At 57.4% G+C, this 55,125-nt stretch carries 62 protein-coding genes, 1 tRNA gene and 4 pseudogenes (1 of these 67 only partly in view); 39 read left to right on the top strand and 28 right to left on the bottom strand.

What is annotated here, in order from left to right; genetic code table 11:
• From DVH23_RS18120 to DVH23_RS23775, 7 genes are all read left to right on the top strand, one after another.
• Positions 1-135: the end of a hypothetical protein gene (locus DVH23_RS18120; protein WP_114578820.1), read on the top strand. 195 nt of this gene lie to the left of the window's left edge; 135 of the gene's 330 nt are visible here — the last part of the coding sequence; its start codon lies off the left edge, out of view; it ends in the stop codon at positions 133-135.
• Positions 132-317, top strand: coding sequence for a hypothetical protein (locus tag DVH23_RS18115; RefSeq protein WP_114578819.1), 186 nt, complete (start codon positions 132-134; stop codon positions 315-317). The genes DVH23_RS18120 and DVH23_RS18115 overlap by 4 nt, the downstream gene beginning before the upstream one ends.
• Positions 310-456 carry a hypothetical protein gene (locus tag DVH23_RS24375; RefSeq protein WP_198667992.1) on the top strand — a complete coding sequence of 49 codons (147 nt, stop codon included), beginning with the start codon at positions 310-312 and terminating at the stop codon, positions 454-456. The genes DVH23_RS18115 and DVH23_RS24375 overlap by 8 nt, the downstream gene beginning before the upstream one ends.
• Positions 457-492: 36 nt before the next feature.
• Positions 493-762, top strand: a complete 270-nt coding sequence (locus tag DVH23_RS18110) for a hypothetical protein (protein ID WP_114578818.1) — start codon at positions 493-495, stop codon at positions 760-762.
• Positions 763-1,015: 253 nt separating this feature from the next.
• On the top strand, positions 1,016-1,345 hold the full coding sequence (locus tag DVH23_RS18105; protein ID WP_114578817.1) for a hypothetical protein: 330 nt from the start codon (positions 1,016-1,018) through the stop codon (positions 1,343-1,345).
• Positions 1,338-1,730: a hypothetical protein gene (locus DVH23_RS18100; protein WP_114578816.1), complete on the top strand. Its 393-nt coding sequence runs from the start codon at positions 1,338-1,340 to the stop codon at positions 1,728-1,730. Before DVH23_RS18105 ends, DVH23_RS18100 begins: the two co-directional genes overlap by 8 nt.
• Complete coding sequence (locus DVH23_RS23775) at positions 1,727-1,900, top strand: hypothetical protein (RefSeq protein WP_157972484.1); 174 nt, start codon at positions 1,727-1,729, stop codon at positions 1,898-1,900. Before DVH23_RS18100 ends, DVH23_RS23775 begins: the two co-directional genes overlap by 4 nt.
• Positions 1,901-2,103: 203 nt before the next feature.
• Here DVH23_RS23775 and DVH23_RS18095 read toward each other — a convergent pair whose 3' ends face one another.
• Positions 2,104-2,946 (bottom strand): ABC transporter permease subunit, encoded by an 843-nt coding sequence (locus DVH23_RS18095; RefSeq protein WP_114578815.1) that lies wholly within the window; start codon positions 2,944-2,946, stop codon positions 2,104-2,106.
• A gap of 98 nt (positions 2,947-3,044) precedes the next feature.
• Here DVH23_RS18095 and DVH23_RS18090 point away from each other — a divergent pair.
• Positions 3,045-3,268 (top strand): annotated as a pseudogene (locus tag DVH23_RS18090) (IS701 family transposase); the annotation flags it as partial.
• Positions 3,269-3,636: 368 nt separating this feature from the next.
• Here the strand turns inward: DVH23_RS18090 and DVH23_RS18085 are convergent.
• Together DVH23_RS18085 and DVH23_RS18080 are read right to left on the bottom strand one after the other, a co-directional pair.
• On the bottom strand, positions 3,637-3,999 hold the full coding sequence (locus DVH23_RS18085; RefSeq protein WP_232833819.1) for a cupin domain-containing protein: 363 nt from the start codon (positions 3,997-3,999) through the stop codon (positions 3,637-3,639).
• Between the two features lie 317 nt (positions 4,000-4,316).
• Positions 4,317-5,186 (bottom strand): transcriptional regulator, encoded by an 870-nt coding sequence (locus DVH23_RS18080; RefSeq protein WP_342764192.1) that lies wholly within the window; start codon positions 5,184-5,186, stop codon positions 4,317-4,319.
• A gap of 55 nt (positions 5,187-5,241) precedes the next feature.
• Here DVH23_RS18080 and DVH23_RS25060 point away from each other — a divergent pair, with 55 nt between their 5' ends.
• Positions 5,242-5,364: a hypothetical protein gene (locus DVH23_RS25060; RefSeq protein ID WP_255565276.1), complete on the top strand. Its 123-nt coding sequence runs from the start codon at positions 5,242-5,244 to the stop codon at positions 5,362-5,364.
• A 138-nt stretch (positions 5,365-5,502) separates the two neighbouring features.
• Here the strand turns inward: DVH23_RS25060 and DVH23_RS25055 are convergent, their stop codons facing one another.
• The 3 genes from DVH23_RS25055 to DVH23_RS18060 all read right to left on the bottom strand — a co-directional run bounded on the left by DVH23_RS25055 (position 5,503) and on the right by DVH23_RS18060 (position 8,740).
• The gene (locus DVH23_RS25055; RefSeq protein WP_255565275.1) at positions 5,503-5,634 is read right to left on the bottom strand and encodes a hypothetical protein; all 132 of its coding nucleotides are present in this window, start codon (positions 5,632-5,634) and stop codon (positions 5,503-5,505) included.
• Positions 5,635-6,197: 563 nt separating this feature from the next.
• Positions 6,198-7,139 carry a glycosyl hydrolase gene (locus DVH23_RS18065; RefSeq protein WP_114578813.1) on the bottom strand — a complete coding sequence of 314 codons (942 nt, stop codon included), beginning with the start codon at positions 7,137-7,139 and terminating at the stop codon, positions 6,198-6,200.
• 284 nt (positions 7,140-7,423) lie between these two features.
• On the bottom strand, positions 7,424-8,740 hold the full coding sequence (locus DVH23_RS18060; RefSeq protein ID WP_255565278.1) for a cytochrome P450: 1,317 nt from the start codon (positions 8,738-8,740) through the stop codon (positions 7,424-7,426).
• A 97-nt stretch (positions 8,741-8,837) separates the two neighbouring features.
• Here DVH23_RS18060 and DVH23_RS18055 point away from each other — a divergent pair, with 97 nt between their 5' ends.
• Positions 8,838-9,485 carry a helix-turn-helix domain-containing protein gene (locus DVH23_RS18055; protein WP_114578811.1) on the top strand — a complete coding sequence of 216 codons (648 nt, stop codon included), beginning with the start codon at positions 8,838-8,840 and terminating at the stop codon, positions 9,483-9,485.
• Between the two features lie 838 nt (positions 9,486-10,323).
• On the opposite strand, the gene DVH23_RS18050 is transcribed toward DVH23_RS18055, so the two are convergent.
• From DVH23_RS18050 to DVH23_RS18040, 3 genes are read right to left on the bottom strand one after another with little or no spacing between them, the layout of a single operon-like run.
• Positions 10,324-11,562 carry an oligopeptide/dipeptide ABC transporter ATP-binding protein gene (locus DVH23_RS18050; protein WP_114578810.1) on the bottom strand — a complete coding sequence of 413 codons (1,239 nt, stop codon included), beginning with the start codon at positions 11,560-11,562 and terminating at the stop codon, positions 10,324-10,326.
• Complete coding sequence (locus DVH23_RS18045) at positions 11,555-12,634, bottom strand: ABC transporter ATP-binding protein (protein WP_114578809.1); 1,080 nt, start codon at positions 12,632-12,634, stop codon at positions 11,555-11,557. The genes DVH23_RS18050 and DVH23_RS18045 overlap by 8 nt, the downstream gene beginning before the upstream one ends.
• The gene (locus DVH23_RS18040) at positions 12,631-13,872 is read right to left on the bottom strand and encodes an ABC transporter permease (protein WP_114578808.1); all 1,242 of its coding nucleotides are present in this window, start codon (positions 13,870-13,872) and stop codon (positions 12,631-12,633) included. The genes DVH23_RS18045 and DVH23_RS18040 overlap by 4 nt, the downstream gene beginning before the upstream one ends.
• Before the next feature lie 158 nt (positions 13,873-14,030).
• Between DVH23_RS18040 and DVH23_RS18035 the strand changes: the two genes are divergently transcribed.
• On the top strand, positions 14,031-15,014 hold the full coding sequence (locus tag DVH23_RS18035; RefSeq protein ID WP_114578807.1) for an ABC transporter permease: 984 nt from the start codon (positions 14,031-14,033) through the stop codon (positions 15,012-15,014).
• A 223-nt stretch (positions 15,015-15,237) separates the two neighbouring features.
• Here the strand turns inward: DVH23_RS18035 and DVH23_RS18030 are convergent, their stop codons facing one another.
• Entirely contained in the window at positions 15,238-16,641 is a 1,404-nt protein-coding gene (locus tag DVH23_RS18030) for an IS701 family transposase (protein WP_114578806.1), read from the bottom strand.
• A 419-nt stretch (positions 16,642-17,060) separates the two neighbouring features.
• Here DVH23_RS18030 and DVH23_RS24370 point away from each other — a divergent pair, with 419 nt between their 5' ends.
• From DVH23_RS24370 to DVH23_RS24675, 3 genes and pseudogenes are all read left to right on the top strand, one after another.
• Entirely contained in the window at positions 17,061-17,540 is a 480-nt protein-coding gene (locus DVH23_RS24370; protein WP_198667990.1) for a hypothetical protein, read from the top strand.
• A gap of 355 nt (positions 17,541-17,895) precedes the next feature.
• Positions 17,896-18,894, top strand: a complete 999-nt coding sequence (locus DVH23_RS18020) for a hypothetical protein (protein ID WP_114578805.1) — start codon at positions 17,896-17,898, stop codon at positions 18,892-18,894.
• A gap of 470 nt (positions 18,895-19,364) precedes the next feature.
• Positions 19,365-19,721 (top strand): annotated as a pseudogene (locus tag DVH23_RS24675) (helix-turn-helix transcriptional regulator); the annotation flags it as partial.
• A 221-nt stretch (positions 19,722-19,942) separates the two neighbouring features.
• Here DVH23_RS24675 and DVH23_RS18010 read toward each other — a convergent pair.
• Positions 19,943-20,857: a transcription initiation factor IIB family protein gene (locus DVH23_RS18010; RefSeq protein ID WP_198667989.1), complete on the bottom strand. Its 915-nt coding sequence runs from the start codon at positions 20,855-20,857 to the stop codon at positions 19,943-19,945.
• A gap of 106 nt (positions 20,858-20,963) precedes the next feature.
• On the opposite strand from DVH23_RS18010, the gene DVH23_RS18005 reads away from it, so the two are divergent.
• The 11 genes and pseudogenes from DVH23_RS18005 to DVH23_RS17960 all read left to right on the top strand — a co-directional run bounded on the left by DVH23_RS18005 (position 20,964) and on the right by DVH23_RS17960 (position 28,145).
• The gene (locus tag DVH23_RS18005; RefSeq protein ID WP_114578841.1) at positions 20,964-21,197 is read left to right on the top strand and encodes a hypothetical protein; all 234 of its coding nucleotides are present in this window, start codon (positions 20,964-20,966) and stop codon (positions 21,195-21,197) included.
• 161 nt (positions 21,198-21,358) lie between these two features.
• Positions 21,359-21,661 (top strand): annotated as a pseudogene (locus tag DVH23_RS18000) (hypothetical protein); the annotation flags it as partial.
• Positions 21,662-21,744: 83 nt separating this feature from the next.
• Complete coding sequence (locus DVH23_RS23770; protein WP_157972481.1) at positions 21,745-21,942, top strand: hypothetical protein; 198 nt, start codon at positions 21,745-21,747, stop codon at positions 21,940-21,942.
• 382 nt (positions 21,943-22,324) lie between these two features.
• Positions 22,325-22,534 carry a hypothetical protein gene (locus DVH23_RS17995; RefSeq protein WP_114578803.1) on the top strand — a complete coding sequence of 70 codons (210 nt, stop codon included), beginning with the start codon at positions 22,325-22,327 and terminating at the stop codon, positions 22,532-22,534.
• A 378-nt stretch (positions 22,535-22,912) separates the two neighbouring features.
• Positions 22,913-23,362 (top strand): hypothetical protein, encoded by a 450-nt coding sequence (locus DVH23_RS17990; protein ID WP_114578802.1) that lies wholly within the window; start codon positions 22,913-22,915, stop codon positions 23,360-23,362.
• A 109-nt stretch (positions 23,363-23,471) separates the two neighbouring features.
• A complete protein-coding gene (locus DVH23_RS17985; RefSeq protein WP_114578801.1) occupies positions 23,472-23,825 on the top strand; it encodes a hypothetical protein in 354 nt (117 codons plus the stop codon).
• Between the two features lie 147 nt (positions 23,826-23,972).
• On the top strand, positions 23,973-24,767 hold the full coding sequence (locus tag DVH23_RS17980) for a hypothetical protein (protein WP_114578800.1): 795 nt from the start codon (positions 23,973-23,975) through the stop codon (positions 24,765-24,767).
• A 189-nt stretch (positions 24,768-24,956) separates the two neighbouring features.
• Positions 24,957-25,634, top strand: coding sequence for a DUF4129 domain-containing protein (locus DVH23_RS17975; protein ID WP_157972480.1), 678 nt, complete (start codon positions 24,957-24,959; stop codon positions 25,632-25,634).
• A 98-nt stretch (positions 25,635-25,732) separates the two neighbouring features.
• A complete protein-coding gene (locus DVH23_RS17970; RefSeq protein ID WP_232833816.1) occupies positions 25,733-26,191 on the top strand; it encodes a hypothetical protein in 459 nt (152 codons plus the stop codon).
• Positions 26,188-27,432, top strand: coding sequence for a DUF58 domain-containing protein (locus DVH23_RS17965; RefSeq protein ID WP_114578797.1), 1,245 nt, complete (start codon positions 26,188-26,190; stop codon positions 27,430-27,432). The genes DVH23_RS17970 and DVH23_RS17965 overlap by 4 nt, the downstream gene beginning before the upstream one ends.
• Positions 27,433-27,473: 41 nt before the next feature.
• On the top strand, positions 27,474-28,145 hold the full coding sequence (locus DVH23_RS17960; protein ID WP_114578796.1) for a hypothetical protein: 672 nt from the start codon (positions 27,474-27,476) through the stop codon (positions 28,143-28,145).
• A 239-nt stretch (positions 28,146-28,384) separates the two neighbouring features.
• Here DVH23_RS17960 and DVH23_RS17955 read toward each other — a convergent pair whose 3' ends face one another.
• From DVH23_RS17955 to DVH23_RS17935, 4 genes are all read right to left on the bottom strand, one after another.
• Positions 28,385-28,906 (bottom strand): hypothetical protein, encoded by a 522-nt coding sequence (locus tag DVH23_RS17955; RefSeq protein WP_114578795.1) that lies wholly within the window; start codon positions 28,904-28,906, stop codon positions 28,385-28,387.
• 512 nt (positions 28,907-29,418) lie between these two features.
• Positions 29,419-29,811 carry an SHOCT domain-containing protein gene (locus tag DVH23_RS17950; protein WP_198667988.1) on the bottom strand — a complete coding sequence of 131 codons (393 nt, stop codon included), beginning with the start codon at positions 29,809-29,811 and terminating at the stop codon, positions 29,419-29,421.
• A 186-nt stretch (positions 29,812-29,997) separates the two neighbouring features.
• Positions 29,998-30,165, bottom strand: a complete 168-nt coding sequence (locus DVH23_RS17945; protein ID WP_114578793.1) for a DUF1931 domain-containing protein — start codon at positions 30,163-30,165, stop codon at positions 29,998-30,000.
• 686 nt (positions 30,166-30,851) lie between these two features.
• Entirely contained in the window at positions 30,852-31,529 is a 678-nt protein-coding gene (locus DVH23_RS17935) for a helix-turn-helix domain-containing protein (RefSeq protein WP_114578791.1), read from the bottom strand.
• Positions 31,530-31,857: 328 nt separating this feature from the next.
• Here DVH23_RS17935 and lrp point away from each other — a divergent pair, with 328 nt between their 5' ends.
• The gene (gene lrp / locus DVH23_RS17930; protein WP_114578790.1) at positions 31,858-32,319 is read left to right on the top strand and encodes an HTH-type transcriptional regulator Lrp; all 462 of its coding nucleotides are present in this window, start codon (positions 31,858-31,860) and stop codon (positions 32,317-32,319) included.
• A gap of 1 nt (position 32,320) precedes the next feature.
• On the opposite strand, the gene DVH23_RS17925 is transcribed toward lrp, so the two are convergent.
• Both DVH23_RS17925 and DVH23_RS25295 read right to left on the bottom strand, forming a co-directional pair.
• Complete coding sequence (locus tag DVH23_RS17925) at positions 32,321-32,596, bottom strand: hypothetical protein (protein WP_114578789.1); 276 nt, start codon at positions 32,594-32,596, stop codon at positions 32,321-32,323.
• Between the two features lie 255 nt (positions 32,597-32,851).
• Positions 32,852-33,832 carry a DMT family transporter gene (locus DVH23_RS25295; protein ID WP_114578788.1) on the bottom strand — a complete coding sequence of 327 codons (981 nt, stop codon included), beginning with the start codon at positions 33,830-33,832 and terminating at the stop codon, positions 32,852-32,854.
• Between the two features lie 157 nt (positions 33,833-33,989).
• Here DVH23_RS25295 and DVH23_RS17915 point away from each other — a divergent pair, with 157 nt between their 5' ends.
• A complete protein-coding gene (locus DVH23_RS17915; RefSeq protein WP_114578787.1) occupies positions 33,990-34,472 on the top strand; it encodes an Lrp/AsnC family transcriptional regulator in 483 nt (160 codons plus the stop codon).
• A 453-nt stretch (positions 34,473-34,925) separates the two neighbouring features.
• Here DVH23_RS17915 and DVH23_RS17910 read toward each other — a convergent pair whose 3' ends face one another.
• Both DVH23_RS17910 and DVH23_RS17905 read right to left on the bottom strand, forming a co-directional pair.
• On the bottom strand, positions 34,926-35,147 hold the full coding sequence (locus tag DVH23_RS17910) for a hypothetical protein (RefSeq protein WP_114578786.1): 222 nt from the start codon (positions 35,145-35,147) through the stop codon (positions 34,926-34,928).
• A 66-nt stretch (positions 35,148-35,213) separates the two neighbouring features.
• Positions 35,214-35,489 carry a PadR family transcriptional regulator gene (locus DVH23_RS17905; protein WP_114578785.1) on the bottom strand — a complete coding sequence of 92 codons (276 nt, stop codon included), beginning with the start codon at positions 35,487-35,489 and terminating at the stop codon, positions 35,214-35,216.
• Positions 35,490-35,667: 178 nt separating this feature from the next.
• Here DVH23_RS17905 and DVH23_RS25050 point away from each other — a divergent pair, with 178 nt between their 5' ends.
• From DVH23_RS25050 to DVH23_RS17860, 11 genes are all read left to right on the top strand, one after another.
• Complete coding sequence (locus tag DVH23_RS25050; protein ID WP_255565272.1) at positions 35,668-35,802, top strand: hypothetical protein; 135 nt, start codon at positions 35,668-35,670, stop codon at positions 35,800-35,802.
• Complete coding sequence (locus tag DVH23_RS17900; RefSeq protein WP_114578784.1) at positions 35,802-36,152, top strand: hypothetical protein; 351 nt, start codon at positions 35,802-35,804, stop codon at positions 36,150-36,152. The genes DVH23_RS25050 and DVH23_RS17900 overlap by 1 nt, the downstream gene beginning before the upstream one ends.
• Positions 36,153-36,299: 147 nt before the next feature.
• On the top strand, positions 36,300-37,307 hold the full coding sequence (locus DVH23_RS17895) for a DUF6610 family protein (protein ID WP_114578783.1): 1,008 nt from the start codon (positions 36,300-36,302) through the stop codon (positions 37,305-37,307).
• Positions 37,308-37,387: 80 nt separating this feature from the next.
• Positions 37,388-38,320, top strand: a complete 933-nt coding sequence (locus DVH23_RS17890; protein ID WP_114578782.1) for an ImmA/IrrE family metallo-endopeptidase — start codon at positions 37,388-37,390, stop codon at positions 38,318-38,320.
• A gap of 774 nt (positions 38,321-39,094) precedes the next feature.
• A complete protein-coding gene (locus tag DVH23_RS17885) occupies positions 39,095-40,363 on the top strand; it encodes an IS701 family transposase (RefSeq protein WP_198667987.1) in 1,269 nt (422 codons plus the stop codon).
• 52 nt (positions 40,364-40,415) lie between these two features.
• Positions 40,416-41,534: a hypothetical protein gene (locus tag DVH23_RS17880; RefSeq protein WP_114578780.1), complete on the top strand. Its 1,119-nt coding sequence runs from the start codon at positions 40,416-40,418 to the stop codon at positions 41,532-41,534.
• Between the two features lie 141 nt (positions 41,535-41,675).
• Complete coding sequence (locus tag DVH23_RS23765; protein WP_157972479.1) at positions 41,676-42,539, top strand: hypothetical protein; 864 nt, start codon at positions 41,676-41,678, stop codon at positions 42,537-42,539.
• Positions 42,540-43,512: 973 nt separating this feature from the next.
• Positions 43,513-43,776: a hypothetical protein gene (locus DVH23_RS17875; RefSeq protein WP_114578779.1), complete on the top strand. Its 264-nt coding sequence runs from the start codon at positions 43,513-43,515 to the stop codon at positions 43,774-43,776.
• A gap of 148 nt (positions 43,777-43,924) precedes the next feature.
• Positions 43,925-44,218: a helix-turn-helix domain-containing protein gene (locus DVH23_RS17870; protein WP_114578778.1), complete on the top strand. Its 294-nt coding sequence runs from the start codon at positions 43,925-43,927 to the stop codon at positions 44,216-44,218.
• A 356-nt stretch (positions 44,219-44,574) separates the two neighbouring features.
• Complete coding sequence (locus tag DVH23_RS17865; RefSeq protein ID WP_114578777.1) at positions 44,575-45,108, top strand: Rrf2 family transcriptional regulator; 534 nt, start codon at positions 44,575-44,577, stop codon at positions 45,106-45,108.
• Between the two features lie 163 nt (positions 45,109-45,271).
• Entirely contained in the window at positions 45,272-46,153 is an 882-nt protein-coding gene (locus tag DVH23_RS17860; RefSeq protein WP_114578776.1) for a mechanosensitive ion channel family protein, read from the top strand.
• 143 nt (positions 46,154-46,296) lie between these two features.
• Here the strand turns inward: DVH23_RS17860 and DVH23_RS17855 are convergent, their stop codons facing one another.
• From DVH23_RS17855 to DVH23_RS24665, 8 genes are all read right to left on the bottom strand, one after another.
• Positions 46,297-47,577, bottom strand: a complete 1,281-nt coding sequence (locus DVH23_RS17855; RefSeq protein ID WP_255565271.1) for a transposase — start codon at positions 47,575-47,577, stop codon at positions 46,297-46,299.
• A 205-nt stretch (positions 47,578-47,782) separates the two neighbouring features.
• On the bottom strand, positions 47,783-48,979 hold the full coding sequence (locus DVH23_RS17850) for an ATP-grasp domain-containing protein (protein ID WP_114578775.1): 1,197 nt from the start codon (positions 48,977-48,979) through the stop codon (positions 47,783-47,785).
• On the bottom strand, positions 48,972-50,801 hold the full coding sequence (locus tag DVH23_RS17845) for an asparagine synthase-related protein (protein WP_232833815.1): 1,830 nt from the start codon (positions 50,799-50,801) through the stop codon (positions 48,972-48,974). Before DVH23_RS17845 ends, DVH23_RS17850 begins: the two co-directional genes overlap by 8 nt.
• Positions 50,802-51,182: 381 nt before the next feature.
• Entirely contained in the window at positions 51,183-51,743 is a 561-nt protein-coding gene (locus tag DVH23_RS24670; protein WP_232833814.1) for an ArsR family transcriptional regulator, read from the bottom strand.
• Entirely contained in the window at positions 51,737-52,048 is a 312-nt protein-coding gene (locus tag DVH23_RS17835) for a hypothetical protein (RefSeq protein ID WP_114578773.1), read from the bottom strand. Before DVH23_RS17835 ends, DVH23_RS24670 begins: the two co-directional genes overlap by 7 nt.
• Before the next feature lie 489 nt (positions 52,049-52,537).
• Complete coding sequence (locus DVH23_RS17830) at positions 52,538-53,446, bottom strand: DMT family transporter (RefSeq protein ID WP_114578838.1); 909 nt, start codon at positions 53,444-53,446, stop codon at positions 52,538-52,540.
• Positions 53,447-53,513: 67 nt separating this feature from the next.
• Positions 53,514-53,588: transfer RNA gene (locus tag DVH23_RS17825), tRNA-Glu, on the bottom strand.
• Between the two features lie 285 nt (positions 53,589-53,873).
• Complete coding sequence (locus DVH23_RS24665) at positions 53,874-54,047, bottom strand: DUF5786 family protein (RefSeq protein ID WP_232833821.1); 174 nt, start codon at positions 54,045-54,047, stop codon at positions 53,874-53,876.
• A gap of 375 nt (positions 54,048-54,422) precedes the next feature.
• On the opposite strand from DVH23_RS24665, the gene DVH23_RS17815 reads away from it, so the two are divergent.
• Positions 54,423-54,704 (top strand): transcriptional regulator, encoded by a 282-nt coding sequence (locus tag DVH23_RS17815; RefSeq protein WP_114578771.1) that lies wholly within the window; start codon positions 54,423-54,425, stop codon positions 54,702-54,704.
• Between the two features lie 297 nt (positions 54,705-55,001).
• Here DVH23_RS17815 and DVH23_RS17810 read toward each other — a convergent pair.
• A pseudogene (locus DVH23_RS17810) lies at positions 55,002-55,125 on the bottom strand (IS1595 family transposase); the annotation flags it as partial.

Here is a 55,125-nt window from a genome sequence, read left to right as displayed (position 1 = left end):
GAGCCACCGGAACAGGGCGGGAAAGCCTACGTCCGGTGCCGAGACTGCCAGCGCGAGCTCCTCGTCGACCTCGGTGGCCGCGATCGTTTGCCCCATGCACCGGGGTGCCCCCAGCGCAGGGGTGAGAACCGATGAGCCCCCGCAATTCCTGGTCGAGCAACCGAGTCAAAATCGAACTCGAAGACACGCTCAAAACCCTCGACCGTCTCGAAACCCACCTGCCCGAGCCGTTAACGCTCACCGAGTCGATCGGCGAACTCGAGACGACGCTCGCTCTCTACGACCAGCTCACAGAGACGGAGAGTACCGATGGCTAAGTGCGAGAACTGCGGCGGCCACGTCACCGACCAGTACAAACGGGTGTTCGCGGACAACCAGGGCACGCTCCATGCCTGTCCCCACTGTCGAAGCCAGACAGACCGCTACGACGGTGCCGGTGCTGGCCTCAACAATTAACCCCCTCGCCAGCACACATCGAAAGTACGCACCCCGATGGGCTCTTCAGGCACCTCCGAGAAAGCGCTCGAGCAGTTCCAGTCGCTCGCACTCGTCGAAGACGGCTGGATCCCGACTCGGGGGTACCTGATCCTCGTCTTAGATCGAGACGCTGACGCTGGCCTCTTCGATCTCCTCGACATCGCTAAGCGCTTCGACATGGATGGCGACATTCGCATCATCACCGACGTTCGCCACGACGGCGAGTTGCGTGACACCATCCATCTCGAGTCGATCGACCGCGTTGAACCCCCCCCCCGCTCGTGAGTTACCTCACGCCCCGGATTGTCCTCGACAGCGTGAGGTAACTCCGTAGATGGCCGCTGCGAGTCCGCACCGACGGTGGTGTCGATTAGCCCCCTGAGAGGGGTCGGGAGGCGAGGTGAAGACAGTCACTCGTCCCCAGGAGGTGACTTCGAATGCCACTCAGAGAAGTGTACGAACGCACGTTCGACGAAGACGTACCGCTCTCGGAAGGGGACACCACTCTTTCCAGTGAAATCGCGGAGGAAGAGCGCTGATGGACCGCGAACTCCGCGATCTCCATCGAGATGCTCGCGACGAACGCAGGCGGATGCTCTCGGATCTGGACCCGGATCCTCACGACGTTCCTGGATACGGTCGTCCTGGTGGGATCGACGATCCAGTGCCCGACGTCGAGTACGGTGACGATCACCCGGAACCGACCGAGGGCTACCCCGAAGGGACCGGTGAAGAGCGCGTTACGTTGCCGATCCCGGACGGTGTTGAGTACGACGTCGACGACCTCGAGGGCGGGACGATCGTCGTTCAGTGGTGGTGCGCGGCCGACGAGAGTCCTGACAATCCCGAGGTCGATCGAGATGACTGACGAGGAAATCGACGTATGCGTTTCAGCGTCGATTATCTGCGATCTCGCTGAGCAGCTCCACGACGCCGTTCACGAGTCGGACCGGTTCGACGACACAAAGTTCGACTGCTGGGGTGCGCGAGCGCTCCTGCGCCTGGCCGAACTCGAAGCCGACCGTCCTCCCGAGGACGCTCCCGACCACGAACACGAGGCCTACGCTCACAAGCGGGCCGCAACGATGGCTTCGGTCGCAAGCGAACTGCTCTCGGCAGTCGCTCGCTCGGACGTGGTGACCGATGTGGAGACGGGCCGGCTCCTCGCTGGGACGTCTACAACGCACGAACTGGTTTCTGACCACCAGCAAGCGGCCCACTGGGGCCGCGAGGAAGCACGTCGAGACCAATGAGCCGCTCTCACTGTGCGGAGTGTGGCTACGAGGGGCCGAAAAAGGGGCCGCTGCCCCAGCGGGGTTCGGACGTGATCCCGATCTACGAGTGTCCCGAGTGTGGCGACGTCGCTGCGATCGGTTGTTCGTGTGACGATCCAGACAGCCACGAGCCGTCGAGTTCGGCGTGACCGCACGTAGGTGGTGTTGTTTCCTCCCCTGGGGAGCGAGAGATGAGTTCGAACAGCCGTTCATGGAAAAGACCGAGATCGCTGTCATCCAGTGTCGTATGATAGGGCCGGGTCCAAGTCATTGCACTGTTGATCGCAACACGGTGGCGTGATCGAACGGTAAATCGTGGTCACCGACCCTATGATTCCTCCCGAAGACGCACTCAGAAAAGATCGGTCCGCTTGAACCGTATATAGCCGAAGATGAGTGGAGCAGCGATCCAAATAAACAGGATAGGAAATCCGACCCAGTCCTGAAGATAAACTGCGCTTGATTCTGGAGCCGGTGTGAGTTCGGCGTAGGCAGGGAGGACGGCTTTTCTGGCGTACTGGAACGCGGTCGCCGGATTCAGTATATTGATGAATTGCATCCAATCCGGAAGCTGGCTGCCCTCGGGAAGCGTTGGACCGATAAAAATCAGCTGAAGGAAAAGTAGGACCGCGTCCCAGCCCAGCAGAAACACCAGATAGAGGAACGACGTCCCCACCATTGCTCGCAGACGAGAGTGCATCCAGGCGGAAAACCCGATCGCGATTGCGAGGTACACACCACCGTACAAAATCGTGAGAACAGTGTTGAGAACGAACGCCTTCGTATCGAAGTACTCGAACGTCGCCAATGCAATGAGGGCGATGATGATGCTGGTGAGTGTTATTGCCGCTGCGATGACGGCAAGTCGACCGGCGAACTTACCGAAGACGACCTCCCGTCGAGTGTTCGGCAAACCTAACGCAATTCTGAGGGTTCCCTGCTCACGTTCTCCCGCTATCGTATGATAGCCGATTAAAAGCCCGAGCATCGGTACAAATATCGCTCCAGGCTGTGCGAGACTGTTCAAGAGTGCGAGTGTACTCGTCGGCGTTCCTGCGCGCAGACCAAGCCTCGGCACCCACTGAATTGCGGCAAGGAACGCGGCGGAGAGAACGAAGAGAAGTGCCGTCCCGAGCAATGTATACGAGCGCCGGCACTCCCGTTGCTCTTTCTTTGCGACGGCAACTAGGCTCACTTCTTATTTGGTCAATATCTGATACACTTCAAACCTCCGTTTTATACTTAGCTTTGCACGTTGAAGTAGAAGCGTAACATAGGCGGTGGAAAGGACGGATGATGCCGATTACAGACTTCTTGTCGTGTACGCGCGCCTTCGGCGAGTTCGAGTCGCTGTCACCGGCACAAGTCATCATGCGAGAATCTACGCCATCGGGCTTGTTGCGGCCAGTAACAAGACCGTGGCGGGCATCGAACGCGAAGTCCTTCCGGCCCAAGGCAAACGCGCTCTCAACAAGTTCCTCACCGAATACGACTGGGACCAACAGCAATTGAAGAACTCTTTCGCCTGATCTCGTATATGCGTCACGTCCTGCTATTTTTCTGTTCTTCTTTCGGTGCCTCAAAATCTTCTCCGCAGTACTATCAGCCACGGTAGGATATCACGGCGTCTCGCAGTAGTGTACGAAGACCTTGTGTTCCGCCCGGCAGCGCACCTTCTCGTAGTCACCGAAGGGTGCTGCACTGTGTGTCACCGTTATCTCTGCCCCTACATCAGAAGCCGATATGGTCGCTATCCCCGCTCCCAATCCGGATGTGGGCAGGTCACCTCCACCACGTCCTGGGCTTCTAAGACGGCCTAACGTGGTTCGGAAAGTGCCTGTCGGCACGCGTCGTCAGCCTTTTTGTCGTAGATTCGTGCCATACCCTACTCCGCTAACTCTTCCATCCTGTCAGCCATGTGTTCAAACACTTCGATGTGGTCGTCCTGTGGACTGAAGAGGATGAACTCCGTGTCCTCCTCAACCCAGAGGGTGTGTCCCGGCGGCCAGTAAAGTTGCTCTCCTGCTTCGCTGACTTCTTCAGTGCCGTCGCTGTAGCGAAGGTTGATTGCACCGTCCAGCACGTAGCCCCAGTGGGGACACTGGCACATGTCGTTCTCCAAGCCTTCAAGGAGCGGCGTGAGGTCGGTTCCGGCGGCGAACCGGATGCGTTCTGCGGCCAACTCCCCGTAGTCAGTCGCCGCACCGAAGTCGGTCTGCTGTCGTACTTCCGCGTCCGGTGTCTCCATCGCAACTGGCAGTTCTTCTTTTGATTTTTGCATGGTGTCTCTCTCCTGTGCGGCAGGCGTCTCACCTTCCGCGACCACCAGTACGCCGGATGAAGAAATATACTTATTTTGTGAAAATTTTCACCCTCTGCAATTAATATCAACTTCCAATCATGTCAACGATCCCGTTATCGTATAGCGTAGGGACTGGTGTCGTTACGAGTAGGGCGTATTCATATCGATGAACGGGAGAAGAAGCCGTCGATGAGTAGGGAGTCTTCCACTACGGGTGAAAAATCGCGGAAATGGCCCAGGTCGGGGCGGATACTGACCGACTATTATACCTCAACCCGTAACGCAGTCCTCCGTGAATCCTGATCTCCCGTCTCAAATGAATTCGGATCGAAGGGGCGCGCTTCGCTGCGATAGCGCTCATACACGTCCGTCGCCCATGCACGCGCTTCCGGCGATTGGGTATCGATTACCGCCTTGAGTTGTGCGGTCTCGCGCTCGTGTCCACAGATCCCAATATAGTCATCCATCACGTTGAGTCCGCACCGATCGCCGTCCGGCAGGTCATCATGCAGTAGGATGGTACAGTTCTCGCAAGCGAAGACGTCGGTGACGAGATCCGGATTCCATACGATAATGGCTCGGAGGACTGATGGTGCATACACGTATTCCATCTCCATTCCTTCTATGACGCGCCGGCAGAACACTTCGATGTTTCCTGATTTATAGATCGTCGTTCCAAGACCACGTATCGTCTCGGTGTGCTCAAGAAGATGAGTCACGCGTTCGACAGGTTGATACGGATACGCAGGCCCCGGATACGAGACGACGACGTCATCGAACAGTTCAACTGAAAATCCGTCCATATCACGAGGCAACCATTGCCAGACATCGCGTAGCGTTCGTTCAAGACCTATCGCTTCGTGGAGATCGAGGAACCGTTCGGTCACGAACGTTCCTAATGGTGTCAACTCGTACCGAGGCGGGTTTCGGGTGATCCAATGACGATCTTCGAGATCAGTGAGAACGCGAGAGATCGTTGATACCGAGGCTCCGGTGGCATTTTGAAGGTCACGGCGATCATAGGACCCTTCAGTTAATGCGACAAGCGCGTTAACGCGGTGTTCCGAACGGGCCAGAAACTCGATATCGTCGAGTGACGATTCTATGTCGATAGTCTCAAGTGGCGCGTTCATGCTTCTACTACGCACTCCCGTACAACACTCTTTCCTAAGGATTAATTATATTTCGATGGATTCCGGGTGTATCACTGCCGGTGGCGTTGTCAGCGAGTACGACCCACCGGAGATTCCCAACGAGTACTACGGCGATCTCTCCGACGATGAGCAAGATGACTACCTTGACGTGCTTTGAGACGCCGCCGAGGACGCCTCCTCGTTGCAGCGGGTGTCGGTTACTGGCCCCTCCCATGCCATGGTTCACCCTCTGGGTATGAGTCGTAGATCGCCTATGTGTCGTCGAGGGCGGTCGCCTCTTCGGGTGGGGCGATCTCTAGGTCGGCGGCCTCCTGTTCGATCTCCTCGGGGGTAGTGCCGTGTCGATCATGTCGGACATCGGCGGGTCGTCTTCAAGGCCGTCGGCGACGATCTCGCTGGCTTCCTCAAGAAGTTGGTCGTGTCGCAAAGTCCTCTAGACTTTGCTCTCCACGTCAGAAGCATGCTTCAGCCAAGTGCCTATTACGCTGTTTAACCGCCGTGCGCCCGGTGTACACGATTTTGAAGGTATGAGACGACGGATACCAATCGCTACAACACGAAACTCTGGACCGGCTTGCGACGCGACCAACCGATCGACACCGGCGTAGTCGCAGACCGACTGGTCAAACACGCAACACCAGAGCCAAGCGGGCGGCTGGAACCCATCGGTGGCCCCGAGATCCATACCGCAGGGGAGCTGGTCAGAGCGTATCGCGATGTACGGGGGAAATGGCGGCCGATCCTCCCACTTCCGATTCCGGGGAAGGCGTTTGCAGCCTTTCGTGAGGGAAAGGCGACCTGTCCTGACCACGCTCTTGGGACAGTGACGTGGGAGGAGTGGCTCGAAACCACGTACGAGGGAACAGTGCCTTCGTGACATGCGCTGTTCTATCGACCACCGGTAGACAACAAGCGAGACGCTGCAATCTCCAGGGCAGTTCGGATCCAGCCAGCCTTCCGTCCTGACCGCTGTGAGGGCCCTCGAGGCCGTTAGACGGAACCCGACGTGACAGAGAGCGTGCGAATGGACGCTGGAACACTCCCGATTCGTGTCCACTCGCCGCCGGTTCGCCGGAGGATATTACCACCGCGTGTCCCCGCGAGCACGTCGTCATCCTCATCGAGGGCCGACCACGCGAGGATGAAGTCATCGGGTTTCCCCGGATACGGCACGGATTCGAGGGTGTCGCCGCCATCAGTCGACTCGAACAGTGCTGCATCTGCGCCGTGCTCGCCACCCCACGACGGGGGTGACGAACGCGCCGCCGCCGCGTACAGCCGGCCGTTAGCAGCGAACGCCTCCCGGAAGTAGGTGTGATCCACGTCGGTGTCGAGACGCGTCCACGACCGACCCGCGTCGTGCGTGCGGTAAAGCCCGCCGCCACACGACGCGATGTATTCCTCGCTATCCCGGACGAGGATGTGATGAACGTCGTCGTGGAGTCCATCGCGCCGTTCGCTCCATGTGTCCCCACCATCGTCGCTGACGTGGACGCCACCCACCTCTATACCAGCGATAATCCGTTCAGGGGCGTCAGGGTGTATGTCGAGAGCACGGACGTGAGCTTCATGGCGGTGGCGGGGGAGTCGCCACTCCTCGCGCGACGGCAACTCCTGCAAGCCAGTCAGTTCGCGCCACGATTCGCTGTCATCACTGGAGACGTAGAGGTGAGCAGGATGCGTGCCGGCATACAGTCGCTCGCCATCGGGACTCTGGCAGACGGAGTAGACCTCATCTCGGGGAACATCGAGGTCGGTCCACGTCGTGCCGCTATCGGTCGAGCGGAAGAGCCCTGACTGGGTGGCTGCAAAGATCCTCTTGCCGAACCGGCGCACCCGCATGACGCGCTCGGTGTCGAGGACACGCGTTGCGTCGTCAATTTCATCTACCGGGGCACGGTAGACGCCCTCGCTCGTGCCAATCAGGAGCATCGGGATCCTCCAATAGGTGTTGGACCAGTCCCGGCTGGACACGCGACTGCCTCACTATGTCCGGAGTCGACGATGCTTATACAGCCGAGGGACATACGGCTGCTCTCGATCTCGGTGCCGCCGAGCGGTCTATCTGTCATGGTGTCCTCCTGGTAGTTCCGTACGCAAGAATCACCGATAAAGGTTCGCTGAAACGGGTTTTGGTAGTGTGAGCGACTAAAGAGTCCTGTAGCCACCAGTCCGTTGCAGCTCACTCCGTGACACCCTTGCGCTCGAAGCGGGGATCAGTCAGCGCGGTTGAGCTTGCGAGGGGTAACAGTGGCTTCGATATCCACCGTCGGCCGGAGGGACAACGACGGCTTGAACGTCAACGGTCCGGAAGCCGTCACATCGAGCTCGACCCGGGTCGCCATCGTCGCCAGCGCCATCGTCAGTTCGAGGCGCGCGAAACGCATCCCGATACAGTGGCGGGGACCCCCGCTAAACGGGAAGTAAGCGAACGCTGGGCGGGGCTCGTCGCGTGCCCATCGACTCGGGTCGAACGTTTGCGGGTCCTCCCAGAAGCGCTCGTCCCGGTGGAGCACCCACTGTGGAATCATCAGTTGAGCCCCCGAGGGGATCTCGTACCCGCCGAGCGTCACTGACTCGGTTGCCTGCCGGTTGACTCCCCACGTTGGAGGGTACAATCGGAGCGTCTCCTTCACGACGTGGCGGGTCTGATCCAACCTCTCGAAATCATCACCTCCCAGGAGGCCGTCGTCAGCTATCTCGTCGGCTTCCTCCACCAGCGACCGCGCAATCTCGGGGTGACGGCTCAGTTCGTACCACGCATAGGTGAGCGCTACCGCCGAGGAATCGTGCCCAGCGAGTAACAGCCCCACGAGGTTATCCTCCACTTCTGACATCGAGAGATCACCACGGTCGTGGGCTGCCAATAGGACCGAACACACGTCACCGTCTCCAGGTGTATGCCCGTCGAGCACCCCCCTCACGTAGTCGTCCAGCGCCGCGATCCGGCGCTCGAAGCGTCGCTCCGTCAGCGTGGGAAGCCAGTCGGGCAGCAGTTTACCGATCCGGCGAGGATCGGCCCGATCCACGAGGGCGTCAGCGGCGTCCATGATCACCTTCTCATCCCCCGTCACGTCAGTGCCGAGGAGCGTATCACCCAGTATTCGCACCGTCAGAAGGCGCATCTCGCGATGCAGGTCCATCTGCCCGTTGTCCCACCGGGCAGTGTGGGCAGCGGTTCGCTCGGCCATTTGCGGTCCATACGCCTCGATTCGGTCCCATGTGAACGCCGGGCGGAGCGCACCTCGAAGCCGCTTCCATCGGTCACCAGTGTTCGCGGTTAAAGCGTCATCCTCAATCCCGCTGAACGTCTTGCGCTGCTGGCGGCCAATAGTGAACTGCCCGTGGCGCTCGACCAGTATTTCTTCAATGAGATCGGGACTCGTCACCAGATAGATTGACTGACCCGGGAACGTGAGGCGGACGACATCACCTTGCTGTGCCCATTCTTCCATCGCATCGAACGGACTGCGCGAGAACGCCATCCCGTTGCCGAGAAACGGAACACCATCGGGTGTCGGCGGAGTCGCCATGTCGGGCATAGATGAGGGTAGTGCTCGGCTCCGGATAGTTCTACGTTGACGCATCCGAACCGTGTTTATATAGCCGCCCGATCTACAGTCCACACTGATGCGGTACGTGACCGTCGTTATGCACCCGGTTGACGAGGTGTTTCACCCGGTCAGCAAACAGCTCGAGAAAGCCACGGACATTACACGCGAGGCGATCCACGCTGTCGAACAACTAGAGAACGGCACAGTAGTGATGCTGACCGAAGTCGGGGGAAATCTCGACCACTACCGCTCGATTATGGCCGACGCACCGGGAGTATACGGCTTCACGGTATCGGGTGACGAGTCCGGATATTGCTACGTCCACATCGAGCCGACGCCACCGATCAAACACCTGATCGAGCGCCAGCAGACCGGGGAGTTCGTCGTGGAGTTTCCCGTCGAGATCACCGAGGATGGGGGCCATCGTGTCACGATGGTCGGTCGCGAAGAGGACTTTGCAAACGCTCCCTCGACACCCCCCGCTGGAGTCGAAATGGAACTCGTTGCGATGGGACCGTACCATCCCGAGGTCGAGCGTGTGTTCTCTGGACTAACCAATCGCCAGCAGGAAGTGCTGGAGACCGCGATCCGCCTCGGGTACTACGAAACGCCACGGGAGGCAACCCACAGCGACATCGCTGGACAGGTGGGTGTGGAACCCAGTACCGTCGGAAAGCACCTCCGGAACGTCGAATCGTGCGTCTTCTCGGAATACGTTCTGTGACCGAGTCACTACTGACGGGGTCTTACGACTGATTACTCTCTACTTGTCATTCTTATTCTGCCTCCATCGTAACTGGGGATAGAATTGGTCCACTATCTCAGGTCTGTGAGTTCTCTCCTGCTTCCGCTGGCCGAAACTCTCCTGAGGACACCCATTGCGGAATACGTACATCGAGTCGTGGAGGGCCAACAGAGCTGTACGCGCGAGTGCCCCCTAGAACTCGCGCGTACGGCGTTCGAAGACCGTACTCCAAACGCCAGTTGCCGCCCTCGATTGCGTTCGTACTGACTGGACCATTGAACGAGTTCATCTCTTCGTTCCACAGCGCCGGGAACTCCTCACGGAGTACAACTGATAGGGTCGGTTGTAATCCTTTACCGATGAGCGCCAGAACGGGTCGATCGATCACCGGAAAATCGTTATGACCGACCCTATGAGACGTGGATCAGGTAAACCAGGAATGGCTCGAAGAGTTGCAGAAACACGGGGATACACGCTGGTCACAGTATGACTACATCATTCTCGACGACTTGGCCACCGATTAAACACACAGCCGCATAGATCGACGCCGGGTGCGAGGGCCTCCGGTCCGATTGCGCCGGCATCCCAACCCGCTTCGCTCTTCCGCAATCTGGCGAACAGGGTGTATAACCGGGGGAGACGACCGGTCTCCCTCAGCTAAAACGGCGTCTCAAGCCGTAATATGGCAGTATTTGTTGTATGTTACCACATCATTTCGCTACGTTGAGCAAGAGCGTCGGATCAAGAAGGTAACGCAAGTGAATGTCGGCGTCAGGGAACTATTTGCAGCGGCCCCGACCCACGGGAAGCAGCCGAGCTATCGCGACCGGTCGCTGGGGTCGGCCTCGACGCCCGGATCGTAGCGATGGCAGGCAACAGGACGGCCGTCGGCGACGGCCTCGGGCGACTCCCGTTCGCAGATGCTTGCAGTCGCCTCGGCGAGGCGGTCAGCTGCGGCCTCGCGGTTACCGTCCTCAAGGCGGTCGATCGCTTCACTGACGCACCGGTCGACGTCGTTCTCGGGGATGGTTTCCGGGAGATCGAAACGCTCCCGGATGGTCACACCGTCGAGCCCCGCCGGAAGTTCGCCGGTTTGGAGGGTAAACCGGAAGGCGACGAGGGCCTGCCAGATTTCTCGGGGGAGGTCCACGCCCTCCGACGAGATGTACTCTGGACAGCGGGTGTGGAACCGACAGCCCGAGGGCGGATCAGAGGGGTCGGGGACCGTGTCGGTCAGCGGCCGGGCGAGTTCCCGGTCCGCGGGGTCGAGCTTGGGAACTGATCCCAATAGCACCCGGGTGTAGGGGTGGGCGGGCTCTTCGAGGACGGCGTCGATCGGGCCGCGTTCGACAACCTCGCCGGCGTACATCACGGCGACGCAGTCACAGAACCGGCGGACGACGTCGATGTCGTGACTGATGAAAAGAATGGCCATATTGAACTCTCGTTGAACGTCCGAAAGCAACGAGAGGACGTCCGATTGGACCCGGCCGTCCAAGGCGCTCGTGGGTTCGTCGGCGACGATCAGGTCGGGGTTGGGAACCAACGCCCGTGCGAGCGCGATCCGCTGTTTCTCCCCACCGGAGAACTCGTGGGGGTACCGATCCGCATCGGAGGCTTCGAGTCCCACCCGCTTTAGGGTGTCCTCGACGATCGCGCGGCGGCGGTCTGCGTCGTTCATTCCGTGGAGGGTGAGGGGTTCGGCGACCGCCCGTCCGACGCGCATCCGCGGACTGAACGCCTCGTTGGGGTCTTGGACGATCAGCTGGGCTCGCCGACGGAACCTACGGAGATCGTCACCGGACAGGTCGCCGACGGCCTCGCCGTCGAACCGGACCTCCCCGCCTGTCGGTTCTTCGAGTCCGAGCGTCGAGAGCGCGGTCGTCGTCTTTCCGGAGCCTGACTCGCCGACCAGCCCGAATGCCTCGCCTGACCGAATATCGAAGCTCACGCCGTCTACTGCCCGAACACGGCCAACCTCCCGCCGGAGGATCCCCTCCGTGATCGAGTAGTGGATCTCGAGATCGGAGACTGCGAGCAAGGGGTCGTCAGTCATCATCACTACCCCTGGTTTCGGTTTCGATCTCCGCGAGCGAGTTCCCGCGGCCGTCTTCGACGATCGGCGTCGGGTCCCGCTCGGGAGCGTAGTAGACACACGAGGCGCGGTGGGACTGGCGGCCGCCGATCGGATAGAACTCCGGTTGGCCGTCCCCGGCACAGGCCTCGATTGAGTAGGGACACTCTCGGCGAAACCGGCAGCCATCGGAGGGGATCTCGCCGCGGACCGAGCGCTCCTCGCGGGCGATGCCGTCGTAGCTCTCGAACAGCGCCCGGGTGTAGGGATGGGCTGGGTTGTCGAACAGCTCCTCGACGGGACCGCGTTCAACGATCGTGCCGCCGTACATCACCAGTACCCGGTCCGCGAGTGAGGCGACTACCCGCAGATCGTGGGTGACGAGCAGAATAGAGAGCCCGCTGCCAGTCAGGTCCCGAAGCAGTTCGATCAACTGGGCCTGGACGGTGACGTCGACAGCGGTCGTCGGCTCGTCGGCAATCAGCAGGTCGGGGTCGGGCGCCAGTGCGATTGCGATCGCGACCCGCTGGCGCATCCCGCCGGAGAACTTGTGCGGATAGTCGTCGACGCGTTCCTCGGCCCTCGGGATGCCGACCCGCCGGAGGTGGTCGATCGCGCGCTCGCGGGCCACATCGGAGCCGACGTCGCGGTGGAGCTTGATCGCCTCGACGACTTGGTCGCCAACGGTGTAGACGGGATCGAGCGCACTCTGGGGGTTCTGGAAGACGTGGGCGATGCGGTCGCCCCTGATCTGGCAAAGGTCGGACTCGGGGAGATCGGCAAGCGGGAGGCCGTCGAAGGAAATCGAGCCGCGGACGATCTCCGCGGGCGGTCGGGGGACGATCCCCGTCAGCGACTCGCAAGTGACGCTCTTTCCGGAACCGGACTCGCCGACGAGACAGACAGTCTCTCCCGAGGCGACGTCGAAGCTGACGCCGTCTACGGCGCGGACTGTCTCTCCCTGGGTTCGAATGTGGGTCCGGAGCTCCTCGATCGAAAGGAGTGGGTCGTCAGGGTTGGTGCCCATGTCGTGGCGTCGATCTGGTCCTGTCATGTTCGGTCCTCGTGGGGGTCGAGTGCGTCCCGGAGCCCGTCGCCGACGGCCTTGATTGAAACTACTGTCACCGCAAGGGCAGCGGCGGGCAACAATGAGGTCCACCAGACGGCGAGCGGTGGCCCGTAGAACAGCCCCTCGGCGATCGTCATCCCCCACGACTGGAAGGCGACGTGAAAGCCGAGGAATGAAAGCGCCGCCTCGCTGAGCACGAGAACCGCGATCAGGTGGAAGGCCGCGGGAACGGCGCTGTCGGTAACGTTCGGGAGGAGGTGGCGTCTGATGAGGTAGGCGTCGGAGGCGCCGGCGGCCTTAGCCGAGCGGACGTGTCCCGCCTCCCGGCGCTGGAGGGTCTCACTGCGGACAATCCGGGCGATCCCGCCCCACGAGAGCAGGCCGAACACGACCAAGAGCAAGAGCAAGGAGTTCCCAAGGAACATATACACGACCAGGTAGATCACGATTGCGGGGACCGCGAGCTGGACGTCGACGTAGGCCATCAGGAGGTCGTCGGGGAGCCCACCGTAGTAGCCAGCCACGAGGCCGACGGCGGTCGAAAGCGGAACAATCGCCCCAAGGGCGACGACGGTCGCGTAGAGGACCGGTCGGGCACCCACGACCAGGAGATCCGTCAGCTCGTACCCCCAGCGGTCGGTTCCAAGCGGGTGGGTCCAGGTGCCCTGACAGGCCCGCTCGGTGATCGGCGCGTCGGTTGTAGCGCCGACGCAGTCGTTGCCCGTCTCGATGAACGGGCTCATGAACCCGACCGGCGGCTGGAACTTATTGGCCCCGGGAGTCCCGCTTTCCAGGGTCAGCCGGGGCTGAAAGCCCGAAACGATCGCGTACAACGCCATACCGAGGACGGTGACCAGAACGAAAAGCGAGAGGACGATCATCGGTCGCCGGGAGAGGCTCACGAGGAGCCGCCGGACCTGCCCCCGGTCCCGGATCAAGGGGACCAGCCCGTAGGCGGCCAGCCCCACCGCCGACAGCAATAACAGCCAGTCGGCGGGCCCGACGCTCCAGCGCCAGAGGAGGTAGGCCTCGTCGCTCGCCCGATGGGAGAGATAGACGACCCCGAGAAGTGTCAGTCCGACAGCGAGTGCGACCCGCTCTTCGGTCAGCCAGCGTTTCGAGGGCTCGATCGAGTCCCAGTCGACCCGCTCGAAGGCGGCCGTGTCAGACGAGCGGGAGTCGGAATCCGGGTTCGGTCCGGGAGCGGATGGGGAGTCAGTCATTGCCGTCTATGGGAGGGGTCGGCCGGATACCTCGAAGAGATCAGGCCGAGCGCGTAATGGGTAGCGAGTCGTCGGACGGCCCACGTTACCGGGACAAGTTTTAAACAATTTTTGGTCCTACTGGCTGGCGTGCCCTCCGGGTCCGGCGGTGAGCGGCCATGAGCCTCCTTCGTCTGCTCGTCCAGCGGGTCGTCCTTGGGCTGGTCGCAATCTGGACGCTCCTCTCGGGGCTCTTCCTCCTGTTCGCCGCGACCGAGGACTGGCTGTTGGATCGGATCCTCGCTGGGGAGGCTCGCGGCGGGGCCACTCCCGAAATGCTAGAGCGAACGCGAAGCGAGTATCTCGCCGATCGGGGGATGGACCGCCCGCTCGCCGAGCAGTACGCCGACTGGATGGGGAGCATGTTCACGCTTCGGTGGGGCGAGTCCTTCGAGACCGGCCAGGCCGTGTTGCCGACGGTGATGGAGGCGACCGTTCGAACGGGAGCCTACGTGGTTCCGGCGATCGTGCTGGCCGCGGGGCTGGGACTCCTTGTCGGACTCTATGCCGCGCTGTACGACCGCTCGAACCGGGGGCGGGCCGCCCGGACCCTCTCGTACCTGCTGCTCGGGCTGCCGAACTTCTGGCTCGGAACGGTCGTTCTCGCTGCCGCCGGCCTCGGGATCGGGTTCGGGTGGGACATGGACGTAAACCGGATCCGACCGCTCGCCCTCCCCGTTGGCTACGAGTACGTGCTCCCTCCAGTGCTGGTGGCGACGACGCTGCTTGCGGCGGTCGTCAGCTACGCCCGGGCGTACGCGTTGCGATATAGCGGGACCGATTTCATGAAATTGGTCCGGGCGAAAGGTGGCGGACGAGTCACCGTCGCTAGACATCTCCTCCGGAACGCGGCGATCCCGCTGGTATCGCTCGTGTTCACCGAGACGCTGGCGCTAGTCGCGATTTCGGTACTCGTGATTGAGGCCGTCTTCGGCATCCCCGGCCTGGGCTACCTGTTGTACAACGCCGTTTGGGCCAGCGACCTGCCCGTCGTGATGGGCTGTTCGGTAGTCGTCGTCGCCACCGGCGTCGTCGGAAACGTCCTCCAGGATCTCTCCTATAGCGCGCTCGATCCCCGTGTCGATACCGGCAGCCGACGGTAAGCCGCCCGCTCCGCCGCCGGAGTAATGAGTACGAAAGCGTTTGGCCATGCCGCACACTACTTCCGGGATCGCTCTTCCGCAATCTGGCGAACAGGGTGTATAACCGGGGGCGACGACCGGTCTTCCTCAGCTAAAACGGCGTCTCAAGCCATAATATGGCAGGGATTGTTGTATGTTAGCACATCATTTCGCTAGGTTGAGCAACTGTACTTCTGCGGTTTAATCACCAGTCGGTCAGTCCTTTCACCATTGCCTCTGCGACCTCCTGTGCTTTCAGCCGTTCCAGTCCTTCAGATTCCGCGATCTGTGTCGCCATTTCGTAGACGAGAGCCCTGGCGACAGCAGGGAATGGGGGTGGCCGAGCGGCCGCACCCTGCGCGGCACGCTCGGCCGCAATGAACGCATACGTCAGCAGCACGATCGTTACGTGGTGATGCCATCCTTTCCAGGAGCGGCCTTCGAACTGATCGAGTCCCAGCACTTGCTTGGCGTCTTTATGGAACTGCTCGATCGCCCACCGAAGATGGGCATAGGCAGCCAATTCCTCGATGGACCAGTCGTCCAGTTCCCAACACAGCCATGCACGGAGCTTGTCTTCAGCCTCTTCGATGAGCAGCCAGCCGGTTTCTTCAGAGATGCGCCGTTTTCTGACACGCTTGACTACGCGCACTCGCGTTCGAAAGAACTGCCCGGAGAGCGGTTCTTTCGTGCCTTCTGCCCATGTCACTGTGGTCCAGTCGTCGTCAGTGAGGCTCTCAGCAATCTCCTTCGGAGATTGCGGAGTCACATCCGACGGATAACGAGGTTCACTGGGAGGACGCCCGATGCCAGAGGTATCCTCAGGGTACTCGATCGGCGTTGACTCAGGGATGACATGCATGTCCTTGGGTCCGACGCCGAGGATGTACGGTTCGTTCCAATCACGGAGTTGCTTGCGAAAGGACCGAAGCTCACCATAGCCGGAGTCGGCCCCCACGCAGGCGTGGGGGACCGACGCCTCCCGTGCACGTGCGAGAAGTTCGAGTGCGATCTGTGGTTTCGTCCGGAATGAGAGGTCATGAGGAACGCCGCAGTCACGGCGGCGTTCCTCGAACTCATCATTTGTCGCCCAGTTTCGTGGGAGGTAGATTTCACAGCCAAGCGGCCAGGTGAGTTGATCGGCATTGTAGTGATCACCGGAGACAGCGAGAACGCAATCAACGCCGACCTGGCAGGAGGTGACTTTGCCAAGCGAGCCGGCGTACTGTGGTTTGACACCGACGCTGTCGTGACCGTCTTTGAGGATATCAACATCATCGACGATCAGCATCGCTCGAGGCGATGCGATCGTCTCTGGGATGTGTTTGTTGAGGTGATCTTGGACAGCATCGTGTTCCCAGGGACTTTCACTGATGAACCGGCGGATCCTGTGTTCGTTGATATTGAGTCGCTTCCCGATACCACGAAGCGTTTTGTGACTCCCTGGCCGAATCAACCCCTCAACATAGGCTGGTGCGACACGCCAGGTGTTTGCTGCTCGTGGCCAAGAGAGCCCATCGGGACGCGTCGTGAACGCGTCCCTGAGGGGCGCAAGAAACCGACGTATATCGATCTTCGGCGTGTGGCTCCTGTAGGAAACAGCACTCATACCGCTGGTAGGTCACGTAGGGAGATAGCCCCGCCGTTTAACCGCAGAAGTACAGGCAAGAGCGGTTTCTTTAATCTCGATGGAGTGGTCGTCTGTGGCGACTCCCTTCGACTAGAAAAACGACGCGCATGGCAAACAGAGCACACAATTTGTGGCGGCCAGATTCGCGAAGTCGACCCCGAGACCGTCCCCTGGCCCGACACCGCCTTCCAAGACAAGTCCGATGCGGATCCAGCCACGAGCCCCACCGACACGTCCGAAACTGCAAGCGATCGGCTCGCCGTTGAACAGGGTGACAAAGCGGTCACGCAAGCCAATCTCAGCAGCTGGATTGACTCATCCACTGACTAACTGGTTGTCTTCTCGCGAAGCCAGTTCGGCTACAGTGTGTTGTTCGACGGTCTCGAGGGCCGAGACCGATGGCATCAGACATTGACCCTGTGAAAGCAGCTGTAACGTGCGAAGACTGTGGAGTCGGACAGCCCTACCATCCAGTGCTTGCCGTCGAGTGTCCAGACTGTGGAGCAGTACCCGGGCGAAAGTGCCAGCGACCCAGCGGCCATCGTGTCCGCACTCCACACGCGGATCGGATCAACGCCGCCTACGAGGCAGGCTACACGAAATGTCCGTGCAAAACGGACAACGCCGTCATCTGCGCCGGTTCGACCGCCCCCGAGGACGTCCCCTTCGATACCGACGCGGTGACGATCGAAGCCACGCCTGATGAGGTGGAGACGCTCGATCCCGACGCTCTCCTCGAACTTCCCTGCTCACTCGGTGATGAGGGGCTGCCCCCTGTGGGATCACAACGCACCCGGCAGGCGAACACGAACACGAACGCTAACGCAACCACACATTCGAGCAGCCAGCAGACTCTTTCGTCCTTCGATGATGACTGACTCAGCCCCTTCCTCGAGAGGACGCCGCTGCAAGACCCAGCGAAAAACGGTGGTGGCCGACGCAAAAGCGGGGCGGTGTGCCTCTGACAATCGGGTTCCGGGCCAGAGGGGGCAATCCAGAACCCATCATTATTGTGTTGATACCTTGAATAAATGTCTTCCGTTTTACATGCGTGCAAATTGGTCGCACTGACCAGTTGCGCAGTGTCACACTGGTGCGTTACTCCCCATACCAGAGACTGCCTCGGCCGTGGGGAAACGTTCTCCAGGCTCACCACACCCTGGTTACGCTTCTTTACTTTCACTGTGCTTCCCAGAGATTAATTAGGCGGTAACACGATACTCAACATATACTATGAGCTACTACGACGACGACCGCTGGGAGTTCAATCCCGAAGGCGAAGGCCGAATCGAACCCGATCCAACTCACTCGAGCGCTGTCGATGATGGCAGCTACGAACGCGGTGAGGACGACCAGATAGGCTACCCGGATACTCCTGGACCGGACTCACGTGGCAGTGACGAACCGACTGAGGACCGCTGTAAGTGTGGTACCCCGCTCGATCCTGGTCGCACGAAATGCGACTTCTGCCTCACGAACGACCTCGACTACGATGACACCCCTGGCGAGTCCGACACGAGCCGTGAAGTCAGAGGCCTGATTCACGTCCTCGTCGACGCCAGCAACGAAGCTAACGCGGTCTGCATCGCCCAAACCGTCTTCGAGGATATCGCCGATCACTCGTCCGCTCCGTCGACCACGTCGATCGACGAGTGCGAACTCGTCGCCCACCTTGACGATGATCTCGCCGATCGGTTCGCTCGCGAGTGGGGCCAGCTGCCCGCTGCTGCCCAGGTCAAATCGACCGCCGGCCAGCGCCAACTCGACACGATCCGACAGAACGCCGGCCACGACTATCTTCTGGCCAAAGACGGCAATACCGAGGACAACCGCCCGACGCTCGATCCCGTCCTGTTCGACGCCGACGGCGAACCGATCACCGACATTGAGGAAGTCGGCGAGTTGATCGCTGGAGGATCGCTCGAGCGGACCCGCCTCGAGTGGGATACGACCGACGCTAGCGACGACTCGGGCCAAACCTGGATCGTCCCCGCAATCGCCCTCGAACATGTCGTCCGGTCCGATCCCGCCGACCCGTCTCGGGAAGGGCGTACCCGCCGAACGCTCGCCTGTCGAGAGTGTGGCGAGTCTACGCGGCATACGTTCGATGGCGTCCAAGCGGTTCCCCACCCCGAGTTCGACGACACACCGATCTGGAAATGCACGCGGTGCCAGTCGCACCGACACGGTTCGGATCTCGATAGCGAACCGGCCGATACGCACTCGCTGTAAAGGGAATTTGGGACAAAACCAAAACGGAGAACATTGCAGGCTCTTCCGCATAGTTTTTCTCTTTACAGGTGAATCGCCTTTACACCCCCAATTCACTCAGAAATTCAGCGGTTTAGCTAGATATAAACAGACTTGTGTACTGAGGGCCAATATTACATATCATGTCTGTGCAGATGGAACTTTCTGCTGATGAAGAACAGGCGTATAAGCAAATCGTCTCAGCAGGAGAAATGGTCCAAAGCGAGCTCTGGAAAGCGTTAGATGCGTCCAGCAGAAAGGGAAGCCGTCTTGCTTCTTCACTCGCCGACAAGGGCCTTATTGACCGTGAACAGACGGTGTATGAAGGCCGCGTAACCTATCTCTTAACACCTACTGAACAAGCTCCTCCTAGTACGTCAGATTCTGATTCCACGCCAGAAAAGCGAACCCGAGAAAACGCGACTACCGAGGCGGACCATAATCATCAGCCGAGCCCCACAGAAGGTGACCTTACAACCCAGGAACAACGAGCACTTGCGTTGATCGGTGAAACCGGAACGCTCTACCAGAGCGAACTCTGGAAAGAGCTTGATGTCAGTAGTAGAACTGGGACACGGATTGCAATCTCATTAGAAGAGAAGGGGCTCGTTCAACGTCATGAGTCTGTCTACAACGGACACAATACATATCTGTTGGAGTTGCCAGCGAAAGACCGCGATTTCTCCCTGTTAATGGCCGGTAATGAAATTTCGCCGTTCATCGATTCAGATGTCGTTGATCCACAAAGTAGTGTCTTTTCTCAATGGCTTCTGCAACTCGAACAAGAGACGTCAACTCGAAACCGCTAATCGAGACATAATTCCCGTCACCTTTCTTTATTGAAAATCGGTAATGGAAGCGATCACTGCGTCAGGATTGAGGAGCTAGCTTCTCCGAAGACAATGGCATAGGGAGTTCAAAGGCGGCCTCAAAGAGACGGCCCCGGACCGGCCCTGAAACGGCAAGTTTGCAGCGTGGTGAGCAGTCGCTATGATTCGACGCGGGTTGGCTCGTCACCGACGCCCCGAGCTCAGTGATCACTCAGCTGGTGATATGGGCCTTCCTTCCCACAGTGCATGCAGCGGACGCGCGTGTTGTGAATTTGCTCATCCAGTTCAACGACCTCGAATCCGTCCAACTGCTCGGTGAGTTCAGCTGCCGTTTCGTAGCAGCACTGCTCGCGCTCGATCCGCTGGGTGTAGTGGTTGCGAAGGAGATGCCCGTACTTGCCCGTCCGCTCACAGATGGTGCAGCAGGCGCGAGAGGCGAACAAATCCTCGGCGAGATCGAGAATCGCGAACCGATCCAGTTGCTCGTTGATCGCCTCGGTCGAGAGCCCCGATGCATCGAACGAGGATGCAAGCGGGGGCGACCACCTCCGACGGTCGATCCCCACAAGCATTGCTTGCTCCTGATACCGGTTCCGAAGCGTCACCGGAGTCACTTCGACCGCCTCGACGACCTCGCGTTGAAGGACGTGCTCGCCGGTGACCAGTCCCGCGAGATATAGCGCGCCGGCCGCAGTTCCGATGGGTGAGTGCCCCGACCGGGTGCCAGTCTCGCTCGCCGCGTCGACGACGTTATGGGCGGCACTCATGGTGGACTCGCCAAGATCGAGTTGATCGCCGAATCGCCTGACGAACTTGTGTGGATCAGCCGGTTCGACGTCAAGATCGAACTCGCGAACGAGCTGCTTGTAGGTGCGCCCGAGCTCGGATCGGTCCACTCCGGCGGCGTCAGCAACCTCGTCAAGCGAAATCGGCTGCCCAGCTTGCCGTGAAGCGGTATAGACGGCGCTCGCAATGGTAGTAGTGCCGCCCCGGCCATGGTGAAGCTCCGCATCGAACGCCCGGTGAGAGAGCGCACGGGCTAGTTGGGCCTCGCTCTCTGCGACGTCGAGTGTCGTCAGGAGGTGATCGAGGGCGCTTTCCTGCTGGTCGTTCATGTGGGGGGTTCGTCCTACGACTGCGGAAAGAGAAAATATCTCCGATGGTGACAAGCAACGACCAGTGGCGTTGTTCGACCTCACGAAGAGCTGAAGGAGATTCGAGATGAGCGAGGATCCGACCCAATCCACTACCGAAGCGTCTGACGACGAATTCCCGCCCGCAAAGCGCCTGGAAGCGCCGAGCGTGCGACTGATCGATGCAGGGATCGCGACGATCACCGACATGGAGACACTCCATGCGTGTGTCGCCTACGAAAACCAACACCAGCAGCGGCTCCCCGTTCTCAAACAGCTTGCCCGGCGTGCCGAAGAACTGCGCGAAGAAGACGAACCGTAAGTGATCTCACAGCTCGTCTCGGCTGTCCCAGCGAATCGGCTGGGTTTCGTCCCCTTGTGCAACAGCGAGCGGAGGCCGCCAACAATGTTGCACAAGGCTCCAGCAAACGGCGTCGCCCAATGGTGTCGTTTTCCCTCAGAGAGGGGTAGAGGGGTTCACAGATGGCAAATCGACCAGAGATCACGATCCAGCATCAGGCAGCGTTCACCGACGATGGTGACCTCGAACTGACCGAGGAAAGCGTCGAGACCTCCCTCGAGGATTTCGGCGCCGACGTCAGCCATCGCGACCAAGAGTCGCGTCTCGATCGACCCACTGCCAGCGAGTTCGGCGTCGACGACCGCATCGAAGTGCGCGAGTCGGCAGGCGATGACAGCGACCAATCGTCGTTGTTCGCGGATACGGCCGACGATCAACAGACACTGACAGGCGAGGACGCCAGCGCACGGTTCCTCTTCGAGGAAATCGAGCCTGAGCGTGAGCGAGAGAGTGTGGGCAAGAGTGAGACGCAGACCGGCAAGCGAGTAACCGACGGCGGTGAGAGATCATGAATCTGCGTCCAGACGCGCAAACCCGCGTTGTGGCACTCGCCGCACGGTCACCCGCGCCGCCGGTCATCGGCGGCCTCACCCACGGTGATCCCTGTCCGCGGTGTGGCGCAGCGACGATGGCCGGATGTGCCGACGTCGACGGCCAGCAGGTCCTCGAATGCGAGCGGTGTCTGTATCGGCCTGCGAACGAGTGAGTGGCCGGACCTAACCTCGATTAGTCACGAGAGTGAAGTCGAAGACGCGCGTTCGTTCGCTGCGGAGGAGGTGAGGACCGAGACACCTCGAAGAGAAACTGCACTGAACCAGCCGCCACATCCTAGTAGAGCGTGTCATACAATGATTCTCAGCAGACATAACCCAAAGTTCGTGGTTCGCTCTTGCTCAACGTAGCGAAATGATGTGGTAACATACAACAAATACTTCCATATTACGGCTTGAGACGCCGTTTTAGCTGAGGGAGACCGGTCGTCTCCCCCGGTTATACACCCTGTTCGCCAGATTGCGGAAGAGCAATTATGATAGTCATAGATTATCATCGCGAAAATATTGAAAAGGTTGCGAGTGATAAAGACTGCCATGACATCGCAAATTATACTCAATGCAGTAGAAGATGTTCCTACTGATTCCCGCGTTTGCCACTATGACGAGCTAGGAGAAGATGCAAAAGAAGAGTTCCCTACCCTTACAGAATCGACTGATGCTTCTGTCGATCGTTCAGTTGTAGATGAACTTCAGGAGTGTGATCTCGTGAAGTACACGAACTACTATGAGGTCTCCATCAGCTAATCAACATACTATCAGTCGATTACATCAGTGACCGCACGACTTCATCCAGTACGTGCTAAACCGCTTGATCGGTGCCCGGACAGTCTCGAAGAACCGATGAAGCCGATGAGTAGCTCTGGGCAGTCGCTGTCGGCGGTGGATCGCCGCCGACGCGACAGCGTTTCCACTCACGAGGGGTGGCCTCTCGCAAGGACACCTTATCGGAAGAACCGGTCTTCGAGTGGTCAGCCGATAACATGTGAGTGATTGTGGGTTGTTAACAGGATATTCCGCCAGTCTACCCAAGAGCGAAGAGATTTCAGGGATCCGCCGTTCTGCCCGCTCCCCCGGTGAGCGACGGCGGTGGTGTCGGTTTCGGCCCCTACAGAACTGAGCCCAATGAACTTGAGTCACACTGGGACAAGAGGCGCTCCCGACGAGTTCCAGCCCGAAGACGCACCGTTCGTCGTCTGGAAAGGCGAAGCGAGTACGGGCGGGGCCAGGTCCAGTCCCGAGCATCCCCTCCTGGAGATACACATCGATAACGGGGTGTGGACCGTGCTCAAAGTATTTCGCACAGTCTCGACTGGAGACGAGACGGCCAGTATCGAACTCCCCGCGGAAGTTGTCGGTGGGAAGTCGTTCGAAACCGGAGCTGCCGCGTTCGAGCGAGCGCGCGAACTGCTCCCCGACGATCTCCACTACGCCAAAGCGACCGCTGACCCAGAGACAGATGCCGAGGAGAAGGACACCACCACGTTAGGCGACAACGCTGGGAACACAAGGAGCGGACACGAGGAAGCGGAGACTGGCGGTTCGGACGAGCAACGCCCGCTCACTGACTGGTGAGAGAGAGTGAGAGCGGTCCACGCAGAGTCGGCCATCGAAGACGAGACAGTGATTTGAGAGCCACAATAGTTTTTCTCGAACCCGTCGAACAGCCGAATACGAGACCCCAATGGCTGGAATCCCACTCCTCGACGGTGTTCGGAACGACCTCGAGTATGCCATCACCTACCCGTTCAGCGTCGGATATATATGGATCGTACTCGGCGGAGTGGCTGCATTGGGAGGATCTATTGTCGCCCAGTACAGCGGCGGCGATGTACTGACAGCCTGGCACATCTTCTCGCCACTAGGCAGCTCGTTTGGAGAGTTCGGGCGGCTCTCTGGGATGCTTGGAGAGGAAACGCTCTTGGTCAGCGTAGTGCTTGACGGCCAGTTCTGGGTTCTGCCGGGGATTGTCCACGCGATCGGACTGCTGCTGTGCGGTGTCGGGATCGGGCTGGTTTTGTGGGCCACTCTCAGGTGACTCGACCGGGGGACCAGCAGACGGACTGCCGGCCATGGTTCGAGACTCCCAGTGCTCGCACGTCCTGTTGGTGTTGTTCACGCACTCTGAGAGCCGTGCGAGCGCGGGTGAGAGTCCTCGAGATACCGATTCTGGAGAGATTCACTCATGTCAGAACCAACCAGCCAGCACTCGGTCGAACAGTTCCACCACTGCCTCGACACAGGAGACGGATCGGGATGCTCCTGTCCGATCCATCGCGATCGTGAGCGCGAACCGTTCACCGCTCCACTCGGATTGTCCTTTGCCGACCGGGTGAGTGCCGAGCCGATCACGCGCCAACAGGCCGCGACGATCTATGATGCCCACCATGCCTATATGGACAGCCTCCCGTCCGTGAATCTTGCCCATCACGGCCTCTACTACCAGAACGAGTTGATGGGCGCGATCACTTATCGGTATCCGTTGCTCTCGAAAAAGCGACTGCACTTCGGTCCTGACGGCGAAGTGCTTCCCGAGCCGATCACGGACTCCGATATCGAACGACTCCCACCCGAGTTGCGAGCCACTTCTCGGCGGATCATCCCCACTGTGAGCGCCGCCGACGTCGCGACCACCGAAGTTGTCTCCGGCGAGACGATCGTCGAGGCCGCGCGGATCTGTCTCGGCGTTCGAATGGCGAATCTCGCGAGTGCGACCCTCGCTCGGAGTCAAGAGCGGTTCGTGCAAAGTAAGGCTTGCGAGGACGATGTACGCTACCTGCTCACGTTCCTTCGCGCGGACTACGAGGGAGCGATGATCCGAGCGCTTCGGGACAAGGGCTGGATCTGTACCGGATGGACGAAGCCGTCCCAGGCAGGGAACCGCGACCAAAAGCCGATCCGCGAACACTACAAGTGGCGGTTTCTCTGCCCGATCGAGCCTACTGATTCGCAATCGACATTCAACCGGTGGTCACCGTAAGCTGGTTTGCTGACAGAGGGGGCTTCAGCGTCGGGTACCACTCGATCAGATATATCGCTATGAGCGGATGTACGATCGCGCCGCGAGACGATCGGGGACTGCCCTCTATGGCCACCCGCGAATACACCGGTTGTCACCCTTCTTCCGATTGAACTACATTTTTGTGAGCCCGGACAAAACGGCGAGATGATGGATTCAGGCCGCACCCTCCCAACGGTTACTGCCTTGCTCGCGGTCCTTGTCCTCGCTCTCGTCGCACCGGTCCTCGAGACGACCCCTATCGCATCGCCCTACGAGGTGCCGGTCGAGGGAGACGCCGACAGCGGAGGCCCGCTCGTTTCTGTCCTCTTCGCGCTCGTGATCGCACTTCTGGAACTGCTTGGTATCGATTTCGAACCGACCGCGTCCGCTATTAGCTCTCCACTCGCTGCCCTTCTCGAGGCCGTCCTCCCCTTGCTGCCCTCGTTCGCTGCCCTTCTGATTGCGGGGCTCGTCCTCGGGGCCCTTGTCGTCGCCGCCTACCGGCTCCCAGTCTCCGCGACCCTCTCCAACCGTCTCGTAGGGCGAGGATGGGAGGCAGATGCCTCCTCGAAATCAACAGCCGAGGAATGGCCGCCCGCTGACCCCGATCCCGGCGTCGCTGAAGCCTGGCTTGCCATGACCGCGGCCGCCGATCCCGACTGCCCGACTGCACGGACACCAGCCGAGTGGGCCGAGGAAGCTTCCGGGGGCGAATTCGACGACGACGCTATCGCTGACCTCACTTCCCTATTCCGAGAGGTTCGGTACGGCGGAATGGACGAGACTCCCGAGCACCGTCGTCGAGCGAACCGCGATTTGGAGCGCCTTGAGGGTGAGCAGGAGTGACGGATCTGACCGACTGCGCCCGACGATTCCTTCTCGGGATTGGGCTTCTCTCGCTCGCTGCCGGGCTTGTTGTCCTGATTATTCCATCCGAGGGAGTGGTGGGATGGCCGTGGGCTGACGACACGCTCTTGGTCGGATTCTTCACCGCGGCATTTGTGATCGCCTCCCTCCTCGCTCCCTTCACCTTCCTTAGTGGCGGATCAGCAGGGAAGACCACCCGTCCCCCCGAGCGCGTCCCGCTGACGGACACACCGGGCGACGATCTCATGGTCCTCGACCGACGGCTCTGGCTGCCCATCCCGCGGAGCCGACGTCGCCAAGTCAGGTCCCGTCTTCAGCACACGGCTATCCGGACGCTCGTCCGGACAGCGGACTGCTCGGCGGCCGACGCCAAAGCCCAGATCGAGGTGGGAAGTTGGACCGATGACCGGGTTGCTGCGGGTTTCGTCCGCTCGGAATCGGAGTCGGTTCTCGACCATCTTCTCTTTCCCCGTCGGGCCCGCCGGGCCGCGCAGGCGATCCTCGAGGAGAGCGAGACGGGGGCGGATCGGCAGTGAGCCCCTGGCGGGATCCACGGTGGAACGTTGCTCTCGTCGTTGCCCTGCTCGCGAGCGCTACGGGCGTCTTATTCGAGGAGTCAGTGTTGCTATATGCCGCGATCCCGCCCGTTACGCTCGCGGCCTACTCCCGCGTCGCGCGGGTACCTGAGCCGACCATCGATATCGACCGGACGTTTGACCCGGACACCCCCGCCCACGGTCAAGAGGTCGAGGTCACGGTTACCCTCCGAAACGCGGGCGAGCGGACGCTCCCCGACGTGCGGGTCGCCGACGGCGTAGCGCCGATGCTCCCGGTCGTGGAGGGGACAGCCAGACACGCAACAGTGCTCCCTCCTAATGCGGAGGCAACCTACTCCTACACGGTAGTCGCGGCCCACGGCGTTCATCGCTTCGAGCCGGCTTCGGTTGTCTGCCGAGACACAAGTGCTGGCCAAGTTGTAGAGATTGATATCTCCGTGGAGGCAGACCTCGCCTGTCGTTCGCCGGTTCGGAGCCTCCCGTTCCCTCGATTGCCCCGACACCGAGGTGCGACTGAAGCGGTCGCCAACGGAGAAGGAACCGAGTTCTCGAAGACTCGCGCCTACCGACCAGGCGACCCGCCGGGGCGAATCGATTGGAACCGCTACGCTAAGGACCGAGAGCTGACCACCATCAGCTTCCGGGAGGACCGACGCCGGACAGTCGTCCTCGCCCTCGACGCTCGGGCCAGTTGCTACCGCTCCCCGGGTGAGAACGATCCTCACGCGGTCTTCTACGAACGCGCTGCAGCACGCGAACTGCTCGCGGTCGCAACGGCCGCCGGCGACCGAATCGGGCTCGTGGTCTCGGGCCCCACGACTGACTGGATTGCACCCGACGCCGGGCAGCGCCACGCAGCGACGATCCGGCGGGCCCTCGAGTCGGTTCCGCTCTCGCCGCCTGAAACCAATCGCAGCGGTGACGGCGAGACAAACACCTCCCTCCTCCGCTCGCACTTGGAGAGCGGCACCGATGTCGTCTTCCTGTCTCCGTTGATCGATCGCAGATCAGCTGAGACTGCCCGTGCGCTACAAGAGGCAGGCCACCGGGTCACGGTCGTTTCACCTGATGTGACTGGGGAGGGGTCGTATGGCCAGTCGATCGCTCGCCTCGAGCGAGACAACCGGATCGACGCGCTCCGGCGGTCGTGGATAACGGTCGTTGATTGGGATCTTGAGACACCACTCAAACGGGCGATCCGTGCGGGGATGAAGGAATGATTCATCTCCCCGATCATCCGGGAAAGAGCCGACCGACGACCGTGGGAGCCACCCTCGCACTTGCGATGGCGATCGGTGCTTCCCTCGCAGGCTCGTCGGGATCTCTGGGGACCGCGCCATTGGTGCTTGTCGCTATTGGAGTTGCGTTTCTTCCGCTCGGGGTCGCCTTCGGTCGACGTGGCCACCCGCTCGTCGGGCGAGGGCTCTCAGTCTCCGGCGTCGTCGTCGCACTTGCGGCACTCACCGGAGCAATCGCGCTCTCACCACCGCTGGTGATCCTGCTCCCTGCCCTCTCATCCGGTATCGGACTACTCTTCCTCGCGTTCGGGGTCCACTTCGTATCGGGATCAGCGGCACGGGCTCTCTCCCTCGCGGGGCTGACGCTGGTTTTCCTCGCCACCGTCGCGAACGCAACTGTCGCCGAACAGGCAACCTGGCAGCCGGTTGCTGCGGTGGCACTCGTGGTAGTGGCCTGGGACACCGCGGACCGGGCGATCACACTCGGTCGGCGGATCGGGACCGATGCCGGGACGGTGCCCGTCGAGTTGATGGGGGTCGCGACGACCGGCGCCATCGGGTTCACGGGCGTCGCGGTCGCGATGATCGCCACTCGAGTTCCGATCGAGAGTCCGTCTGTTATCGGTCTCGCCCTCTTGCTCGCCGCGGCGACTGCGCTTGTTCTCGTCCTGTCCTCGGTTCCCGATCCGGGCTAATGTCGCCTTGGACACCACCGCGAACGAACACGGGAGACCACCATCTCACAAGCTAACAACCCTCTCGAACCGTAGATAGGGCCGATCCTGTCCATCGTTACATTAAGGTGCGAACTGACCGTTGTGTTTTATCCAAACGGTGTCATAGAACGGTCTGCAATCCATTGATCCCACTTATTATCTTCACCTCCCGCATCAGGATAAGCACCGGCTTCACTACGGAGGCGAAATAAGATTGCCTATTTGTCACTATAGTAATTTGTATGAAATCCCCCCTTCTTCCACCTGTATAAATGAGTGATGTAAAGGAGTCCACCGAACAGAAATCCGGCAACGCAGATAATATAGACCTCAGAAAGATACATCAGTCCAAGCAGAGGATTTCCAGATAGTGGGTAGAACGGTTGCATGTCTGCATGCATGATCGCATCGAGAATGAGATGGCTATAGATGCCAACAAGACTCCCAGCAGCAATGTGATACAAAGTTGGCTTCTGTGCAAGGCCAAATGGTGCGCCGATTCGGTTCCATATTGGTTTGGTCTTGAACATAGCGACAGCAAATACGCCCGCTAAGAGTGTGCCACCAAGCATTGTATGGAGAGGGCCGTGAAGATTCCCAGCAAACGGACCGAAATAGATCGCGATCGCCCTTAGATCCACAATCATCGTCCCAATGCAGAGGGTCGGGAAATCAAGCCAGCGGAAGAGTGCGACGCCAAGAAATATACCAATTCCGAGATGGTACGGTGTAAGAGGCATATTAAACAACAAATCTTAACCCCCATTTAGTTGTTACTGAAATATAATTAACCGGGTGGGTGGAACTGCGATATTGATCGTCCCGGAGATAGATAGGTGCCATGTTCCCGTTTTGTCGACTCTCTGTATGTAACGCGCTGTTCATCGTACCACTGTCTGTAAAATACTCATGACGTACAGATCATCTTAGAGAAAGAACTATAGGACGACCAGGACGGAATTGATATCCATGGCCGTGATTTTTGGCTGTCCGGATTGCGGGCGCGGCTACTCACGAAGCCAACAATTGGTGTCTATAGACAAGTACGGAAGTACTCTGTATCAATGCCCGAACTGCTACAACCCACTGGCTCGGACGCGCCAAGGTAACAATGACGCTCTCGTGTCATTGTGACCAAAGCAAGATGTGGCTTGTACGACCAACTACGAGACGTAACGAATGGTGGTCCGATCGGCGTGATCCAACTGACGGGTTACATCAAGGCGAACAGAACACTGGGAAATAGCAGAGATCACTCTCGCTCGACTTCAGGTTCTCGTTCTTCGCTCTCTTTGGAGTCTACTTTGTGATCAGCAGGGAAGTACCCGTGCTCCGTCTCAAGTAAGGTTTCTACACGTTGTTCAAACTCTGTTTCTGTGAGTTCTCCTTCTGCATATTGATCTTGAAGCTCCTCAAATGGATCTGTAGCATCTGATTGAGAAGAGTCGGTGGAGAAAGCATCATTGGATTTTATTTGTGACTGATTCGAACTGAGTTGGGTCGCTATTGCCATAATAGCAGCAAACAAAACAGTAAATATAGTTAGGAGTCCTGCAGCAGTAATTGAGCCCAGAATAGCCGCTACAAGAATTAAAGGAAGCCCAAGAGATGCAGCAAAAAGGGCAATTTTGGAAGGATTGTACATTCACATTCTTCATCGCTTCCCTCTAATAAAAACCCTAGTGAATGACAATACGTATTGGAATTCGTATGGACAAATCTGTGTCAATACATCAACGAAATGCCAATAGGTGCTTCACCTGAATATAACAGCTGTTTCAGCCCCACAGCCAGCTAAAAGAAGTCAGTCTGCTACCTCCGGTCGGCCGATCTACAGATCTCGGGCCTGAACGGTTTTCCGGTCGTTGTCTTCGGCCCGCTGAGCAGCATCCTCGAGCAACTCCGTGACCTCCTCATCGAGGGTGTCGTAGAAGTCGGCTGCTACATTTCGGTCGTCGAGCTGTTCTTTCACTGCCGATTTGACGATGAGATCTGCCATACGACACTCAACAGTACATATTGCTCTGAGAAGTAGTCTTCGGCTTGTGAACGTTGGAACCAACGTACAGACAATCCTCAACTGGCGATCACAGAACGAAGAAGCAAGTACACCGCCGCCTTGTGCAACAATTGGCTGCGCATCTCCCGTAAAATTGTTGCACAAGGCCAATGGCCCCACTCACCGCCCCCTCGACGCTCCCGCAGTACATTGCCGACGGACTTCCGAAACAAGACGACCTCCTTTGGCAGGTACAGGCATTACGTTCTCCCCGCTGGCGCTCAAACCAAAAGTGTGGATGACCCTCCGTCTGACACTGCGGATGACGACGAGCCGTGGATCCTGATGGAGTGGTCGTTGTGGGACGAGCGAGACGACGACCAGACCGGCCGCCGTATCAGCGCGGTCCCGCATGATGGTCCCGATGGGGAATGGAAAGCGATCCTCGAAGTCCAACCCCACGCCGAGTTCTGGGTCGAACGAGCCACGATCGGGTATGGGGATTCACCGGCTGATTTCGACGTCGTCATACCATAGGAGAAGGTCGTGGGATGACCGATGAGAGAAGGACATGGCGATCCGCCTCCGATACGATCCCGTATCTCTGTGATTTGCCTCTAACCGTCGCCGAAGACCAGCAAAGAGATCAGTTCGGAACCACTCGGTTGTCAGCAGAGCCCTACGCGTTAATGAGCGATCCCGTCCTGACTGGGCTGGCCGATCTGTTCGCTGGCGAGGACCTTGTTCGCCCGCCGGAGGCGCTCGGAGAGCGCCTGGTGGGAGATGTCGAGCTCGGCTGCGAGATCCTCCAGCGAGATTCGACGTGGGACGTCGTAGTAGCCCCGATCGTAGGCTTCGTTGATTGCCGTTTCTTGAGCGTCGGTGAGTGCTGCGGTTTCCTCTAGGTCGGCGCTCCGACCGGCCTCGACCATCCGCGTGATGTCGACGGTGATCCCCTGCTCTTCGAGCTCGTCCACGGCCTCCGCGAGGAGATCTCGCTCGGGGAACAAGAGGCGGAACGTCCAGTTGGCAGCCGAACACTGGGCGTCGAGGATCGTCCCCTCGTTCGAGAAGATCGCCGAGCACATGTTGCTGACTCCTGTGGCGTACTCGATCCGGTAGAGGCTCTCATCAGGCTCGGAGTCCTCGAGGAGGCGATCGAACGCCGTGACCGACGAATCGTCGGCAAGCGCATCCTCGATTGCAGCCCTCGGTTCGCCGGCGATCCAGACCAGTGGCATCGCTTCCTGGGATCCTTCGGCGACGATACTTTTGATCCGGACCTCAAGGTCGGGCAACGCCTCGAACGTCTCGGCGAGTGCAACCTCATCGGAAGTGAGGGTGAGTTCGGTGACGGTCGTCATGCCGCCTCACACCCTATCCGATCGGACCCGTCCGTTCGACCGGGCGCCCGATACACGAGCGACACACCGCCACTATCGACTAGCTGGGTATAGGTCATGGTTGGAACGGATAGGTTCCGGGCCGACACTGCGCGGCCACCCGGATCGATCCTGTCCATCGATACATCTCCTTACCCGTTGGTTTGTTGCCCTGACTATTCCAACGGTTTATACCGGGAGAGATAACTCGAGACAAAGCTGCACTCACTCTAAGTCAGGAACCATCCACCCGTCTCTCTGTCAACGGCACGCGCCACAGTATAGTAGGTGGATCGTATAGTCCGGAGTGATGACGTACGAAAATCTCGATGCAGAACTCATGAACGCATTAATGGACGACGGGCGAGCGAGTCTCCGGAGTCTCGCTGAGGATCTCGATGTCTCGGTGACGACCGTCTCAAATCACCTTTCGGATCTCGAGGAGGTGGGTGTCATCGAGGGGTTCACTCCGCAACTCAATTACGACGCGCTTGGCTTCGACGTCACGGCAGTCATCCAGCTCAAAGTCGAAGGAGGCTCCCTCCCCGATATTACTGACCGACTGCGTGAGTTCGAGCAGATGACGAACGTCTACGAGGTCACGGGCGACTACGACGTGATCGCCATCGGGAAGTTCACCGACACGGACGAGATGAACGAGCAGATCAAGGCCTTGCTGACCGATCCCGATATCAACGAATCCAATACGAGCGTCGTTCTTAACGCGGTCACCGAAAACGAGCAGTTCGAGCTGACTGTTGAAGACGACTAAGCTACCGGCTTCTCACGGATGCGAGCGGCCCAAGGGACACGGTTCGTTGGATTCGCGAGTCGTCATCGTCGGTATCACTCTCGGTGGTCGAGACGCTGAACACGTAATCGGATGTGACGCCAGTGAGTTGAGTGTCGTCAGTTTCGACGAAGAGCACGGTCTTCCCGTTCGCTTCTGGGGCTTGGACAACCGTTCCTGTTCGTGAGACCGTGTTCCCTGACCGCGTTGATTCGTATGCGACCTCGATCTCATCACCGAGTTCAATTTCCGTGTTCATACCCAGATTTCGAACACGGGGGGTTTATCGATTTTTCGCTCATCCCGACACATCGTAACATAGCAGTTTCTCGAATCAATCGTCCGGTGAATTGAGCTTCAGAGCCTGTCCAAAAAATGTTTATATTGCCGGTGAATCGGGATAATAAACGCTATAATCGGTTCTAAGGTCCTGAAACTCGACTCAAAATTGTTTTTTGGACAGGCTCTTCAGTGCGAGAAAACGGAGGTATTTTCTGGAGATGGGCTTCGAGCATTAGTCACCCCCACCCCGAACAGTGGAGTCACGATGAGTCGATGAATCCGTCGCTCTAAAACTAGCAATCGCTTGCCGCATTGTAGCCCGACTGACGAGTGAAAATCCTGTTGCGATTACGAAAAACCCGATAACTGTCGTTGTACTAATTGTTTGATTGAGAAAGAGAACAGACACAAGCGTCGCTGCCACAGGTTCCACGTACGCAACAAGTGTTGTTTCCGTCGCCCCAACCTGTCGAACGAGACGAAAGTACAACAGGTATCCTCCGGCCCCAGCAATGAGGGTAATATACAGTAACGAGGCGAGTGCTACCGGCGAGAGCGACTGTACATCTGGAATCGGTTCACCTCGAAGGAAGCCGCCACAGAATAGAAGCGTTGCTCCGACCACCATCGCCCACCCTTGGAGTGCTTCCATTGGGAGCCCTTCGTCAAATAGCTGTATTGTGACCGATCCAACTGCAAACAGTACCGTTCCTAGGAAAACCAATCCAACACCAAGTGCTGTTGAGGACAGCGATGCTGCGCCGACTGATGGTTGTGAAAGAACTAAGACGCCACTGATACCGAGGCAGAACCCGATCACATCGGGGATGCCACGGGATTCCCCCAGGATGGGAACCGCAACGAGGGCTGCAATAACAGGGGACATAGTGGCGACAACTGACGCAGCTGCCCCCGTGATGTGCTGCGTTCCCATGTAGAGGCCCGCTTGGTACCCACCAAACATGAACCCGCCAACGATCAAGATTCCCAGGAATTCTCGTAGGGTTTGTGGCCATAGCCGATCCGTGGTCGCTCGTGCATAGCCAAGGACGATACAACCAGAGACTGTATATCGAATCCCGGCGGCACCCAGTGGAGGAAGCTCTGAAACGACCACATCAATAGCTGGGAACCCTGCTCCCCAGAGAAGTCCTAATCCAATGATAGTGATTCCGGCTGGAACGTGAAATCGAGGCGCGCTTTGTGCTCCCATTTTCCGTTGAGCCGTGGTACACACTGGATTGATAATAAGAGAACGAATACGGCATAACCTCGTTCCAATTGTAAGTATTCTGTTTTCACTTCGAGGAGCCATCCAGATATGGCGCTTAGATTGAAGTAGCTTCGAATGGTAGCTGCACGTCGAACATATGGATGAGAAGGATATACAAATATTAAAATCACTAGAGGAACTCGAAACGACGAGCACCGAAGCGGTAAGCGAAGCAACTGGGATTCCCCTGTCGACGATTCACTACCGACTCAATAATCTCCGTGATGAGGGCATCATTACAAATGAGCGTCTTGATCTCGACTTGAAGGAATTCGGATTAGGAGTGACAATTCTCATTGAAGTATTCACGAAAGATGACCAATCCCATACAGAGAGTGGGAAAGTCATTTCAGATATTGAAGGGGTAACAAAGGTCTTCTTTACCATGGGGAGTACCGATTTTATCGCATTAGCACGGCTACCGGATAGTGACAGCGTGGAGCGATTGATTTCTGATTTTGAAGCTCTTGATGAGGTGGCTCGTACCGATTCAACGTTTGTTATCGAAAGAGAACTTGACAGTCACTACTCTCTTCAAGAATACGATACAGACACCCTTATTAATGAATTTGTGGACTAACCCTCTCAGGATCCGTCTCCTAAAGACCTCAACTTTGCACGGTAGATGACCTACAGTTCAAGTCATCAAACCAGAAGTAGACTCGCTGTTGAACAGGTATCTCGAGGTTACGTGAGCACGCTCTTCCGCAATCTGGCGAACAGGACGTATAACCGGGGGATGCGATCAGTCTTCCTCAGCTAAAACGGCGTCTCAAGCCGTAATACGGAAGGTATTGTTGTGTGTTAGCACATTATTTCGCTACGTTGAGCAAGAGCGACTGAGAAACCTCGTCAAGACGTGCTCTTGGAGATTTTCAGACGGTTGTCGTCTGATCAATGTGCAAAGCTGAGTTTCCGATAGAGGTGGCTTCGGCTCCCCCGAGGAAGTCAACGCCCACGACTGAGGCGATTATCTCGGTCGTGATATACAGCGGGGCCGAACCCGGAACCCGGAACTCGGATCCCGGATCACTCACGTCTCGTCGGTCGCTGCGTCTTCGTCGTCGCTGCCGGTTGTCTGTTCTCGCCCGATGCCGGACTGGAACTGTGCGGACTCCGGATTCGAGAAGGTGAGCCAGTCGTCGCGCTGGAACTCGGTGGGGTGGTTCTGGTTGATGTGGGCGGTGATCTCCGGAACGTCGCGGGTCGTCCAGGTGCACCCGGCCGACGGACACTCGAGGAGCTTGTCGGGCATTGTCCTGTCGCGTCTTTCGGCGCTGGCACCACGAACGTTCGGGTTCGGGTGGGTGATCGCTGGAACTCAGAGATCGACGTACTGGTTTTCCCACTCGCGGCGCTCTTGGATTGCGTCGCTCCCGGCGTCGGTGAGTGCATAGTAGTTCGTCCGGCGATCGAGCTCGCCTTTCTCGACGAGTCCGTGATCAACGAGTTCGTCAAGGTTCGGGTAGAGCCGGCCGTAATTAATCTCTGATGCGTAGTACTCCCCGACCTCGTCACTGACCGTTTGGCCCGAGGGCTGGTCGAAGCTGGCGATTACGTACAACAGGTCGCGCTGGAATCCAGTGAGACCATCCATATTGGATGTTAGAATTCAACACACACAAACCTTACTGATTATCATAATAACGTGCTGTCTGATGAAATTGACTTCCAGACGCCGGTGGCGTTGATCGACCCCGAGAAGGGTGGAGGGTTTCACAGATGGCAGATCGACCAGCAACGACAGCACAGACCACGAGCGGAGGCGACCACTGATGTTCGACGATCTCCCACCGGGCGTCCGGCCCGAGGACTGCGAACCTGACGAGTCCGATCTCCCGGCTGATCCAGACCGCTACTACGAGGCCCGAATCGAACGCGAACTCGAACAGGAACTGGAGGCCCGCTGATGGGCGCTGTCACCTTTGAAACACTCGCGTTCGGTACAACTGCCGACGAGGCGTTCACCAGTGCCGTCGAGGACGCCAAACACATGCACGGCCACAACAGCTACACGGGAACGATCGCCGAGAAAACGTCGTTCACCGTTATCCCCGAACACGAGCACAAAGGCCGCCAGAAACGGACGGTCGCTCGCGAACTGATCGACCAAGACGACCAGCGAATTCAGCGCAAGCGCGGTCCCGCTGGGGCGATCAACTGTTCGAAAACGAAAGCCGCCACACGGTATCGCGAACAACACGGCCTCGAGGGCACACACGGCGACGTCTGGCTCTTCTTCGGCTGGGCCGCCCACTAATCGACGGCCACGGCCGGTGTGTTGGTCGCTCTCCTGAGTGCTGAGAGAGGCGAACCGGGTCCCGTAGAGTTCCCCACACGCGCCGGTGATGATTCCACTCGTGGGGGAACTGAGCGGCACCTCACGGTCCTCTCCGCGAACTAACCGATGTCACGATCAGTATACCCCACGACGAGTAGTGGCGACACCGCTCTAGAGGTCGAACGCGCTCGACAGGCGGAGTACGTCGCCTTCCTCCACCGTGCACCGTTTGTCGTCGACGCTGCGAACATGGGGTTTCTCACGGGCTATCGCGAGGACTGTTCCTACCAACAAGGCCAGTACCTCGATCTCGAGGTGGGGGTGGGGATGCTCGATAACGACTTTCGCAATCCCGACCTCGATCGGTACATCGAGCGCTTTCGCGAGTGTGAACCCACCGTCGGAGTGATCGGTGATGCGTATTCTCCAGAAGAGGCCAACGAATACGTCCAGGCAGTCCGCACACTCCAAGAGGAGTATCCCGACACGGAGATCATCATCGCCCCCAAGTGTCGAGAGGCACTCGACGTCATTCCCGACGATATCACGCTGGGATATTCCTGTGGGGCCGCAGACCTCCTTGCTCACGAGTTCTCCGATCCCGCTGACTGGCGCGGGCGGCGCGTCCACCTTCTCGGCGGCAGTCCATACAAGCAACTCGACGTGATCGAGCAGCTCACCCGGCCAACGCTTACCGAGGATCCACCTGCACAGATCGTCGGCGTCGATTGGAACGGCCTACATCGCGGGGCACAGTTCGGCGAGTTCTGGACCGCTGACGGCTGGGACGATAGCGGTCGTGACGCCGATCACGTCACCGTCCGAAAGCTCGTGCGCCACAGCCTTGGCCGGATCAAAGCCTTCTGGCAAGCACAGGACGTCTGGCCTGAATCGGGACCCCACGACGAAAACCCACCTCTTGAGTACGAGGGACCGACGCCGAGCGACCTCGAGATCGTAGCCTGTACGGCTTGTGAGGCGAACGTTTGGACGACCGATCGTGGTCCGTTCGTTGCCGAGTACGATACGGGTGAGGTTTGCGGCTACTGTTCGTACGAGTGCTACTTCAGCCATCGGACGCGGAACCGCCTCGAAGAGGTCCACGACGAACGCAGCGTCTTCATCCCGCCGTGAGGGGGGTTTTCACTTGAAATACGGTGTGTTCCGCCCGGTAGTGTTGTTGGCCCCCTGGGAGGGGTGGAGGGTTTTCAGAAATGATCGAGAGCACTGAGTCACCAGTCTCGTTTGGTGAGACGGAGACGCGAAGCGACGAGATGAACAGCACGATCGAAGAATGGGTTGACGACCTTGTTACCGATGTCGATGAGGCGGCGGCCAGCGCGGAGTTCCAAGAGTGGCTCGACATCCAGAGTCGATTCCACGACTACTCCCACCGCAATACCCTTCTCATCAAGCTCCAGTGTCCCGAAGCGAGTCGGGTTGCTGGGTACAACACGTGGCGCAACGAGTTCGATCGCCACGTCCAAGAAGGAGAGAGCGCAATCTGGATCTGGGCTCCGATCATCACGAAGCAGTGTCCCGAGTGCGAAAACTCGCCCAGTTACCACGACAACAGCGATTGTGAGTACGATGAGACACCACCCGAGGAGTGGTCGAAAGGCCTGGTCGGGTTCAAACCCGCTTCTGTCTTCGATATCTCCCAAACGGAGGGCGAGCCGCTACCCGACCTCGAAACCGAGGCAACTGGTGATCCCGGTGAGCTAGTGCCGGCTCTCCTCGAGAGTGCAGATTCGCTGGGGGTCGAGACTCGGATTGTCCCTCCAGACGAGTGGCGCTACGGGGAAGCAAAGGGCGTCTGCAAACGTCGGAGCATGATGACGATGCATCCGCAAGTCGAGGTCAAAGATCGAGAGAATCAGGCCGACCTCGCAAGTACGCTCATCCACGAGTACGCCCATGCAATTCTCCACTTCGAGGTCGAGGAAGAAATGGAGCGGTCGAAACGCGAACTTGAAGCGGAAGCCGTCGCCTACGTCGTCGGGCGGTACTTCGGGGTAGACACGAGCGGATCAGCGTTCTACCTTGCTGCTTGGAGCGGTGACGATGCAGAGGCAATCACGGGTCGACTTGGACGGATCAGCCACACGGCACAAGAGCTGATCGACACGCTCGAGGAGCAGTACTGAACGCAATACCATCTTCGTGGGGTTGGTCGATTCGCCATTTGAGTCGGTTTCGTTTCATACCCATTATAGAAGGTCGTCAATTCCCGCCTATGCAGAGATATAAGCCGTTTTGCTCCGAAATTTCGGTATGAAACCCGTCGACTCGGAGTACCGCTACCTCGAGGATGGGACACACTTCCTTCGCATCGTCGATCCGTACTCAGACGGATGGTTGGAGTACCGGACCCCTGTTTCTATCAATACAACCGACTGGCGATAGGTAGGTGGTGTTCTAACGAGTCTAATCTCTAGGGTTCCACGCTCGTCTGCACCCCCACCCATCGGGAATGAAACTCATTGCTGACGTGCCCTCGATGCAAAAACATCTCTCGGTTATAGGAGAAGTGCATGCAGCGGGAGTACCGCCGACTGGAAGCAACTCTTGGCGCTCCACCGTGTGTTCACAAGCATGACCGAGTTGGAGATCCACGAATACCGCGATTACGACCAGTTCGCTGAGGACTGGAAGGATGACGACGTCGCGACACAGCAGGTTTGGCAGCTCTTGGGCCAACTTGACGATGACGAACTCGTGGTGCAACTCCCTAATACTACTTCGGCGGTTGGATCGGCACCGCAATCTTCGCTGGAGACCCTTGAGGTCATATGGCCCAAATCAACTGCCGGATACGGAATCCAAAGTTGGCAATTCGACGATTTCTCGATCCAGTTCGGGCCGCGTTCACGACGCGGCCCGACGGCTCGTCGTGGGCGCGTGCCGCCAATACGTGGCGGATGGCACTCGCCTACGTAGAGGGGTTAGTGCGCCCCGGTAGCCACAAAACCTTGCGTGGCATTGGGAAACGAATGGATGTTCATGAAGACCGCATCCGGCGATTTATCACCCAAAGTCCTTGGAACCATGATGCTCTCCAGGCTCATCTCAATGACACTATTCCAGATCGCATCGCCTCGGAGGAGGCGATGCTGATCTTCGATGATGTCGATTTCCGCAAGAAAGGCAATCATAGCGTCGGTGTTACACGCCAGTACGCTGGATCCATCGGGAAAGTCGACAACTGTCAAGTCGCGGTTGATCTGGTGTCGGCTGTTCCGGGCGCCGCCCGGAACGCCGACCAACTCACATGGCCGCTGGGCATGGACCTGTATCTCCCGCGTCCATGGGTCGAAGAGGACCGCTACGCGGAGCTTCGGGATGAAGTTGGACTCCCGGAAGATATCGAGTTCCGAACAAAGCCCGATATCGCACTGGAGCTGATCGAGCGCGCTCGATCAGCGAACGTTCCTCACGCGTGCGTGGGAGCAGACGCCGGGTACGGAGATGACCGTGAGCTGCGTTCTCAGCTACGTGCATGGGACGAACCGTACGTTCTCGGTGTAACTCCATCGGAGCTCCGAGTCATTCCAGCAGAGACACCGATACGGCCGCCGGGTCCGACTGACGGACCCGGCCGGCCGAGGACTCACCCGACCTATTCCGAGGATGTCGAGGCTGTCTCACCGCGTGAGATAGCCGACGAGATCGAGGTCTGGAAAGAGGTAACATGGGCGGAAGGAACGAAGGGGCCGCTGTCAGGACGGTTCCACAGACAGCGAGTGCGGGTGGTGTCGAACACCCAGCGGCGCTGGGTGTCCGACGAAGAGGCGTGGCTGGTGATTGAGGACCGAGACGGTGAGACGAAGGCGTGGCTGTGCTGGGGCCTCGATGAGTGGAGTCTGGCCGAGTTAGTCGGGTATGCGCACGTACGTTGGCCGGTTGAGCAATTTCACAAGGATGCAAAGCAGGTGCTGGGGATGAATCAGTTCGAGGGACGAACGTGGACAGGCTGGAACCATCACGTGTCGGTGGTATTGATGACGTACTCGTTTCTGATGACCGAGCGGGCCGCGCAGGGCGCGGCCGCTCGGTTGCCCCCGTTTTCACAGGTCGCTCGGATCGCAATTCACGAGATGGCGGTGCGAACAGTCGAAGACCAAGGAGTCGATCGACAGACTGCTGAACGAGTCGCAGAGGCAATGCTCAGGGGGTTTACTGACTGGTGATCAACCGCCGAAGTAGTAATATTGAGCCGGAACCTGATGCTATCGAAGTTGTATGAAGAACCTGGAGGACCCACGAACGTTCGATCATGATGGGTTCTTCGAGGGTCTGACCGATTGGAACCAGGACCGGTTCGAGGAGGAGTTTGAGGAGAACCTGGATGGGTTCGATGCCGAGGACCTGGATCGGAAACTGTCCGTCCGGTTCGACGAACGGGAGGAACATCTGAAACTGCTGCAGGCCGTGACGGCCGGGTTCCATCCGCGAGGCGGTTCAGGGTGCGAGCAAAGCGGGTTCAAATATCTCGGCGTCAACCCGCTGTGCTCGGTGAAGAAGACGCCAGCGGACGCCATCCTGGTCAAGAACGAATACAACGGCACGTACATCTGCGTCATCTGCTGCGAGATCGGCGGGGAAGACCAGGCCGTCTGGGTGAGAAACGTGAATGAGGCTCGGGAGGTGCTGGACTCGCCGATGAACCGGGACCTGCTGAAGTCGCAGCTGGGCGTGGAAGGCACCGATATATCGTTCCAGTACGTAACATTGACCCGTTCGGACGACGCGGTGTCGATGGATTACTCGGTTCTGAACAGGAACTGTGCAGCGGATTCGTACACAGTCTGGGTGGCGGATGTTGAGGAGAAATGGATGGCGCACGAGGCCGGGCCGTTCCTCCACACGAACCTTGAGAATCTGTTCGAGGAACAGCTGGACTACATGCGGCGGGAGGACCCGCTGAAGTATGCGGTCGGTACGCACCCGGTGTTCCCACTGGAAGATCTCGTGTACCAGATCGTAAAGGAGAAGTTCGATTTCGGCCGCGAGTACAAGTCAGAGTTTACCCGGGAGGCGTTCATCGACATACTCGACGAGAATCTGCAGATCCGATGTAGCGGCGATCGACGTGAGCGGATTGTTACATCTGAAGCGGAGCGGTTGACCGACAAGGCGTTGAAGACCGGTGTGTTCTCGGAGAGCGAGGATGACCTGAAATCGGACGACCACGATCTTCGCGTGATGTATTCAGGGACACGCGGTCCGGGACATGCGGAGCGGGCTGTGCGGCCGAAGTATCTGGAGAACATCGCAGATGTCGAGGTCGGTCGGAAGGCGTATGAGAAGACGCGTCGGGAGTTTGATCGGGACTCCAATCTGAATGATTGGAGTGGTTAAAAAGACATACCCCAGGGCGCACTGGCTAACTGTGACAACCCAGCGGGACGGGGATGACAACTGGATAACCACGGCAAAACAGAAAGCCACAGAAAGGGGCGTCAGCAATAGTTTTGTTCGGTGAATGATAGAGGAGTAGATATGGAGGGCCCAGATCCTCGGGATGAGTCGTATATTGATATGCATGACGCACACCCGAGTGAAGTCCATGACCCACACCTTAGTGGAGTTAGGGACAACATCCATGATTACCGAGATCGCCCCAGACAATGGTATCCAAACAAAGCTGACTCCGCTACCAAAATCTGGCGATATATGGACCTAGGACAATTCATTTCTCTAATTCAGACTAACCAATTGTGGTTTTCGCACCGATCTAATTTTGAAGATCCGTATGAAGGAAGGTATTCTAAATCGGCAGCAAAGAAAATACTGAAAAGAAGATATATTGAAAAAGAGATGCTAGATGAAGAGATGACAGAATATATTATGGATGATGATTCAGACGATTATGTGAGTTGTTGGAATATGAAGGAAAGTCAGTCAGCAGCTCTCTGGCAGATATACGTTGAAGGTGATAATGGGATCGCTATTAAATCAACAGTAGGAGCGCTAAAAGAATCACTAAACTTTCCTTCTGCATTGGAATTTAACTATGAACGGATATCCGGTAAGGTGCAATATCATACTACTGGTGACGAGCCAACAGGAGGCTATGCTCCCATATTCACAAAAAGAGATATATATGAACATGAAAGAGAATACCGGACCGTATTAACGAGTTATGAACCTCTTGATGATATCGATGTAGATGGAATGAAAATCAAGCCCAAGATTGGAATGGGTATAGAATTAGACCCCAGTATTCTTATTGATGAGGTCTATATTTCACCTTCGGCAAGTAGCTATTTGGGAGATGTAGTCGAAACCCTCCAAAGCGACTATGGACCAGATTATCCAATAAAAAAATCGACTGTGTACGACGACCCATTGCCAATATCGTAGTATAGTCTTCAAGGTATCAAGCTGAAGCGAGGAGCAATTTCGGCTCCTAGCGCCACCGATTGTCGACTTTCGTCCGGTACCGGATTGACAGTACCCTTGTGTTCGCGATTGACTGAATGACGTGATGGCGAAAGTCAACTGTGATAAATGGATCCTCTGTATGCAACGCGGGAATCTGCTGGCTCCCTCGTGAAAAATAGGTCCGTGAGGTAGGGGTAGCGAGACTGAACTCAAACCCACTGTGTATTTCCGAAGTTGACACAATAGAATTGGACCCCAGTCTGAATAAGCTCAACCCACCGGAGCCATTTTTTCAGGGGTGAGAAGCTGATTCTCACGTTACATACAGATCAAGTAGCTAACGAGCGAGTGAAATTAGTATCAGGGCAATTCCGAGCGGGAGATACACCGGCCCCATACCAGCGGTACATGAATTGACTCCGCCATCAGGTGTATAGGACACTGTAACGCCAGTAAACCCTTCGAGTTCGTAGCCGCCCGGTGGTCCGTCAGGTCCGTATCCTACATCACTACACGTCGTCCAAAAGAACGGTGGACTGATGATGACAAGAAAGACCCCGAGAAAAAGCAGTCTCCGCCTTGTCTTCGGCTTCATACTACAGCTTTCAATTCGAGAGTAAGAGAATCTTCTGCTGCTTGTTACGTTCGCACCTCGATGAAACGCGAGGATCAGACAGACTACGACTGAAATTATCTCGTGTGGAGTGACCAAGGACGGCCTGGAGAGGGGTCTTCACGCGTAGAGACCCGGGGTCAGACCTCGATGTATGCAGTCGACCAAATATATGCACACTCGACGTCGTCGACGGCCCCCAAGTGTACATAGATCGGCGCCAATCGCGACCGCTTTCGGCCCAGTCACTGCGCCGACCTGGCCCCCCTTTATGCCGCACACCCATTTCAGGTAGTTGAGATCGACGGGTTCGTACCCCCCGTATGCACATTCGTTTATATGCCGACGAAACGAACGACCCTCAGACTCAGCGACGAGCGACAGCAGCTCCTCGAGGAAGCGAGCGAGATCGTCGCCGCCGGCCCTGAGGACGACCCGCCGATGGCCGACGTAATCGATGCGGCGCTCACACACCTGGTCGAGAGTGAACAGAACATCCAGGAGGCCCGTGAGGAACACCCCCCTCATGTCATCCAGTCGATCGCGAACACGAGTGTTCTGGCCCTACGCTACCGGACCCGTGTAGAGAGTCGCTGGCGCTGAGAGATGAAAATTTTCAGCTTTCAGCCTACTGATTCTCGTGGTACATACAAGTGCCAACGGAACAAACTCTCCGTCGTCATCTATTCTGTGATACGGAGACCGAAACTGACTTGCAGTGATATGGGATAAGAGCACTATACTGAATCATATGCCGGAATTAACTCAGGAGTTAGCAGATCTACCTCCAAGTTCGAAACTCGTCTATAAGGTTCTCCAACACGAGCACGAATTGACTCAGAACGAATTGACTGACGAGACACGCCTTGCAAAACGCACGGTTCGAGATGCATTGCAGCGGCTCGAATCCAGGGGTTTGGTCGAGGAAGGCATCTATATTCGAGATGCACGACAGAGTCTCTATCGAATCCCGGAATCCGATCGCACCACATGCGAACCCGACCGGGTTGGGAGTAGTGGTACAACCCGATCGGAATCACACTAACAGATCGCACAACCTGGGGGAACATTCCGGAAGGGAAACCAGGTCGTGAAAGTAGGTCACACACATACAGAATCATAGGTTTGATGGTTCCTCTCTAACTTAAAGAGGGAATGTTCTTAGTTTGGTGATTGCGGACAATCCAGATTCCAGATTCAGGTGAGGGGCAGTACAACTTCCCTGTCTGGTTGGATGTCGCGTGACTGGCGGTACAGCATGACTGTCAAATAGTTTCCTGCGGACGGACCACTCTATTCAAACGGTGCTATGACTACAAAATGGAAACTGATTGAGGAGCCACTTCTCCTCGTATAGGGGCAACCGATAATTTTATCAGCATCTATAGTGGAGATTCTCATATGTCATCAATCGACCTCACATCGAGCCAGAAGAAGATTCTGCGCACGCTGACGAACCTTCATAGAGAATCCGAAGACACGATCAAAGGCGAGGAGATCGCCGAGGAGGTCAACCGAAACCCTGGCACGATCCGTAACCAGATGCAGAGTCTGAAAGCGCTCCAACTCGTCGAGGGCGTCCCCGGACCAAAGGGCGGCTACAAGCCGACGGCGACGGCCTACGAAGCCCTCGAGATCCAGCAGATGAACAACCCTGCGTCGGTCCCGCTTGAGCACGAAGGTGAAGATGTTGAGGGCGTTATTGTCGAGGAAATCGACCTCTCGAGCGTTCACCATCCAGATCTCTGCCGCGCAGAGGTGCACATTCAGGGCTCGATTACCGATTTTCACGAGGACGACAGCATTATCGTTGGTCCAACGCCGCTCTCGAAGCTCAAGATCGAGGGCCACGTTGATGGGATAGACGAGACGGACAGCATCCTCGTTCTCCAAATCGATGATATGGTTGCACCGGCTCAAAACTCAGACCAGTAACCGGCTTCAGCTCTTTAGCTTGATCACGGGGCTCGGTCGGAGAGGACAAATCGTGATATGATATTTATATTGACCAATATTTAATCCAAGGATTTCACAATAATGTGTATTATCTTCCATCCGAGGATATAAATACACACCTTGCTATCTCACCCACGGAAGTATGCTACCACTTCAGCAGGGGGTTTCCATCGATCCGCAACAGTACATCCCACCAGTTGTGAGTGCACTGACGACGGTCGCGTTGTTCATCGTCGCGTTTGCGCTCATTTACTGGATCGGGAAGTCGTTCATGTCCAGAACGGTTGAACGCGGGCTCGAACACCGTGGTTTCGACCGAACGCTCATTGATCTTGCCGTCAGCACGACTGTAGTGGTTGTCACTGTTGTGGCGGTGGCACTGGCTGCGACAGTCGCCGGATTCGGTGTCGTCTTGGGGGCGTTCGCAACGTTAGCGGCTGCCCTTTCCCTTGCCGTTGGCTTCGCCGCACAGGACCTCATCGAGAATTTCGTCGCTGGCGTGTTCATTATTCAGGATGAGCCGTTCACGACTGGTGATTGGATTGAGTGGGACGGGAATTCGGGTGTGGTGCGAGAGGTCCAGCTTCGGGTAACGAAACTCGATACGTTCGACAACCAGCTTGTCACGGTCCCCAACAGTGACCTTGCGGATGCAGCTCTGATCAACAACGAAGCAAACGACACACGCCGTATCTCGGTCGGATTTGGGATCGGCTATGACGACGATATCGAACAAGCCCGTCGGGCAATTATCGACGAGGGGAAGCTGACCGAGGGGGTGCTCGCCGATCCCGCCCCGACAGCTCCCGTGACCGAACTGGGTGACTCCGCAGTCGTACTCCAGGGCCGGGTCTGGATTGATACCAATCAGAGTAGTTATGGTGCCGTCCGCGCTCGCTTTGTCGAAGCAGTCAAACAACGCTTCGATACCGAAGGCCTCGACATGCCCTATCCCAACACCGAGCTCACCGGAGACATTACCGTCACAGACTCAAGCACGATTGAAACGTCTGCTGGCGACTGACGAAGCGATTTTCCGGTCAATAAGTTAGCTGTCGGTTATTTTCATATCTTTCGCTTGATTGACATTCATTCCCACGTCTCGGCTTGGCAAGATCGTTCAATCCATCCACTCCCGAGGTGGTCTAAACCGGGTTCGCTCTTCAGCTACCGGAGAAACGCTACTGAAAGAATAGCTTTCCAATAACCGCGTTCTTCTCCTAATAGACTAATTATATCGAGATACTGAATAAAAGAAATCGAAACAGACGACCACGAATGAGACCTGACGCATTCATGCATTCTCGCCCGTCGCTCCGCTCGCGAGAGCGACGGGTCGATCTCTTCGAAGATATCGAGCAATGTTTCGACGTGATATGCTTCCTGAGCATGATCGAGGCGGACTGAGCGTCCGCCTCGGTCGTCCCAGAACGCCACGTTTGCCCGCTCTGAGAGCGTTATCAGCGTCCATGCCAGAAACACGAGTTGGAGGTAACGCTCGATGGCTTGCTTGCGCTCGACTTGATACTGCTTGAATCCGAACTTCGCGTCCGATTCCTGGTGGAGTGTCTCGATATTCCAGCGATCCTCGACGAGTTCGAGGATCTCGGCCGCTGATGGGCCGAGATCCGTGCTCAAATAGTACCGAGGAGTGCCGTCAGCGGTCTTACTCGCCACGATCTTAACTGGGCCTACGCCCTCGATCTCCACGGTTTCACTAGCAACGTGGTAGGTCTTCGTCTCACCTCGAACCGTGATCGTGGTCTGTTCGTACTCCAGCGTCGACGCGAAGGCGTCGACGCGTTGGCTCCAGACCTCCTCGACCGGAGACACGTGGTTGCTCGATTTGTAGCGACAAACCACGTCGTGGCCCTGTTCTTGGATCGCTTCGACGCGTTCGCCGCCGTAGTACGCAGAATCGAAGACGACGGTGAGAGCCGCTCCAGCCGGGAGCTGGAGCGGCGTCACGATCTCTTCGACAGCGATCTCGGTCTTTTTCATGAACGGCTGGTCGAACTCGGGAGCGAGGTCTTCGGGAATGAACATGCGCGCGAAATAGGGAACGTAGACGTCACTGACCTGGATGCAGGAAGTGACGAACTTGTTACCTTGCTCGAGTTCACCTTCGGCTGGATTGTACAACTCGGCGACGCCATCGGTGGCGTCGCCGGTTTTCCCGACGAACGTATCGTCGATATGAAGGAGAACGTCGTCACCCGCACCGACGTCGAGTTGCTCGAAGATGTACGCAGTCTGGTGGTGAGCAAGATCGGTGGCTGACCAGTCGGCTCCACCGAGAAAGTAACGATAGGCACGGCCGGATTTCGCGTCCGCAGCGGGACGCGAAACCCCGCGAGCGAGTTCACTGACTGTCCACTGGCTGTGTGCCATGATCACCGCGCTCGCGAGCGCGGTGAACGACTCGAAGTTCCGGCTGTCCGAGAACACCGACTCGAAGGGCCCGAAGGCGCGTTCAAACCATGGCGGAAGGCGAGTGAACCCGAGCACGATGGGACGGTGTAACGAGTCCAGCGGGAACCGCTGATCGCTTCGCTCCGACTGCTCGCTGACCAGTCAGCGAGCGTAGAGAAAAGTTGCCAAGCCGAGGTCGTGGTTCGAACGGATAGCGGAACCGGATTTCGTCGATCACTCATCACAGACGCCTCGACACAGCCCGTTCAACCTCCGTTTTTGCCTGCCGGGCGATCGGACGAGGGTCATCTTGGTGGACGAAATCGAAGTTGGGAACGCCGATACAGGATGCTCCGATCTCGAGCGCTCGCCTCCGCAGAGACGGCCGTTCGACGAACGGTGATTCCTTACGAGCCACGCTGACCAGATGCTCGAGTTCGCCGTAGAGATAGTGGGTCCTGACGCTGGTGTCGTACTCGTTTTCGATTCGGCGTGCATTCCCGGTCGATACGAGCCAGTACCAGTAGGGAAAGTCGGCGCCGGCGCGTACCGAACAGGCTAGCGACTGCCACATCCGTGGGTTAATCTCGACAAGCGAGAACGCCCCCGTTTCCTCATCTTTGACGTACTCGATACAAGCGAGACCGTGCCACTCGAGTTCGTCAAGGATCGCCCGACCCGTGGCCTCGAGTTTGGGGTCGAAGACCGACTCTCGATATACGCCACCGCTACCGGTGTAGGAGTCTCCACGGATCTGTCGGTGCTGGAACGTTCCAAGTGGCTCTCCGTGTTCGTACAGCGCGCCGAAGAGGTACTCCGTTCCGGAAACGTACTCTTGGACGATGGGATCGTGGTGTAGTTCCTCGGTGAGCGTCTCAACTGGAGGCGTCTCGCCGGCCGGGACGTGTGTGATCGATTTCGCGATCCGTGACTCCCCCGCCTCGAACCCCTCGACGTACGTCCCCGTGAGGAGGTTGTACCGCGATTTCACGATACAGTCGTCACTCCAACTTTCTACCTCGCTCAGCAGTCGAGTCTCCGGAATGGGGACCCCAGCCGTCTTGGCGACCTCCGCGAGGCGTTTTCGGTCGTGGACCGCACGGAGAGTTGAAAGCGGCGGGACAACGAGGTCGATATGCTCGGTGAATTCGTCGCCATATCGAGAGAGCACGTAAGGGTCTTGGGGTCGGTGGGGCACGATCGTTCGGACCTCGGGCCGTGCAGCGAGGGTCACTAACGCGTCCTTATACGCCGGAAGATCCGTCGTAGGTGGGATCGACACCACCTTGTCGCAGTACCGCGAGGCCGTCACACCGAGGCCGGGGTCGTCGACAGCGGCGATCGTCCCCACTCCCCGCTTTCCAAGCGAGCGCACGGATGCGTAGCCGTGTGGATACCGCGAGGCGGTGATCACGGCCGTTTGGGACCGTTCAATCACTGCTGATCACCCCCCGGCGGGGAGGGTGAACCGTTAGGTCCTCCTCGATCGGCGTGTCCTCAGTCGACTCCTTCCCAACGAGCATCCGCTCGATCACCGGCATCGTGAGGGCAGTTAACAATCCATACAGCTCGCCGACGTGGTCTTCTCCTCGGCAGTGTCGAGCGTAGATCTCTCGAACATCGTCCATCGTCTGGCCGGGTAACGCCTCGACCAGCTCCCGTTCCTCCTTGATGGTCTCGATCGCGAACGGGTGTGCTCGGAGCAATTCCCCGTCGTCGAGCCACGGTCCCTCGGTAAGATACGGTTCCGGCAGGGACCGTCCCGGCCATCGATCGCGCCAGAACTCTCGGACGTGCGTCCCTGCGTACTTCAGGGCGAACGGCCGCGAGAGCGCGACGCCAGTACTCGAGTGGGCGATCCCTGCCAGCTCGGGGGCAAGGCGTTCGATCGCACGGTCGATGAGGTTTCGCCGGAGCCGGTAGCGAATCGGCATCGACAGCGAAAGATCGACGAGTCGATCGTCGAGAAACGGCGAACGATAGGGAAGGAGCCGACGAAGATCCGTGTGGAATCGCAGATCGTCATCGTTCGAAAGCGGATAACACCCGCCGTAGTAAACGAGCTCATCGATCGAGTCGTAGATGACGCCGTGGTGGACAATCTGATCTCCCTCTCGGTGAATGTTCGCCTCAAGGACCGCCCGGAGGTCTGTCGGGAGCGAGAACCCGTCATGGGCGCCCTCAAGGAGTAGGTCGATATATTCCTCGACGGAGTCAATTGGACGTTCGATCGGGAGTGTTATCGAGCCGAATGAACCGAGCGAAATCGTCGGCGAGGGGATAGAATACCCCCGAAAGAGGGAATCACCGTAGAGGCCCGAAAGCAAGCCATCGACGCGGTGCGTTATACGCTCTCGAAATCCGCTTGTGTATGACTGGGTGAACCAGCCGTTGAATGAGGCCGCACCACTGTTACGAGAGAGGGCGTCGATCCGATACTTCGCACCTCGGTCGAGGAACTCGAAGTCCGCGCCGACTTCGAGGGCGGCGCGCTCTGCGGTCCGTGCTTCGGTGTTCATCCAGTCGTTCATGTGGAAGGCCGTCGGCTCGTCGAGCCCTGCAAGCACGAGTCGAGAGTCACTTCCCCCTGAGAGTAACACGCCGTACTCCCGGTCATCTTGAAGCCACTCGTCGATGATCGTCCGAAATCGGTGACTGAACTCATCGACGAACCAATCGAACGAGACCTCTCGTGGGCGGTATCGGGGCCGCCAGTATTGGCGGGACGAGGCGTTCGACGTTCGGGTTGAGAACGTCGTAACTGTCCCCGGTTGGTGTTTTTCGACACCCTCGAAAGGCGTCTTCACCCCAAAGGTACGCCGAAACGCGAGGTACTCGTGGAGGTAGTCGGGATCAAACGCCGTCTCAACTGCCGGATGGGGGGGGAGCGTCTGGATGTTCGTCGAGAAAACAACCCCCTCATCGGCGACACACGTCCAGTACAGCGGAACTGTCCCTAACCGGTCGGTGCAGACGATGAATTCGCCAGTCTTCCGATCGTCGATGAGCACTAAGAAATTTCCGTTTAACTGCGTAAGCGCGTCGGTCCCATGCTGTGCATACAGCTCAAGGACGAACTGGGCGGAATTCGTCGTGTCCGGTCGGGGTTCGTACGCCTCTCCCATCATCGAGCCCCCGAATTGATGTCCGTAGAGATCGCCGACCACCCAGCAGTAAGTGTCGGTACTGGCCTCCGAAGCGAAAGATTCGCTCGCGTGAACGTCGAGAGAATCCGTAGCGACCGCGACGTGATCGGTCATGGCTTGAACCTCGGCGTCAGGAATCCACTCCGAGATCATCTTCGACGACAGAGCGGCATCAAATCTCACCGTCCCATGGACGTGGCTCATCGATCATACCCCCTACCCATCATTCCGAACCGCGCTTGAAGCACGGCTGTCGTTAAGGTGCTGTCCACCATATTCAGACGATAGCATGAATCCGTGATTACTATGTGATTTGTAATATCTGGCATAATCAAAATTAGCACTCATCATCAGTCCGTGAGCCTCCTGATCACTAGATCGTGATCAAGGCTCACTTACGCCAGTGGCCTTCACGCGCTCGAATGGATCAGAGTCGGTGAACCGTTCACGATTGTTCACTCGAAGAGGTCGAACGCGATTCCACAACGGACGAGGTCAGTCGTCACCGGTACCGGGTCCTGTTTTTCCATTGAGATATCGTCTTCCAGCCGGGCTGAGTTCGTACTTTCCACGATCGGGCCGATTTACGAACCCGTGATCAACGAGGGTCTTCAGCCGCCGGTTGACCGCTTCCCGGCTCCGGTCGATGTTGAAAGCGATGATCGCAGGCGTCAGCGTTATTTCAGCTGTCTGCAAGAGCAACAGGACCTGATCGTCCATTGGAGTCATCCACTCTGGCGACGAGCGAACCATGCTTGGGTCGCGAAGGAAGAACACCGACCACTCCGTTCGGCGGATCCGATTCTGTGTCGGGTCATAGAGCCCGTAGGCGATCAAGAGAGCGGCAACGCCGTGTGTGACGTGAATTGCCGGCGAGTAGAGGAGTTGGGCCAGCGGGTCACCAAGGATGAACAAAAACAATCCCGCGAACGAGAGTACTAGCGGCGGTTGGCAGACAAGAGGCGTCCGTCGGGAGTACAGAAGGTAGATCAGGCCAAGTCCCGACAGCATGCCGATCAGCAGGTCGTAGATGACGAGCGGAGGAACGTCTACCATTCGAGATCACCCAGCTCGTTACCATCCCATCTTCGAACGGCCACGACGAGGATGACGACGATCACGAAAAACCCAGTGTTGAGAACGCTCTTGAGCAGTCGAACGTAGATGACTTCACAGCTAAAGAGCAACACGAGTCCCTTCTGTACGGTAAACAGGGACATAACGAATAACAACCCGAAAACGAGCTTTCCGACGGGGGACCGTTTAAATACTGACCACGAGAGCAACGACAAAACGGTCGCGCTCGTCCCGGCAATGGCCGCGAAGAGGACCGTCACATCGTAGACGACACAGTCACTCATTGGTCTGCTCGTAGGGAAGACTCTCCACAAGACCGGCTTCTTGGCCGGGCTCCGATGATCCCTCCTGGTCCGTCCCACTGGCACACCACCTAGCCGTACCCACGATCGTGTCTACCGAGACGATGATTTGCATTGGGCCTATCGTTTTCGTTTTCACTTCGCCCGATTGGTTCGGCCACACCGAACGCAATTGATTCTATCTGCTGGATCGTTAAATGAACAGGTGAGGAACCGGGGGGAAAGCGAATGGGAATCAAGAATAAGACCATCTCCTTTCAGGCCATTGATAGGGTCGATTCCAAGTCATTGCACCGTTGATCGCAACACGGTGGCGCGATTGAACGGTAAACCGTTGTCACCGATCCTATGATTGGTAAACAACAGCTGAAGTAATATAACTATTTCATTATCCCCTATGTCAATTATATAAGTGATATACACTTATTAGATAATCAAGAATGGAGATTTAGAGTCATTTCATAGAGTATATCACATCTTTTTCATAATTGTGGATAGTTGTACCAATGAATGGTATTTAATGATGAGAAACCCACCAAATATCGCAATGAAACCAGTAGCTGTTGGAAGATCTACTAACCGACCGAAAATCACCCAGCTTAAGAGCGCCGCAGCAACAGGCTCGAAATATCCGATGAGATTAATTTCTGCCGGACCATGCTGATCTAGTAACTTGAAATAAAGGAGAAACGCCACTGCTCCAGAAATAAGACTAAGATGGATCAGTGAAAAAATTGCAGGTGGTGTCCATTGAATCGCTTCCAAATGTTCACCTGTGCCGGTCCCAACAACATGTAACAGTCCTGCACCCAAAAGCATCGCCCATCCTTGCATGCTCTGAACTGGCATCTTGGTTCGATAAGGACGAGTAAGAACAGAACCTAACGCAAAAGCCGATGCTGCAAGGAATACTAGGCCGCTCCCAAACATACTAGTTGTGATCATGAATATATCAGTTGGGCCAGATATTAAAGTCACACCAACGAATCCAAGGACCAATCCAACGATACGTATCGCAGTCAAGGACTCGTCCAATAGGAAGGTGGCGAACATCATGGTCAGAATGGGACCCAGACTGATGATAACCGCTGCCACAGTTCCAGAGATATACTGTTGGCCCATATACAAAAACGCGTGATGGCCTCCAATGATGAAGGCACCTGCGATCAGAATAACGAGCCAATCTTGATAGGAGCGAGGGCGCCAGTATTCGGTAGTCATTATAGCAAACACAAGGATCATAGCTCCAGCAACGTAGTATCGGAGTGCTGCGAATAGAATTGGTGGAAAGTAAGGGAGCCCTGCCTCAATTGCAACGAACGAACTTCCCCATAAGAGACCCAAGATGATAAAAGAAAGGATGGACCGAACCCAGTTCATAGAGACCCTCATCAAGATTTGCTTATCAATTTATTGGTTTGAACAGCGACTATATCTCAGCAATTGATGCCCCGTCAAGGATTTGAACCTCGGTCCTCGGCCTGAGATGCCGAGATGATTGGCCGAGCTACACCAACGGAGCATACTGACCTCGTTGCTGGAATCTGTTAAATCTATCCATCAACTCATATACTTTGATCAGATCGTTCAATAAGGCAGATGTGGGAATTAGCTATCCAATAGTACTTCTTGTAATCAGTAATATGACAACCCCTGCTATCAACACTAGTGTTAACCAAGTGAAGAAGATCATTGCGGCTTGTCGGCCTGTGAGCTGGTCACCACTAAGGATCTCGTCAAACGCCATGTTAAGGAGTACTCCTCAGATGAAGATAAACCGTTTGGTCGAAGTCCTTCTCTAACTCTATCACGATTTGTCTGACTTGATTTTTTGAAGATTCTCAAGGAGTTCACCAGTCGAACTCCCCTCGTCGAACGATATTTTGCCACGATATTCGTTGGGCTGTTCGTCCGAGTCAGACTCAATCTCCGAGATTAGTTGTTCGTGACGTTCATACTCACGTTGGTCATAGTCACCCATTCCCATGTGAATTCGAAACTTCGGGTGGCATCATAATCAAGGTATCGGTCACTCAAAGAAGGCGGTATAGGGTGATGAGAATTGGGCGTGACTCAATTCCTGTAGGTGCATCGCAACGACCTTGGGACCTATCGCAGTGGAGAGCAAGACTGACAACGGGGAAAGAGCTCTATTGGGTCCAAAGCGGCTTTTTCTCCCAATTTTGCCGAGTGTATCTTCGAAATTTGGTTGAGAACGACGAGCGGCCTGGAATAGGGTACATTGTTTTGAGATGCGACGATTCCATTCGTAATCTAGGTGTGCTCAATGAAGTCATCAAAGTGATTTCGTGTAGGATCGGCACGACTTATAGGTTGCAACCGCTAATACAGTAATATGACAGACCTCAACCCGATCGCGAAGCGAATACACCAAACCAGCCCTGATCCCGTTGAGCTCACACTCAACGACGGAACGACAGGCGTATTTCATATTTCCGGGGCCGAGTTCTTTCAGCAGGACTTTCAGGCGGAGGGTGTATGCGAGGGCGATAAGGCGAACTACCGATTCATCACGAGCTCGGATAACGAATCGGTTCTGGTCGGACGGAAGGACCTAGGTGAATCGGGGTGGACGATGATCGGGACGATAACTGGAGTCACCAGAAAGGGACCGTAACCTCCTGTTCACTATGAATTAGATTGTAAACCTGTTCACTACATATTGCTTTTTGCAGTATAGTACCGCTTCGTCGGTTGCTGATGAACGAGTAGCATGGCCTGAATCGAAGTCGTTGCAGTCTCTCGCTTTGGAAGAGAAATGGGTGCTACCCTCCGTGACGAGTAGGACGATGCCTCTCGAAACAGATGGCTTTGAAATCTCCGCAACTTCCTATTCGCTGAGTCTGCAACCGTACGGCAAGGCTCGTGAATGAGTCCGAAACGCCATCCACGCCCAACCGCTTAAGTCGTACGCTCATCTCGATACATCGTAACACAGTAATTTCTCAAACCAGTCATCCGGTGAGTTGAGTTTCAGTGCGAGGAAGCCGAGGTATTTCTGGAGGTGGTGCTTCGAGACGCCCCTGAACTTCGCCAGC

Source organism: Saliphagus sp. LR7 (assembly GCF_003344565.1).
Lineage (GTDB): Archaea > Halobacteriota > Halobacteria > Halobacteriales > Natrialbaceae > Saliphagus > Saliphagus infecundisoli.
This window is presented reverse-complemented; position numbering and strand designations above follow the sequence as displayed.

What these genes read in the sequence shown, in the direction of transcription:
- DVH23_RS23765 (WP_157972479.1), top strand. Translation starts at nt 41,676, where the DNA reads ATGGAGGGCCCAGATCCTCGGGATGAGTCGTATATTGATATGCATGAC.
- DVH23_RS17835 (WP_114578773.1), bottom strand. Translation starts at nt 52,048, where the DNA reads ATGAGTGACTGTGTCGTCTACGATGTGACGGTCCTCTTCGCGGCCATT.
- DVH23_RS25060 (WP_255565276.1), top strand. Translation starts at nt 5,242, where the DNA reads ATGGATTCCGGGTGTATCACTGCCGGTGGCGTTGTCAGCGAGTACGAC.
- DVH23_RS17860 (WP_114578776.1), top strand. Translation starts at nt 45,272, where the DNA reads ATGCTACCACTTCAGCAGGGGGTTTCCATCGATCCGCAACAGTACATC.
- DVH23_RS18110 (WP_114578818.1), top strand. Translation starts at nt 493, where the DNA reads ATGGGCTCTTCAGGCACCTCCGAGAAAGCGCTCGAGCAGTTCCAGTCG.
- DVH23_RS17815 (WP_114578771.1), top strand. Translation starts at nt 54,423, where the DNA reads ATGACAGACCTCAACCCGATCGCGAAGCGAATACACCAAACCAGCCCT.
- DVH23_RS24375 (WP_198667992.1), top strand. Translation starts at nt 310, where the DNA reads ATGGCTAAGTGCGAGAACTGCGGCGGCCACGTCACCGACCAGTACAAA.
- DVH23_RS17980 (WP_114578800.1), top strand. Translation starts at nt 23,973, where the DNA reads ATGTCAGAACCAACCAGCCAGCACTCGGTCGAACAGTTCCACCACTGC.
- DVH23_RS17895 (WP_114578783.1), top strand. Translation starts at nt 36,300, where the DNA reads ATGTCACGATCAGTATACCCCACGACGAGTAGTGGCGACACCGCTCTA.
- DVH23_RS18115 (WP_114578819.1), top strand. Translation starts at nt 132, where the DNA reads ATGAGCCCCCGCAATTCCTGGTCGAGCAACCGAGTCAAAATCGAACTC.
- DVH23_RS18105 (WP_114578817.1), top strand. Translation starts at nt 1,016, where the DNA reads ATGGACCGCGAACTCCGCGATCTCCATCGAGATGCTCGCGACGAACGC.
- DVH23_RS18040 (WP_114578808.1), bottom strand. Translation starts at nt 13,872, where the DNA reads ATGACTGACTCCCCATCCGCTCCCGGACCGAACCCGGATTCCGACTCC.
- DVH23_RS23770 (WP_157972481.1), top strand. Translation starts at nt 21,745, where the DNA reads ATGAATCTGCGTCCAGACGCGCAAACCCGCGTTGTGGCACTCGCCGCA.
- DVH23_RS17900 (WP_114578784.1), top strand. Translation starts at nt 35,802, where the DNA reads ATGGGCGCTGTCACCTTTGAAACACTCGCGTTCGGTACAACTGCCGAC.
- DVH23_RS17880 (WP_114578780.1), top strand. Translation starts at nt 40,416, where the DNA reads ATGAAGAACCTGGAGGACCCACGAACGTTCGATCATGATGGGTTCTTC.
- DVH23_RS24370 (WP_198667990.1), top strand. Translation starts at nt 17,061, where the DNA reads ATGGCATCAGACATTGACCCTGTGAAAGCAGCTGTAACGTGCGAAGAC.
- DVH23_RS18030 (WP_114578806.1), bottom strand. Translation starts at nt 16,641, where the DNA reads ATGAGTGCTGTTTCCTACAGGAGCCACACGCCGAAGATCGATATACGT.
- DVH23_RS17865 (WP_114578777.1), top strand. Translation starts at nt 44,575, where the DNA reads ATGTCATCAATCGACCTCACATCGAGCCAGAAGAAGATTCTGCGCACG.
- DVH23_RS24665 (WP_232833821.1), bottom strand. Translation starts at nt 54,047, where the DNA reads ATGGGTGACTATGACCAACGTGAGTATGAACGTCACGAACAACTAATC.
- DVH23_RS17935 (WP_114578791.1), bottom strand. Translation starts at nt 31,529, where the DNA reads ATGACGACCGTCACCGAACTCACCCTCACTTCCGATGAGGTTGCACTC.
- DVH23_RS17875 (WP_114578779.1), top strand. Translation starts at nt 43,513, where the DNA reads ATGCCGACGAAACGAACGACCCTCAGACTCAGCGACGAGCGACAGCAG.
- DVH23_RS17890 (WP_114578782.1), top strand. Translation starts at nt 37,388, where the DNA reads ATGATCGAGAGCACTGAGTCACCAGTCTCGTTTGGTGAGACGGAGACG.
- DVH23_RS17990 (WP_114578802.1), top strand. Translation starts at nt 22,913, where the DNA reads ATGAACTTGAGTCACACTGGGACAAGAGGCGCTCCCGACGAGTTCCAG.
- DVH23_RS18010 (WP_198667989.1), bottom strand. Translation starts at nt 20,857, where the DNA reads ATGAACGACCAGCAGGAAAGCGCCCTCGATCACCTCCTGACGACACTC.
- DVH23_RS23775 (WP_157972484.1), top strand. Translation starts at nt 1,727, where the DNA reads ATGAGCCGCTCTCACTGTGCGGAGTGTGGCTACGAGGGGCCGAAAAAG.
- DVH23_RS17910 (WP_114578786.1), bottom strand. Translation starts at nt 35,147, where the DNA reads ATGCCCGACAAGCTCCTCGAGTGTCCGTCGGCCGGGTGCACCTGGACG.
- DVH23_RS18065 (WP_114578813.1), bottom strand. Translation starts at nt 7,139, where the DNA reads ATGCTCCTGATTGGCACGAGCGAGGGCGTCTACCGTGCCCCGGTAGAT.
- DVH23_RS18005 (WP_114578841.1), top strand. Translation starts at nt 20,964, where the DNA reads ATGAGCGAGGATCCGACCCAATCCACTACCGAAGCGTCTGACGACGAA.
- DVH23_RS17905 (WP_114578785.1), bottom strand. Translation starts at nt 35,489, where the DNA reads ATGGATGGTCTCACTGGATTCCAGCGCGACCTGTTGTACGTAATCGCC.
- DVH23_RS17950 (WP_198667988.1), bottom strand. Translation starts at nt 29,811, where the DNA reads ATGTACAATCCTTCCAAAATTGCCCTTTTTGCTGCATCTCTTGGGCTT.
- lrp (WP_114578790.1), top strand. Translation starts at nt 31,858, where the DNA reads ATGACGTACGAAAATCTCGATGCAGAACTCATGAACGCATTAATGGAC.
- DVH23_RS18035 (WP_114578807.1), top strand. Translation starts at nt 14,031, where the DNA reads ATGAGCCTCCTTCGTCTGCTCGTCCAGCGGGTCGTCCTTGGGCTGGTC.
- DVH23_RS18060 (WP_255565278.1), bottom strand. Translation starts at nt 8,740, where the DNA reads ATGGCGACTCCGCCGACACCCGATGGTGTTCCGTTTCTCGGCAACGGG.
- DVH23_RS18055 (WP_114578811.1), top strand. Translation starts at nt 8,838, where the DNA reads ATGCGGTACGTGACCGTCGTTATGCACCCGGTTGACGAGGTGTTTCAC.
- DVH23_RS17975 (WP_157972480.1), top strand. Translation starts at nt 24,957, where the DNA reads ATGGATTCAGGCCGCACCCTCCCAACGGTTACTGCCTTGCTCGCGGTC.
- DVH23_RS18050 (WP_114578810.1), bottom strand. Translation starts at nt 11,562, where the DNA reads ATGACTGACGACCCCTTGCTCGCAGTCTCCGATCTCGAGATCCACTAC.
- DVH23_RS17915 (WP_114578787.1), top strand. Translation starts at nt 33,990, where the DNA reads ATGGATGAGAAGGATATACAAATATTAAAATCACTAGAGGAACTCGAA.
- DVH23_RS17830 (WP_114578838.1), bottom strand. Translation starts at nt 53,446, where the DNA reads ATGAACTGGGTTCGGTCCATCCTTTCTTTTATCATCTTGGGTCTCTTA.
- DVH23_RS17885 (WP_198667987.1), top strand. Translation starts at nt 39,095, where the DNA reads ATGGCACTCGCCTACGTAGAGGGGTTAGTGCGCCCCGGTAGCCACAAA.
- DVH23_RS18085 (WP_232833819.1), bottom strand. Translation starts at nt 3,999, where the DNA reads ATGGAGACACCGGACGCGGAAGTACGACAGCAGACCGACTTCGGTGCG.
- DVH23_RS18100 (WP_114578816.1), top strand. Translation starts at nt 1,338, where the DNA reads ATGACTGACGAGGAAATCGACGTATGCGTTTCAGCGTCGATTATCTGC.
- DVH23_RS25295 (WP_114578788.1), bottom strand. Translation starts at nt 33,832, where the DNA reads ATGGGAGCACAAAGCGCGCCTCGATTTCACGTTCCAGCCGGAATCACT.
- DVH23_RS17955 (WP_114578795.1), bottom strand. Translation starts at nt 28,906, where the DNA reads ATGCCTCTTACACCGTACCATCTCGGAATTGGTATATTTCTTGGCGTC.
- DVH23_RS17945 (WP_114578793.1), bottom strand. Translation starts at nt 30,165, where the DNA reads ATGGCAGATCTCATCGTCAAATCGGCAGTGAAAGAACAGCTCGACGAC.
- DVH23_RS18080 (WP_342764192.1), bottom strand. Translation starts at nt 5,186, where the DNA reads ATGAACGCGCCACTTGAGACTATCGACATAGAATCGTCACTCGACGAT.
- DVH23_RS17845 (WP_232833815.1), bottom strand. Translation starts at nt 50,801, where the DNA reads ATGACCGATCACGTCGCGGTCGCTACGGATTCTCTCGACGTTCACGCG.
- DVH23_RS18020 (WP_114578805.1), top strand. Translation starts at nt 17,896, where the DNA reads ATGAGCTACTACGACGACGACCGCTGGGAGTTCAATCCCGAAGGCGAA.
- DVH23_RS17870 (WP_114578778.1), top strand. Translation starts at nt 43,925, where the DNA reads ATGCCGGAATTAACTCAGGAGTTAGCAGATCTACCTCCAAGTTCGAAA.
- DVH23_RS24670 (WP_232833814.1), bottom strand. Translation starts at nt 51,743, where the DNA reads ATGGTAGACGTTCCTCCGCTCGTCATCTACGACCTGCTGATCGGCATG.
- DVH23_RS17995 (WP_114578803.1), top strand. Translation starts at nt 22,325, where the DNA reads ATGACATCGCAAATTATACTCAATGCAGTAGAAGATGTTCCTACTGAT.
- DVH23_RS17985 (WP_114578801.1), top strand. Translation starts at nt 23,472, where the DNA reads ATGGCTGGAATCCCACTCCTCGACGGTGTTCGGAACGACCTCGAGTAT.
- DVH23_RS18045 (WP_114578809.1), bottom strand. Translation starts at nt 12,634, where the DNA reads ATGACAGGACCAGATCGACGCCACGACATGGGCACCAACCCTGACGAC.
- DVH23_RS25050 (WP_255565272.1), top strand. Translation starts at nt 35,668, where the DNA reads ATGTTCGACGATCTCCCACCGGGCGTCCGGCCCGAGGACTGCGAACCT.
- DVH23_RS17925 (WP_114578789.1), bottom strand. Translation starts at nt 32,596, where the DNA reads ATGAACACGGAAATTGAACTCGGTGATGAGATCGAGGTCGCATACGAA.